The organism is Wolbachia endosymbiont of Frankliniella intonsa, from assembly GCF_029856955.1.
Lineage (GTDB): Bacteria > Pseudomonadota > Alphaproteobacteria > Rickettsiales > Anaplasmataceae > Wolbachia.
In genome coordinates, this window is record NZ_CP097148.1 from 57,672 (window position 1) to 115,342 (window position 57,671).

The 57,671-nt window shown below is 34.3% G+C and carries 55 protein-coding genes and 2 pseudogenes (2 of these 57 cut by a window edge); 15 read left to right on the forward strand and 42 right to left on the reverse strand.

Features of this window, described 5'->3' with window-relative positions; all coding sequences use genetic code 11:
- Positions 1–912, forward strand: partial view of an aspartate-semialdehyde dehydrogenase gene (locus tag M3L71_RS00390; protein WP_280143675.1) — the 3' portion only. 111 nt of this gene lie to the left of the window's left edge; the window shows 912 of its 1,023 coding nt (coding positions 112–1,023); its start codon lies off the left edge, out of view; the stop codon is at positions 910–912.
- A 1-nt stretch (position 913) separates the two neighbouring features.
- Here M3L71_RS00390 and M3L71_RS00395 read toward each other — a convergent pair whose 3' ends face one another.
- Positions 914–1,990, reverse strand: coding sequence for a 5-(carboxyamino)imidazole ribonucleotide synthase (locus tag M3L71_RS00395; protein WP_280144067.1), 1,077 nt, complete (start codon positions 1,988–1,990; stop codon positions 914–916).
- Positions 1,991–2,096: 106 nt separating this feature from the next.
- Here M3L71_RS00395 and apaG point away from each other — a divergent pair, with 106 nt between their 5' ends.
- Entirely contained in the window at positions 2,097–2,501 is a 405-nt protein-coding gene (gene apaG, locus M3L71_RS00400; RefSeq protein ID WP_010402892.1) for a Co2+/Mg2+ efflux protein ApaG, read from the forward strand.
- 202 nt (positions 2,502–2,703) lie between these two features.
- Here the strand turns inward: apaG and M3L71_RS00405 are convergent, their stop codons facing one another.
- Positions 2,704–4,302, reverse strand: coding sequence for an ABC transporter permease (locus M3L71_RS00405; protein WP_280143676.1), 1,599 nt, complete (start codon positions 4,300–4,302; stop codon positions 2,704–2,706).
- A gap of 130 nt (positions 4,303–4,432) precedes the next feature.
- Here M3L71_RS00405 and trhO point away from each other — a divergent pair, with 130 nt between their 5' ends.
- The gene (gene trhO / locus M3L71_RS00410) at positions 4,433–5,278 is read left to right on the forward strand and encodes an oxygen-dependent tRNA uridine(34) hydroxylase TrhO (protein WP_280143677.1); all 846 of its coding nucleotides are present in this window, start codon (positions 4,433–4,435) and stop codon (positions 5,276–5,278) included.
- Here trhO and M3L71_RS00415 read toward each other — a convergent pair.
- From M3L71_RS00415 to M3L71_RS00465, 11 genes are all read right to left on the reverse strand, one after another.
- A complete protein-coding gene (locus tag M3L71_RS00415) occupies positions 5,275–5,676 on the reverse strand; it encodes a hypothetical protein (RefSeq protein WP_280143678.1) in 402 nt (133 codons plus the stop codon). The genes trhO and M3L71_RS00415 overlap by 4 nt on opposite strands.
- Positions 5,677–6,331: 655 nt before the next feature.
- The gene (locus M3L71_RS00420) at positions 6,332–6,559 is read right to left on the reverse strand and encodes a hypothetical protein (RefSeq protein ID WP_280143679.1); all 228 of its coding nucleotides are present in this window, start codon (positions 6,557–6,559) and stop codon (positions 6,332–6,334) included.
- Between the two features lie 295 nt (positions 6,560–6,854).
- The gene (locus tag M3L71_RS00425; protein WP_264377482.1) at positions 6,855–7,130 is read right to left on the reverse strand and encodes a type II toxin-antitoxin system RelE family toxin; all 276 of its coding nucleotides are present in this window, start codon (positions 7,128–7,130) and stop codon (positions 6,855–6,857) included.
- The gene (locus M3L71_RS00430) at positions 7,121–7,336 is read right to left on the reverse strand and encodes a hypothetical protein (protein ID WP_108784357.1); all 216 of its coding nucleotides are present in this window, start codon (positions 7,334–7,336) and stop codon (positions 7,121–7,123) included. Before M3L71_RS00430 ends, M3L71_RS00425 begins: the two co-directional genes overlap by 10 nt.
- A gap of 286 nt (positions 7,337–7,622) precedes the next feature.
- Positions 7,623–8,198: an IS630 family transposase gene (locus M3L71_RS00435; RefSeq protein WP_349292714.1), complete on the reverse strand. Its 576-nt coding sequence runs from the start codon at positions 8,196–8,198 to the stop codon at positions 7,623–7,625.
- Positions 8,177–8,554, reverse strand: coding sequence for an IS630 transposase-related protein (locus M3L71_RS00440; protein WP_280143348.1), 378 nt, complete (start codon positions 8,552–8,554; stop codon positions 8,177–8,179). The genes M3L71_RS00435 and M3L71_RS00440 overlap by 22 nt, the downstream gene beginning before the upstream one ends.
- A 48-nt stretch (positions 8,555–8,602) precedes the next feature.
- Positions 8,603–9,262: an N-acetylmuramoyl-L-alanine amidase gene (locus M3L71_RS00445; RefSeq protein WP_280143680.1), complete on the reverse strand. Its 660-nt coding sequence runs from the start codon at positions 9,260–9,262 to the stop codon at positions 8,603–8,605.
- Between the two features lie 74 nt (positions 9,263–9,336).
- Positions 9,337–10,164 carry an EndoU domain-containing protein gene (locus M3L71_RS00450; RefSeq protein WP_458695215.1) on the reverse strand — a complete coding sequence of 276 codons (828 nt, stop codon included), beginning with the start codon at positions 10,162–10,164 and terminating at the stop codon, positions 9,337–9,339.
- Positions 10,165–10,213: 49 nt separating this feature from the next.
- On the reverse strand, positions 10,214–11,401 hold the full coding sequence (locus M3L71_RS00455; protein ID WP_280144069.1) for a phosphoglycerate kinase: 1,188 nt from the start codon (positions 11,399–11,401) through the stop codon (positions 10,214–10,216).
- Between the two features lie 88 nt (positions 11,402–11,489).
- Positions 11,490–12,767: a serine hydroxymethyltransferase gene (glyA, locus tag M3L71_RS00460; RefSeq protein ID WP_280143682.1), complete on the reverse strand. Its 1,278-nt coding sequence runs from the start codon at positions 12,765–12,767 to the stop codon at positions 11,490–11,492.
- The gene (locus M3L71_RS00465; protein ID WP_280143683.1) at positions 12,739–13,974 is read right to left on the reverse strand and encodes an MFS transporter; all 1,236 of its coding nucleotides are present in this window, start codon (positions 13,972–13,974) and stop codon (positions 12,739–12,741) included. Before M3L71_RS00465 ends, glyA begins: the two co-directional genes overlap by 29 nt.
- Positions 13,975–14,393: 419 nt before the next feature.
- Here M3L71_RS00465 and M3L71_RS00470 point away from each other — a divergent pair, with 419 nt between their 5' ends.
- Positions 14,394–14,906 carry a hypothetical protein gene (locus M3L71_RS00470; RefSeq protein ID WP_280143684.1) on the forward strand — a complete coding sequence of 171 codons (513 nt, stop codon included), beginning with the start codon at positions 14,394–14,396 and terminating at the stop codon, positions 14,904–14,906.
- 16 nt (positions 14,907–14,922) lie between these two features.
- Here M3L71_RS00470 and M3L71_RS00475 read toward each other — a convergent pair whose 3' ends face one another.
- The 3 genes from M3L71_RS00475 to hemE form a co-directional block, all read right to left on the reverse strand.
- On the reverse strand, positions 14,923–15,240 hold the full coding sequence (locus M3L71_RS00475) for a DMT family transporter (protein ID WP_280143685.1): 318 nt from the start codon (positions 15,238–15,240) through the stop codon (positions 14,923–14,925).
- Between the two features lie 48 nt (positions 15,241–15,288).
- Entirely contained in the window at positions 15,289–16,482 is a 1,194-nt protein-coding gene (locus M3L71_RS00480) for a pyridoxal phosphate-dependent aminotransferase (protein ID WP_280143686.1), read from the reverse strand.
- Between the two features lie 254 nt (positions 16,483–16,736).
- Entirely contained in the window at positions 16,737–17,678 is a 942-nt protein-coding gene (hemE, locus tag M3L71_RS00485; protein WP_280144070.1) for a uroporphyrinogen decarboxylase, read from the reverse strand.
- A gap of 479 nt (positions 17,679–18,157) precedes the next feature.
- On the opposite strand from hemE, the gene M3L71_RS00490 reads away from it, so the two are divergent.
- Together M3L71_RS00490 and M3L71_RS00495 are read left to right on the forward strand one after the other, a co-directional pair.
- Positions 18,158–18,976, forward strand: a complete 819-nt coding sequence (locus tag M3L71_RS00490) for a transporter associated domain-containing protein (RefSeq protein WP_280143687.1) — start codon at positions 18,158–18,160, stop codon at positions 18,974–18,976.
- A 328-nt stretch (positions 18,977–19,304) separates the two neighbouring features.
- Positions 19,305–19,610: pseudogene (locus M3L71_RS00495) on the forward strand (IS4 family transposase); the annotation flags it as partial.
- 12 nt (positions 19,611–19,622) lie between these two features.
- On the opposite strand, the pseudogene M3L71_RS00500 reads toward M3L71_RS00495, so the two are convergent.
- Positions 19,623–20,624: pseudogene (locus M3L71_RS00500) on the reverse strand (IS630 family transposase).
- A 142-nt stretch (positions 20,625–20,766) separates the two neighbouring features.
- Between M3L71_RS00500 and M3L71_RS00505 the strand changes: the two are divergent.
- On the forward strand, positions 20,767–20,994 hold the full coding sequence (locus M3L71_RS00505; protein WP_280143688.1) for a hypothetical protein: 228 nt from the start codon (positions 20,767–20,769) through the stop codon (positions 20,992–20,994).
- 115 nt (positions 20,995–21,109) lie between these two features.
- Here M3L71_RS00505 and M3L71_RS00510 read toward each other — a convergent pair whose 3' ends face one another.
- From M3L71_RS00510 to M3L71_RS00520, 3 genes are all read right to left on the reverse strand, one after another.
- The gene (locus M3L71_RS00510) at positions 21,110–21,646 is read right to left on the reverse strand and encodes a cytochrome c oxidase assembly protein (RefSeq protein WP_280143689.1); all 537 of its coding nucleotides are present in this window, start codon (positions 21,644–21,646) and stop codon (positions 21,110–21,112) included.
- Positions 21,647–22,369, reverse strand: coding sequence for a Bax inhibitor-1/YccA family protein (locus M3L71_RS00515; protein ID WP_280144071.1), 723 nt, complete (start codon positions 22,367–22,369; stop codon positions 21,647–21,649). It abuts the gene before it with no gap.
- Positions 22,370–22,570: 201 nt separating this feature from the next.
- Positions 22,571–23,758 carry a cysteine desulfurase family protein gene (locus M3L71_RS00520; RefSeq protein ID WP_280143690.1) on the reverse strand — a complete coding sequence of 396 codons (1,188 nt, stop codon included), beginning with the start codon at positions 23,756–23,758 and terminating at the stop codon, positions 22,571–22,573.
- A 134-nt stretch (positions 23,759–23,892) separates the two neighbouring features.
- On the opposite strand from M3L71_RS00520, the gene M3L71_RS00525 reads away from it, so the two are divergent.
- On the forward strand, positions 23,893–24,591 hold the full coding sequence (locus tag M3L71_RS00525; RefSeq protein WP_280143691.1) for an alpha/beta hydrolase: 699 nt from the start codon (positions 23,893–23,895) through the stop codon (positions 24,589–24,591).
- Positions 24,592–24,837: 246 nt separating this feature from the next.
- On the opposite strand, the gene M3L71_RS00530 is transcribed toward M3L71_RS00525, so the two are convergent.
- Both M3L71_RS00530 and M3L71_RS00535 read right to left on the reverse strand, forming a co-directional pair.
- Positions 24,838–25,512: an ABC transporter ATP-binding protein gene (locus M3L71_RS00530; protein WP_280143692.1), complete on the reverse strand. Its 675-nt coding sequence runs from the start codon at positions 25,510–25,512 to the stop codon at positions 24,838–24,840.
- A 26-nt stretch (positions 25,513–25,538) separates the two neighbouring features.
- Complete coding sequence (locus tag M3L71_RS00535; protein ID WP_280144072.1) at positions 25,539–25,985, reverse strand: HesB/IscA family protein; 447 nt, start codon at positions 25,983–25,985, stop codon at positions 25,539–25,541.
- A gap of 47 nt (positions 25,986–26,032) precedes the next feature.
- Between M3L71_RS00535 and M3L71_RS00540 the strand changes: the two genes are divergently transcribed.
- The gene (locus tag M3L71_RS00540) at positions 26,033–27,214 is read left to right on the forward strand and encodes a deoxyguanosinetriphosphate triphosphohydrolase (RefSeq protein WP_010407034.1); all 1,182 of its coding nucleotides are present in this window, start codon (positions 26,033–26,035) and stop codon (positions 27,212–27,214) included.
- On the forward strand, positions 27,214–28,467 hold the full coding sequence (gene ribD / locus M3L71_RS00545; protein WP_280143693.1) for a bifunctional diaminohydroxyphosphoribosylaminopyrimidine deaminase/5-amino-6-(5-phosphoribosylamino)uracil reductase RibD: 1,254 nt from the start codon (positions 27,214–27,216) through the stop codon (positions 28,465–28,467). Before M3L71_RS00540 ends, ribD begins: the two co-directional genes overlap by 1 nt.
- A gap of 195 nt (positions 28,468–28,662) precedes the next feature.
- Here the strand turns inward: ribD and M3L71_RS00550 are convergent, their stop codons facing one another.
- The 11 genes from M3L71_RS00550 to secB form a co-directional block, all read right to left on the reverse strand.
- Complete coding sequence (locus M3L71_RS00550) at positions 28,663–29,190, reverse strand: IS630 family transposase (RefSeq protein ID WP_349292715.1); 528 nt, start codon at positions 29,188–29,190, stop codon at positions 28,663–28,665.
- Between the two features lie 10 nt (positions 29,191–29,200).
- The gene (locus M3L71_RS00555) at positions 29,201–29,548 is read right to left on the reverse strand and encodes a transposase (RefSeq protein WP_264336399.1); all 348 of its coding nucleotides are present in this window, start codon (positions 29,546–29,548) and stop codon (positions 29,201–29,203) included.
- A gap of 273 nt (positions 29,549–29,821) precedes the next feature.
- Complete coding sequence (gene hemB / locus M3L71_RS00560; RefSeq protein ID WP_280143694.1) at positions 29,822–30,820, reverse strand: porphobilinogen synthase; 999 nt, start codon at positions 30,818–30,820, stop codon at positions 29,822–29,824.
- Positions 30,813–31,838 (reverse strand): NADH-quinone oxidoreductase subunit NuoH, encoded by a 1,026-nt coding sequence (gene nuoH / locus M3L71_RS00565; protein WP_280143695.1) that lies wholly within the window; start codon positions 31,836–31,838, stop codon positions 30,813–30,815. The genes hemB and nuoH overlap by 8 nt, the downstream gene beginning before the upstream one ends.
- 417 nt (positions 31,839–32,255) lie before the next feature.
- Entirely contained in the window at positions 32,256–34,304 is a 2,049-nt protein-coding gene (gene nuoG / locus M3L71_RS00570) for an NADH-quinone oxidoreductase subunit NuoG (protein ID WP_458695216.1), read from the reverse strand.
- Between the two features lie 5 nt (positions 34,305–34,309).
- Positions 34,310–34,522: a hypothetical protein gene (locus tag M3L71_RS00575; protein ID WP_264374574.1), complete on the reverse strand. Its 213-nt coding sequence runs from the start codon at positions 34,520–34,522 to the stop codon at positions 34,310–34,312.
- A 256-nt stretch (positions 34,523–34,778) separates the two neighbouring features.
- Complete coding sequence (locus tag M3L71_RS00580) at positions 34,779–36,236, reverse strand: leucyl aminopeptidase (protein WP_280144074.1); 1,458 nt, start codon at positions 36,234–36,236, stop codon at positions 34,779–34,781.
- A gap of 135 nt (positions 36,237–36,371) precedes the next feature.
- Complete coding sequence (locus M3L71_RS00585; RefSeq protein ID WP_064085711.1) at positions 36,372–37,013, reverse strand: protocatechuate 3,4-dioxygenase; 642 nt, start codon at positions 37,011–37,013, stop codon at positions 36,372–36,374.
- A gap of 166 nt (positions 37,014–37,179) precedes the next feature.
- Positions 37,180–40,320 (reverse strand): bifunctional proline dehydrogenase/L-glutamate gamma-semialdehyde dehydrogenase PutA, encoded by a 3,141-nt coding sequence (putA, locus tag M3L71_RS00590; protein WP_280143698.1) that lies wholly within the window; start codon positions 40,318–40,320, stop codon positions 37,180–37,182.
- Positions 40,321–40,447: 127 nt separating this feature from the next.
- Positions 40,448–43,072: an aconitate hydratase AcnA gene (acnA, locus tag M3L71_RS00595; RefSeq protein WP_280143699.1), complete on the reverse strand. Its 2,625-nt coding sequence runs from the start codon at positions 43,070–43,072 to the stop codon at positions 40,448–40,450.
- Between the two features lie 14 nt (positions 43,073–43,086).
- On the reverse strand, positions 43,087–43,590 hold the full coding sequence (gene secB / locus M3L71_RS00600; RefSeq protein ID WP_264374570.1) for a protein-export chaperone SecB: 504 nt from the start codon (positions 43,588–43,590) through the stop codon (positions 43,087–43,089).
- A 164-nt stretch (positions 43,591–43,754) separates the two neighbouring features.
- Here secB and M3L71_RS00605 point away from each other — a divergent pair, with 164 nt between their 5' ends.
- The 3 genes from M3L71_RS00605 to M3L71_RS00615 are packed head-to-tail and all read left to right on the forward strand — an operon-like array spanning position 43,755 to position 45,753.
- Positions 43,755–44,414: a Tim44/TimA family putative adaptor protein gene (locus tag M3L71_RS00605; protein ID WP_280143700.1), complete on the forward strand. Its 660-nt coding sequence runs from the start codon at positions 43,755–43,757 to the stop codon at positions 44,412–44,414.
- The gene (dnaQ, locus tag M3L71_RS00610; RefSeq protein WP_264374568.1) at positions 44,414–45,118 is read left to right on the forward strand and encodes a DNA polymerase III subunit epsilon; all 705 of its coding nucleotides are present in this window, start codon (positions 44,414–44,416) and stop codon (positions 45,116–45,118) included. Before M3L71_RS00605 ends, dnaQ begins: the two co-directional genes overlap by 1 nt.
- A 35-nt stretch (positions 45,119–45,153) precedes the next feature.
- Positions 45,154–45,753 (forward strand): SCO family protein, encoded by a 600-nt coding sequence (locus M3L71_RS00615; protein WP_280143701.1) that lies wholly within the window; start codon positions 45,154–45,156, stop codon positions 45,751–45,753.
- Positions 45,754–45,808: 55 nt separating this feature from the next.
- Here the strand turns inward: M3L71_RS00615 and rnc are convergent, their stop codons facing one another.
- Together rnc and M3L71_RS00625 are read right to left on the reverse strand one after the other, a co-directional pair.
- The gene (gene rnc / locus M3L71_RS00620; RefSeq protein WP_280144075.1) at positions 45,809–46,507 is read right to left on the reverse strand and encodes a ribonuclease III; all 699 of its coding nucleotides are present in this window, start codon (positions 46,505–46,507) and stop codon (positions 45,809–45,811) included.
- 89 nt (positions 46,508–46,596) lie between these two features.
- The gene (locus tag M3L71_RS00625; protein WP_280143702.1) at positions 46,597–47,664 is read right to left on the reverse strand and encodes a quinone-dependent dihydroorotate dehydrogenase; all 1,068 of its coding nucleotides are present in this window, start codon (positions 47,662–47,664) and stop codon (positions 46,597–46,599) included.
- Positions 47,665–47,767: 103 nt separating this feature from the next.
- Between M3L71_RS00625 and M3L71_RS00630 the strand changes: the two genes are divergently transcribed.
- Both M3L71_RS00630 and M3L71_RS00635 read left to right on the forward strand, forming a co-directional pair.
- Positions 47,768–48,115 (forward strand): transposase, encoded by a 348-nt coding sequence (locus M3L71_RS00630; protein WP_264336399.1) that lies wholly within the window; start codon positions 47,768–47,770, stop codon positions 48,113–48,115.
- A gap of 28 nt (positions 48,116–48,143) precedes the next feature.
- The gene (locus M3L71_RS00635) at positions 48,144–48,755 is read left to right on the forward strand and encodes an IS630 family transposase (RefSeq protein WP_280144076.1); all 612 of its coding nucleotides are present in this window, start codon (positions 48,144–48,146) and stop codon (positions 48,753–48,755) included.
- A gap of 367 nt (positions 48,756–49,122) precedes the next feature.
- Here M3L71_RS00635 and M3L71_RS00640 read toward each other — a convergent pair whose 3' ends face one another.
- The 7 genes from M3L71_RS00640 to M3L71_RS00670 all read right to left on the reverse strand — a co-directional run.
- Positions 49,123–51,402: an AAA family ATPase gene (locus M3L71_RS00640; RefSeq protein WP_280143703.1), complete on the reverse strand. Its 2,280-nt coding sequence runs from the start codon at positions 51,400–51,402 to the stop codon at positions 49,123–49,125.
- 297 nt (positions 51,403–51,699) lie between these two features.
- Positions 51,700–52,926 (reverse strand): DEAD/DEAH box helicase, encoded by a 1,227-nt coding sequence (locus tag M3L71_RS00645; RefSeq protein ID WP_280143704.1) that lies wholly within the window; start codon positions 52,924–52,926, stop codon positions 51,700–51,702.
- 34 nt (positions 52,927–52,960) lie between these two features.
- A complete protein-coding gene (locus M3L71_RS00650; protein ID WP_264336822.1) occupies positions 52,961–53,212 on the reverse strand; it encodes a cold-shock protein in 252 nt (83 codons plus the stop codon).
- Between the two features lie 174 nt (positions 53,213–53,386).
- A complete protein-coding gene (locus tag M3L71_RS00655; RefSeq protein ID WP_280143705.1) occupies positions 53,387–54,721 on the reverse strand; it encodes a TldD/PmbA family protein in 1,335 nt (444 codons plus the stop codon).
- 18 nt (positions 54,722–54,739) lie between these two features.
- Entirely contained in the window at positions 54,740–55,612 is an 873-nt protein-coding gene (gene atpG / locus M3L71_RS00660; protein WP_280143706.1) for an ATP synthase F1 subunit gamma, read from the reverse strand.
- A gap of 166 nt (positions 55,613–55,778) precedes the next feature.
- Positions 55,779–56,999 (reverse strand): tetratricopeptide repeat protein, encoded by a 1,221-nt coding sequence (locus M3L71_RS00665; protein WP_280143707.1) that lies wholly within the window; start codon positions 56,997–56,999, stop codon positions 55,779–55,781.
- On the reverse strand, positions 56,996–57,671 hold the 3' portion of the coding sequence (locus M3L71_RS00670; protein WP_280143708.1) for a hypothetical protein. 56 nt of this gene lie beyond the right edge of the window; 676 of the gene's 732 nt are visible here — the last part of the coding sequence; its start codon lies beyond the right edge, outside the window; its stop codon occupies positions 56,996–56,998. Before M3L71_RS00670 ends, M3L71_RS00665 begins: the two co-directional genes overlap by 4 nt.

Below are 57,671 nucleotides of genomic sequence, written 5' to 3' on the forward strand. Positions count from 1 at the left end.
GCTTTTGCATCGAAAAAATCAAAGGGGAAAAAGGTGAGTTTTGGTGACAAAGAGTTAACAGTTTTATGCCTTGAGGATTATGACTTCGTTGGAACTAATATAGCCATTTTCTCTGCAGAATCTCATGTTTCTGAGAGATACGTACCAATTGCAACTGAGGCTGGGTGCGTTGTGATAGATAACACTTCCTATTTTAGGATGAAAGAAGGCGTGCCACTAGTTATTCCAGAGATCAACAAAGATAAAATTACGGAATATAAAAACCATAACATAATATCTAATCCAAACTGTACTACAATACAAATGTTGCTGGCATTACATTTATTACACAAAAAAGCAAAAATAAAGAGAATCGTTGCTTCAACTTATCAATCAACTTCTGGTGTAGGTAAAGCAGCAATGGATGAGCTTTACAATCAGACAAAAAAAATCTTTATGAATGAAGCTAAAAAACCTGAAATATTTCCTAAGCAAATAGCATTTAATTGCATTCCTCATATAGGAGAGTTCATGGAAGATGGTTCTACAAAAGAGGAGTGGAAAATGCAAGAGGAGACAAAAAAAATTTTAGAAGAGGATATAAAAGTAACTGCAACTTGTGTCCGAGTGCCTGTTCTTGTTGGTCATGCTATAGCAGTAAATGTAGAATTTGATCAGCATATAACTGAAGAAGAAGCTCGTGAAATGCTCAGTGAAGACGATGGAGTTTTAGTGAAAGATAAGCGCGAAGATGGTGGATATATGACTCAGATTGATGTTGTGCAAGAGGATGCCGTATACATATCGCGTATTAGACAAGACGATACCGTTAAACACGGATTAAATATGTGGATAGTAGCTGATAATCTACGCAAAGGTGCAGCACTAAATATAGTGCAGATCTTGGAGATCTTGATCAAAGAGCATTTATAGCTCAATAACTTAAATCTATATTGACATGTCCCATTTTACGCTTGTCCCTAACCTCTTTTTTCCCATATATGGTTAAACTAGCTCTTTCGTTGCTCAAATATTTGTGAGAATTATATATATCATTACCTATTATATTTTTTGTCATGCAAGGAAAGCGTAATACTACTTCCTGCATAGGTAATCCGCATATTACCCTCACCAGCTGCTCGAATTGACTAACGTTGCATGCATCCAAGCTCCAGTGGCAAGAATTGTGGGGTCTTGGGGCCAGTTCATTAACTAGTAATTCATGATTTTGAGTGATGAAAAATTCAATAGCTAGAATTCCTATTACATCAAGCGCAGTTGCTATTTTCTTTGCAGTTTTTTGTACCTCTTGGGCTAATTTATTATCTATTTTAGCTGGTGCTATTGAAGTATTAAGTATTCCGTCAACGTGGTGATTCTCTGCTATAGGAAAAAAAGCTACTTTACCGTTTTTATTTCTTGCAACGACTATTGAAACCTCTTTCAGTAAATCAACACTTGCTTCAAGAATGTACTCTTTATTCCAATCGAAGGAAGCAAATTGCTTCAGTTCAGAATCATTTTCAATCACATATTGTCCTTTTCCATCATAACCCATTTCTGTTGTTTTTAGCCTCACTGGATAGATAAAAGTTTCACTACTTTCTAGTAGCTGATTATAATTTTGTATACTTTTGTAATCAGCAGTTTTTATGCTTAAATCTCTAATAAAATCTTTCTCTCTCAGCCTATTTTGCGAAATGTGTAACGCCTTTTTGCCTGGATAAAAATCTGCTTGCAGCGACACAATATCAATTGCACTACATGGAATATTTTCAGACTCAATAGTGACTAAATCCACACTCTGTGCAAAAGATTCAAGTGCCCTCTTATCACAGAAGTCTGCTATTGTTAAATCATCAGCAACAGAACAAGATGGATCGTTTTTAGCACTGGCAAAAATATGCGTTTTGTGCCCAAGTTTTATTGCAGCGATAGCAGTCATTTTACCTAATTGCCCACTTCCTATTATTCCTATCACTTTTTTATCCAGTGGATCTGTTTTGTTCATCATGTAGATTAATATTTCCTAGTTAGAGTACGATAATATGCTTGGAAAATCTATGAAAAAAGTGTATAATTGAAGTGTGTTAAATTTTTATCATGAACACTTTACGATGACCATGAAATACACACTTATTACTAATTCTGTTGAAGTTACAGTTTTGCCAATTTACATTGAAGAGCAATCCATTCCTTATGAAAATTGTTACGTATGGATGTATAATGTTAAGATAAAAAATAAAAGCTCATCAACCATTCAATTATTAAGTCGCTATTGGCGAATAATAGATCATAAGGGCAAAATAAATGAAATTGCTGGAGTTGGTGTTATTGGAGAACAACCTGTAATAAAATCTGGAGAGGTATTCAAATATACAAGTGGAACATACTTAAACACACCATCAGGAATAATGCAGGGTAAATATGAATTTCTGAACGAAGAGAGCATAAAAACCTTTGATGTTATGGTACCACCCTTTTCCTTAGATAGTCCATACGTTAACACTAGACCTCATTGATCATCAAGATAGTGTATTTGTTTAAGTGCATCTGAAACCAGCGCTTCTTGTTTTGTCATTTGAGCTTCCATAATGTCATCCGAGTAGCTGATACTGAGATCCAACTAAGTTGATAAACACGAAAGCACTGACCATTTGCTTCTATAGTTGTCTTTTTTCGTCTATCTTATTTTGTTACTCTGCTGAACAGATGCAAAATAGTTTATTTTTGATTCTTATCATCAAGTGTGAATAAGATTATTGTAGAGGTTAAACCTATAATAACTATCATTAACGAAAATGGGGCAGCTTCTCTGTAACGCTCATCGCTGACAAGTTCATATACTCTAGTTGATATAGTTTCAAAATTAAATGGTCTGATAATTAGTGTTGCCGTGAGTTCTTTTACCGTATCCATAAACACGAGCAGAAATCCCGATAGTATGCTTTTCTTGATAAGGGGAATATGAATATTCAGGCACGTGGAAATAGGCCCATGACCCATAGTATATGCAGTCCATTCAATTTCATTTGGTGTTTTTTTGAGTCCCGACTCTATCGCCTTGAAAGATATAGCAAAAAAACGAAATAAATATGAGTAAACTAATGCGCCAATAGTTCCTACCAAGCTAATTTCTACAATATATTGAGTAATGAAAGAAGATATTCTGCTTAAAAACATTATTATGCTAATTGCAATAATTGCATTTGGAATTGCATATCCAAGAGAAATTAGACGTGCTACGTTGCTTATTACCTTGTTTCTACGCGCTGTATATCCAATAATTATCGCAATGCTAATTGAGATTAATGCGGTAATAAATGATAAACCAACACTATTTGATATTATATTGTAAAATCTTGCTTCGTATATGAAAAAGCCTTTCTCTATGCTCCAATATATAAGTGGAATCATTGGTAAAATAAAGCCTATTAATATCGGCAATAAACACATAAGATAAGAAAAGATCAACGATATAGAACCGTTTATACTACGTTTATTGTGATAATCTGCATTAGTATTGATTGAAGAGTAAGATATTTCTCTTTTTTGTAGTTTTTTCTCGATAACTATTAGTGTTGCAACGAAAATCAGTTCTGCAACTGCCAAAACAGTAGTTGAATATTTGTCATGCAATAAAAACCAAGTACGGTATATTCCTGTCGTGAAAGTATCGATAGCAAGAAACTGTGGTGTGCCGAAATCTGTAATTACTTCCATTAGTACCAAGGATAACCCAGCTATAATTGATGGACGTATGGAGGGTATGATGACAGAAAACAGACTATGTAATGAGGAGAACCCAAGTGTTGATGCAATAGTGACTGAGTTACTAACGCTCTTTAGACTTGAGCGGACCAACATATAAACGTATGGATATAGACTAAATCCCATTACTAATATTCCACCACCTAGGGATTTGATCTCGGGAAACCAATAGTCACCTTTGCCCAATTGAAAAGTATCTCTTAACAAGCTCTGAATCGGACCTGAAAACTCTAGCGTATTTACATAAACAAACGATACTATATATCCAGGAATTGATATCGGAAAGAATAAGGCAATCTCAAAAATTCTACTTCCGGGAAACGAAAAAAATGTAGTAAGCCAAGCTGGAATTACTCCAAATATAAAGGATATTAACCCTACTCCTACCATCAAAATTAACGTATTGAGTATATATTCAGGAAAAAGTCTACTAATTACCCATCCAGAGTTTGCTGATTCTGTAAATAGAATCGATATTAACGATAGTATAGGGCAGACAAATAATACACTTACTAAAAACAAGAATATATTTTTAAATACTCTCAGAAACATTAACTTGAATCTATATTTGATATTAAAATGTTATATGCAAAAACTAAAGATATCCAGTAATTAACAGCCGTCCTATTGAATATCTTCATAATTTTATATATTATGTTTTAAATCGATAAACTAATTAATTATGAGTTTTGTCATTGCAACTTTCTATCATTTTGTAAAACTCTCTAATTATTATGACATGAAAGATGAAATAAAAGTTGCATGCGACAACGTTGAATTAAAAGGCACTATACTCCTTGCAGAAGAGGGTATTAATGCAACTGTATCTGGAGAAAGAAACGCAATTGATAAAATACTTGATTTTCTACGTTCTGATGACAGGTTAAAAGGTCTTGCGTGGAAAGAGAGTGTGGCAGGATACCAACCGTTTAGTAAGATGAAAGTGAGATTAAAAAGAGAAATTGTGAATCTTGGTGTAAGTAATCTCGATACTTCCGTTAGAGGCCAGTACGTTGATCCAGAGCATTGGGATGATTTTGTCTCTCAATCTGATGTTTTAGTGATAGACACACGAAATGAATACGAAGTAAAACTAGGCAAGTTTAAAAATGCAATCAATCCACACACTCAGCGTTTTCGCGATTTTCCTCAGTGGGCAGAGTCATTTTCTGAGAGTAAAGACCTGAAAGTAGCTATGTACTGTACTGGTGGAATCAGATGTGAGAAATCTACAGCATATATGAAAAGCCTTGGATTTAAAGATGTTTACCATCTTAAAGGCGGTATTCTTTCCTACCTTGAAAAAACTCACAACAAAAGTGGTAATTGGGAAGGCGAGTGTTTTGTTTTTGATGATAGAATTGCTGTTGATCATTCACTCGCCCCAAGTGATAAAATAAAATGCATATTCTGCTCAAGTAAAGTTTCAACTGATGAGCTGAAATCAGTTCCACGTGGCCAGGTAGTTTGCTCTGATTGTAAATCTTTAAGTATTGAAAGAAATTCAGAATACAACACGAACCTTTAACAATGTATTTCTCTTTGCATATTTGTAACCTTAATTTTATCAAGGCATTTACCTACAACATAGCCCGCTCCAGCTCCAAGTAAAGCACCAACTATAGCAAATGCAATCAACACTACACCAGAACCGCCAATAAGAGCTAAAGTTTCTTGCCATAAACAACATGCTGCAACTAGACCAGCAACTAAACCAATTCCTGCACCTCTGCACCTAAGTTTCATATTATTACTAATATTTCTACCTTTTCTATATTGTATACTATGATCAGTATCATCATCTTCAAAAGCAAATTCTTTGATATCGTTTCTTGTTTTTAAACAATTGATAAGCTCATCTATTGTGTTGTTACGAAAATTATGTAAATATATAACGCCATTTTTTATAGATTTTTCAGGTATCATTTTATTTTTCCATACTATTAGAATATGTTTTTATTACACTGAGCATCTTAACAATTGGTAAATTCCCATATAAGAATAAGTAGATAATCTTACCACTATAGGTGGTACTAAAGCGCTATAAGATTAAATTCCTGAAAAATGTTGGTAAGAAGAGCTTTTCCAAAAACAATAAAGTTAAGAGTTGAAGAGATAGTAAAAGAGCGACTTACAGTTAATCGAATTGATTTTGGTGAATCGTTTTGTTACAAACTCAAAGGATACAGAAGACTGAGAACTGGCGATTATCGTATCATGTAAATGCTGAAAAGTATGAAGTGTTTCAATAAAACACAGAAAAGACATTTACGAGTCTGAGGCTCCATACTAATATCCTTCCAGTATTAACTTACTGTAACCTTTCCGGTTGAGCCACTGCGATTCTTTGCAACGTTTATCTCTAATTCGTTATTAGCGTCGATTTTATAGTCTGTAGAGTAGTAAAATTATAGGGTTATAGCAAAAAATGAGTTATTTTTTGAGCTGAGCAAGCCACCTAAGGTGAAGAGGAAGAAGGGCTGTATAATGAAATATACTATGCTTATAGGAAGGTTCTAACTTTTATAGATGTATTCTCTATGCTCTATTGCAGTAATTATTACTGTACGTTCTAATTTACTTATTCTATAAACCATACGACAATCACCAGATCGTATTCTACGATCTCACCAAGTAAAGGATCTCCTGCCTTTTTAGGAGAAAGTGTAAGACGCTCTTTTACAATTTCTTTTATCCTTGACCATATTGTCTTTGGAAGGTTTGTAATGTCTTTGTGAACTACATTTTCCTCATAGCAGATTAAATACTTATCACTAGTTGATGTCTTCATGCCTGATGAATTTTGCATTTCGAGTGTCACGTTGAATAGCGAGTTTGGCTATTGCCATATCTTCTTCATTTTCAATTGCTTCTTGTATAAACTGCTCTGCTAGCTCTTGAGCTGATTGATTCTTTACTTTAGCGAGACGAGCAAGGTTTTTTTAAACTTTTTCACTAATATTAATGCTTGAATCAGCCATAAGTGTTACCAAGGTATACTACTGCATAATTATACAACATTTTCCTGAAATTTTCAATAAAGAATTATATCGGAAGAATGGATCAGGAAGAAGGGCTGTATAATGTATATTTAATGTTTATATTTATTTTTTATAAATATCACATCTATGTCCTATCTCTGTGATAGTTACTATTTGTTCTAATTGATTTACTCTATAAATTATACGATATTCAACAACTCTTAACCTTCTACGTCCTTTTAAGCTGTGGTGTAATGGTTCACCGAGGTTTATTGGATCAACTGTAAGACGTTCTTTTATAGCCTTTTGGATTCTTAGCCTTATTGTTTTTTGAAGATTTGGTAAATCTCTCTCAACAACACTTTTGAGAGACTTAACTTTATAATGCTCTAATCCCACTTAATATCTTCAAAATCGACTGTTTCTGCACCTTCAACATCACGCTCATCAGAAATTTTAGACACTAAAAAATCTTCAATTTCAAGCTCGATTGCTTCTTTAAGTAGTTTTTCTGCTAATGCTTGAGCAGGTTGCTTAGTAAGTTCAGATAATTCAGCAAGATGCTGTAAAGTTTCTTTACTGAAAGCTAAATTAGCGTTTGCCATAAGTTTTACCGAAATCTACTAATAATTATACAACATTTTTCTGAATTTTTCAATAAAGAATTGTTAAGGTGAAGAGGAAGGAGGGCTGTATAATTTGTTTTAACTTTCGTGAAAACTGTATTGGAAAGCATTAATATGCTATTAATAGCATATTAATGCTTATATGTTATAATTATGTTAATTTTTTAATTAAGGAGAATATTATGTTAGGAAATTTACAAAGAGGTATTGTTGCTACAAATTCAGGAAGGTGGGGAGATAATATATTCAAAGCTCCAGAGAAATCTCAGAGTTCTGAATATTCTTCACAAGCTAGTGACATAAAGAGTACATTAGAAAATATTGGAGTTATAGTATTTTCTAAAATGAATGGATAAATTTCCATTATGGTATTACCAACCAAAAGTTGTAAGTCTGTACATTTATACATTAGAGGTCTGAGGCGGCTTTTGATGGTATGCCAACAGTGTTCTATGGGATTCAAATCTGGTGAATATGTTGGAAGATACAGCACATGAAAGCCAAAAGACTCTATTAATGATTTTGTTTTAGTGGTCTTATGAAATGTAGCATTATCCATAACTATGGTTGTGCCAAGTGGCAATTTAGGTAATAACATCTTCTCCAACAATATATTGAATACCTCTTTTTCACACCCACCTTTGAAAGTCATTGGTGCAATAAATCTCATTCCAATCCACCCGGCTACTATACTGATTCTCTCTCGAGTTCTCCCTGGAATATCTGCATAAATTTTCTTTCCTCTTGGAGCACGTCCATATTCTCGGTATAACTTATTATCAACTCCTGCTTCATCTATATATAAGATGCTGGAATGTTCTATTTTTGAGATTTTATCAATAAATTGCTGCCTATCTTCTTGATTGCGCTCTTGATATAGTGTGACTTTTTTAAAGTAATTTTTAGCTGTTTTAGTCTATACCAAATTGAATTTATTCCAAATCCAAGATTTTGTTTCATCTCTGCCAGAGTATGATCTGGATTCTTTGTAACATATTCTTCGAGTATTTTTGGGTCTATTTTTCGAATAAAGCTACCGTTTTTAGATGGCTTTAAGCTTTCACCAGCAGCTTTCTTTTTTAACCAGCGGTACAGAGTTGCTATTCCTATCTCCATGAGCTCTGCTATCTCAACCTTTGTCTTCCCTTTTTCTATCATCAATACTGCCTTTTCCCTTAAATCCACACTATATGCCATTATAACTCAAATACTTTGTTATACCTTTATCATTTGCTTTGGGAAATACTATATATGCAGTCCAATGCCATTTCTCTCCAATAACTCCCAATCAAACAACTTATGTGGGTCAGGTTTACGCATTGCGTAGCCTTCAATTGCTGAGTTATATACTATATTACCTATTTCAGCGTGACTAAATATCATATCTTTTCTAATCTTAAAGCGCTTCATGAGGTACAAAATCAGATCTTTGACAGATTTCATTTGCTCTTCTGGAAAAGGCTCAAGCCCTGTGTTTACAATCTCTATACCTATAGAATAATCATTCAGTTTTCGTAGCTCTTCAATCACATTATCTAATTGAACTTTCGCATAACTTATACCAGCATGCCACGCTCGTTTTTCGAGTGGAACCATCATAGTAATGCTACCATCCCTATCAACAATAAGCTGTACTGATATACCTGAAGAATTTAATGCGCATTTTGTGCTTTTTAATGTTGGTGATTCGGTATGATGCACCACCATCAACACTTTTTTGCCTTCCCTATCATCATAATTTGAATTTGACGCAGGATCTAAAAATATTGGATTTTTTAATGATGTTTTCAAATCTTGAAAATCGTTCTCGATATCAATTAAGCAAGATTGCTGTCCATATACAAGAGGCGCTACAAGCAGCAACAGAAATAAAACAGACAAACATTTTCTTACTATAAGTCTCATGGAGCTTTACAAATTGCCCACAATATAACTAAATTAACATAATACGCATAAAATGTTTACTTTTTTTCAGCTAATCAAGGCTTGCTACAGCTACAATTAGTACTTTTATCATTACATTTTGGTGTTAAGTCAGGATAGAACGTAAGTATAGCGTCATTCTTTCTCACAAACACTGATTGATAATTGGCATCTTCCATTTTATACAGACACATTCCATCTTCTCCCAATTCCTTAAACGCCTTAGTTGCAGAAACTAAAATATCATCAGCATGAAGGTTATGTGCATACCCATTTGGGCACTTAACTTTTACTTCTCCACGCTTACCTAAGTATTTCATTCCAAACGTGTAAACAGGTGGCTTAATATCTAATTTATTGCACAGAGATTTATTACCCCAAATTGCACCCGCCCACTTATTTTCTTGAGCTTCAACATATCTACCTACAAAATGCATACCACCAAGTCCCAATCTATCTGGTTCACCACAAAAAATATGTCCAAATCCTATAGTTTCTTTCTCAACTCCGCTATTTGTAAACCAAATCTTAGTCAATTCATCTTTAAATAACCCCAAGCCTGCATTTGGTGTAGCCACTTGATGATCAAGCTTATCGTATATCCTTTTCACCACTTCTTGATGCTGCGGACAATCGAGCAAAATTCTAAAATCTTCTTCATCAGGGTATGTTCCCCAATCTCCACAAACCCTTAATACTCCTCTATCAAAATCAGTCAGCTCTGGAAGTGGTGGAATATAGTCTGGATCTGAAGAATCTGTTTTGAAAAACGGCTCAAAGCCAATGTGTGAATTTGCATCATTGAGATAATGCTCCTTAATGTAAAAAACAAATCCTATTACTGGTATTATTAAGCACAAGATTAACTTAGCTATTTTCGACATAATAATATTCATAAAGAAGCTAGGGTATAAGCAACAACTTAAAAAAGTTTTAATCTAATGTTGATCGCAGTCCTGGCATCTCATCACCACTTAGCCAACTTAAAAACGCTCCCCCACCAGTTGAAATATATGTAAAATCTTTATCGGCAAGACCTGCAGTATTTATTGCAGATAGACTATCTCCTCCTCCTATTACACTGGTTAATTTTCCTTCGTGTGTCAAATCACTTACTACTCTCATCACCTCTACTGTACCATTTGCAAAAGATGAATGTTCAAAAACACCAATAGGTCCGTTCCACAGCAGAGTTTTACTGCTTGCTATTATACAGCTTATTGTGCTTAAAGTTTGAGGTCCGATATCTAAAATTATATCATCATCCAAAACGGATTCGGTTTTTCTTAAAATACTAGTGCTATAATCAGAATTTACTGCAACCAAAACGTCTTCTGGCACAACTATTTTGCAGTTGTTTTTATTTGCTGTCTCAACAATATCGTGCAGAAGATCATCAACAGCATTTTGAAAAAAAGACTTACCTATATTAACTTTATTAAATAACAAAAAATTATTAGCAATTGCGCCACCCAGAATAAGGTAATCAACCTTTTCTGCTAGTTTTATAAGCATTTTTATTTTAGTGGATATTTTAGCTCCACCAACTATCGCAGTAATAGGTTTAGCGTTAAACGATATGGCTTGCTCAAGATACTTTAGCTCATCTTGCAAGCAGAATCCCGCGTAGGAAGGTAAAAATTCTGTGATGCGTGAAATAGAAGCATGAGCTCTGTGAGAGCAAGAAAACGCATCATTGACATATATATCTGCTAGAGATGCTAATTGTTTAGCAAAACTTGAGTCATTCTGTTCTTCTTCTTTATAGAATCTAAGATTCTCTAGTAATATTATATCTCCTCTATCTATCGCATTTATTGCTCTTTGTACTCTCTCACCAATACAATCATCAATAAATTTCACTTCTTTACTCATCAGCTGCGATAAAGTTTCGACTACGTTTTTTAGCGATAGGTTACTGTCTTTTGCTTTTGGACGCCCAAAATGTGAGATAATAATAACTTTTGCACCTGCATTTACTAAATATTGAATGGTAGGTAGAGCTCTCAAAATACGAGTGGTATCACAAATTCTTTCATTTTTTATAGGAACATTGAAGTCGACCCTGAGTAGAACATTTTTATTGTGAAAATCACAACTCTCTATGCTAGGTACATTTATCATAAAATTAAAGAGCTATAAAGTTACTATATAATAGTTTAACCCAAAGCAAAGTATACAAATGAAGGGATCTTAAATGCCAAATAAATTAATAAATAGGAAAATTACTACAAATACTTTCAACTTTATTTTTTACTGCTCTTTCAATATCAGGGCTATTTCCATCAATTAACCCCTGAATTACTTCATTTATTAGATTAGCTACTTCTCTAAAATCTTCTTTCTCAAGTCCTCGAGTTGTCTCAGCAGCAGTACCAAAACGGAGCCCTGAGGTAATGGTCGGTTTTTCTGTGTCAAATGGCACAGAATTTTTATTACAGGTAATGCCAGCTCTTTCAAGGCTATTCACAACGTCTTTTCCAGTCAATTTCCGTGATCTTAAATCAACTAGCACTATATGAGAGTCAGTGCCGCCACTTATAATGTCAAGTCCATGTTCTTGCAGCGCTTGAGCTAACACTTTTGCATTTTCTACAACTTTTTTACTATAAGTTTTAAACTCTGGCGTTAATGCTTCCTTAAATGCAACAGCTTTTGCAGCTATCACATGCATAAGTGGCCCACCTTGCAATCCTGGAAAAACTGCAGACTGAATTTTTTTATGTAATGCTTCATCATTTGTCATTACCACTCCACCACGAGGACCACGTAGAGTCTTGTGAGTTGTAGAAGTTATAATATGCGCATATTTGGCAGGTGATGGGTAACAACCTGCAGCAATAAGCCCTGAATAGTGAGCAATATCTGCAAGCAGATATGCACCAACTTTATTCGCAATTTCACGAAAGCGCTCGAAATCTATTTTTCTTGGATAAGCAGAAGCACCAGCAATAATTAATTTTGGTTTATGCTCCAGAGCTAGCCTTTCCACCTCATCCATATCAAGCAGGTAAGTGTCTCTATTAACTGTATACTGAATCGACTTAAACCACTTACCAGAAAGGTTTGGTGCTGCACCATGAGTTAAATGTCCACCGCAGTTCAGTGACAATCCAAGTATTGTATCACCCGGAGCAAGCAGTGAAGCAAACACTGCTTGATTTGCCTGAGAACCAGAATGAGGTTGAACATTTGCAAATTTAACACCAAATAGCTTACAAAGCCTTTCTATAGCCAGATTTTCAACTTCATCTACATACTCACAGCCACAGTAATATCTTTTACCAGGATAACCTTCTGCATATTTATTAGTCAGAAAAGAACCCTGTACTTCCATCACTGCTTTACTTGCAAAATTCTCCGATGCAATCAATTGCAACTGCGATCTTTGACGCTGCAGTTCCTTCTCTATAGAGAGATAAACTTCATTATCAAAAGACTTTAAATTATTTTCAGAGTTACAAATCCTTTCTGAAGCAATTGTCATAAGACCTTTTCCTTAACCACATAAATCCAAAAACAGCCAAAAGCAAACATACAGGAATAATTGATATTGCTTTTACTAGTAACTGAGTACCATACACAGGATTTCCTTGTATTACCGTTCCATTCCAACATAAGTCTATTATTTTTGCAATTCCAGTATGAAAAAAATAGCCAAAAACCATAACTATCATGTTTGATATGGCTGTGGCTAAGCCTACCAAGTTATTGTTTACATAACTTATTGCCTTGTAAATAGTAATTACCTGATACCCAGATGCAAAGCCGATAACAAGAAGTGTAGGTAATGCAATATATAAACCGCCAATTTGTGTAAAAAGCAAAAGAAAGCTAGCGATCATTGCAAAAGAACACGCAATAATCACCTCGTAATGTTTGTCTGGATACTTCTCCAGTAAATAAGCGAGAAAGAATGATCCAGCCCCCATGCCTATGAACATGAGAGAGGAAAGTGAAGACGCCAAATCTCCCGTCATTTGATATGCTTCACATAAGAACGCTTTCGCCCAACCATCAGCAAAACCTTCTAGTGGTCCAACCATTAAGCCACCAAAAAAGCTGATGAGAATGATATGTTTATTGAAAAGTACAGTCTTTAAATCTTGAAGTATGTTATCATTTCTACTCTCCTCTATGTTACTGTTTGGCGTTATTAAAAGCAATAGCAGAGCAAGTAAACAACCAAATGCTGAGAAAGTGTATATAACATAATTCCAACCAAATTTATTGAGCAAAAAGTCTAGAGGTAATCCACCATAAATAGCTCCCAGTAACCCTATTATTATAGATAAACTAGCCATCCTTGCTGATTTTTCTTGTGAGAAATACATACTTGCAACTTTAAAGAGCCCAATTGCCGAAGCAGATGACCCAACTCCAACAATCATTCTACCAAGTATTGAGTAATACCACTCATCAAAGCATATTAGTGGTAATGTTCCAGCAAATGTTAAGACAATACACGCAGGTAAAACAAACTTTGGCCCAAATCTATCAAGGGCAAGACCAACAGGTATATGAGCAAGCGTATAGCCTATATAATATAGCCCACCAAATTGACCAACATCTGTAATACTTATGTTAAATTTTGTTATTAATTCAGGCGCAATTATATTTGGAATTACACGCAATATATACTGGTATGCATAAAATAGTGATGCTAGCAACCATATGAAAAAATTTCTCTGCAATTCTAATATTACCTAAAAAAGGGAATTATAGGTATTTTATCAGCAAGGAGCAACACTTTTGTAAATATCTACTCCAACTCTGAGGATATTTTTTAAAAGAGACCCTTTATTTTATTCATAATACCTTTCAGCATATCTATAACTGGCTCATGAATAAGATATATGAAAAAAATTACACCACAGATGATAAGAACGTTTATGATTTTACTATTTTTGATCCTTGCTATATAAACAATTGTCTTTCTTAGTAGAGAATCTATTTTTTTTATAAAGCTCATTTTACTTACGATTTTATTTCATGACAGTAACTATATCTTAAATAATATAATTTTCAATGAAATTCAGTATCAGAAACGCTGCATTTAACTAAATATTAACCTTTTCGTGTGTAAAATATAATATAAAAGCAAGGTGAGTGAATGAACATAAACACAGCAGACAACACACTACAAAACTACACAACAAAATACATTGAACAAACATTTGCCGCACACACAGGCAATAGATACGACAAGTTGTACAGGGAACTTTTAAACAGCATAGAAGAAATAATAAAACTTACTGTAAACGAAGCAAAACAATATGATAAAAGCCTAGAAGAACTACATAACAATTCAATATTTCACGATAAGAAATTTATTCAAGCTGTTGTTAAAAATCAGATATTAGAATTTCTGAATACTCATCCAAAAAAGAAAGAAATCGTTGCAAAATTTAAAAATGAACATCATATCAACGAAAGCGATTTAAAAATTTTAAAGGAAGGAAAAGATTTAGTGAATAAAATAAACGACATTAACTTAACTCAACAAAATGAGAAAAATGAAATATTGAACATTAGAAAGGTACTTGCCAAATCAATAGGAATGCCCTCTTCAAGAACCGAAAAATCCAAGGAAACTTTAGTAGAAAGTCCTGAGATGGTAAAATAGACATACTTAACTTTTCCTAATTGGAAAATACTTTTAATCCTATAATACCCAGCACTACCAAAGCAAGGGAAAATAAACGCCCAAAATTTACTGGTTCATTAAAAAACATTATTCCTATTATCGATGCACCTATAGAACCTATACCAGTCCAAACTGCATAAGATGTTCCAAGAGGAATAGACTTCATTGATAACGATAGCCAGTAAAGACTCACAGAACCGCTAACTAAAATAATTACTACAGGTATAACACGAGTAAAGCCATTGCTATATTTCAGTGCTGTGGTCCATATTATTTCAACCAAACCAGCTAATAGCAAATACACCCAAGCCATAAATCAACTCTATCTTACTGAAATATTATATATAGGAATATTAAAAAGTTAACTTAGCATTTCGCATGCTTTAGTAATACTATCACATCCAATTTCTAATTGTTCCTGAGAGGTTGCATAAGAAATTCTGATAAAATTTTTCAGACCAAATGCAATTCCTGGAACAACAGCAACTAAATGATCTTCTAATAAATATTCGGCAAAATCAAGATCACTATTTATTACTTTACCACTTTTCGTACTCTTACCCAATAAACCTTCACATGAGACAAACAAATAGAATGCACCCTGCGGAATAGATACTGACAATCCTGAAGCAGAATTTAGCTTTTTTACTACAAAATCTCTACGATCCTTAAAGATTTTTGTTCTTTCTTTCAAAAAACTATGATCACCGTTTAACGCTTCAACTGCTGCTGCTTGTGCTATTGAATTTGGGTTAGAAGTACTTTGAGACTGCAGTGTAGAAATAGCTTTTACTATATCACTCCTACCTGCAATATAACCTATTCTCCAGCCAGTCATTGCATAGGCTTTTGATACTCCATTGACCACAAAAACCCTATCGTAAAGCTTTGGCTCAACCTGAGCAATGGTAAAAAACTTTTCATCGTATACTATGTGCTCATAAATATCATCTGTAACAATATTTACATGTTGATATTCAAGCAATACTTGCGCTATGCTTTTCAATTCATCATATGTATAGACAATTCCTGCTGGATTGTTCGGTGAATTAAGAATTAACCATTTAGTTTTCTTAGTTATCTTGCTCTTCAGTAATTCTGGTGTCAGCTTAAAGTTTTGCTTGCACTCTACAACAACTGGCAGTCCGCCAAAAAGATTTACCATATCAACATACGAAACCCAATAAGGAGCTGGTATTATAGCCTCATCTCCAGGGTCAATTGTTGCCATAAATAAGTTGAATAACACCTGCTTAGCGCCTGCGCCGACACAAATTTGGTTCAGTGTATATTCTAGATTGTTATCCCTTTTTAACTTATTGATTATCGCCTCTTTAAGCTCATGCGTTCCATCAACAGCAGTATATTTAGTTTTGCCTTCATTTATCGATTGAATAGCTGCCTTTTTTATATGATCTGGAGTGTCAAAATCCTGCTCTCCCGCAGCTAAAACGCAAATTTTCTTTCCTTCGCTTTTTAATCTGTTTGCCTTATCGGTCACAGCAATTGTAGGGGACGGTTTTATCAGAGACATCCTCTTTGCAAGGTCTGACATAATCTCACTAAAGTTAAATAAAAATGATAAACTCTACACAACAAAAAAGCTAGAAATTTTATTATTTTACATAAAGGTTGGTATTTTTGTATTCTTAAATATAGATATTAAAAAGCTTAATAAATTGAAAAAGGCAAATAAATCCCTGTATAGCGAGTTTTAATAATGTAAATTGGCACTGTAATAATGTGCTAACGCTTAAAGTAAGAGCGATTTGGCTGACCACCCTCATAAAGGCTTTTCATACAAGAGTTTTAGTAGTTTCTTACTAGGTCCACTAATGCAGCAATATTTTCAACCGGAGTATCAGGAAGCACTCCATGTCCAAGATTAAATATAAAAGGTAACCCTCTAAAACAATCTATTATACGCTTTGCTTCTTCAATTGCTTCTGACTTATTGTAGGCCAAAAGACTAGGATTAAGGTTCCCTTGCAGAGGAATTTTTAGATTTTCTTTCGCCCATTCTATTGGAACATTATAATCTATACTTACTGCAGATACGCCTGTTTGTTCGCAGTAATCTGTATAAAGATTTTCAGCAGAGCGGGGGAAACCTATTATTGGAAAATTGGGAAATCTACTCTTTATTGCCGAAACAATTTCCTTTGTTGGCTTGATGATGTATCTTTCAAAAAGTTTTTCCTTCAATACACCAGCATTGCTGTCAAATAACTGAATAACATCTGCTCCAAACTCTATCTGTTTGATCAGATAAATAATTGTCGCTTTCGTTATTTTGTTTATTATTTCCTCTAGTGCCAATGGACAGAAATTTAGCACCTTGGAAAAAGTTTTACTACCACCGCCCTCTATGATGTATGAACCTACCGTCCACGGCCCTCCAGCAAAGCCTATAAGCGATTTTTCTTCTGGCAACTGGCTTCTTACTTCTTTTATAGCATTTAGGATTGGTAATGTGTTAGATTCAATTCCTTCTAGACTCTTCAAGTCTTTAGCACTTTCTATAGGTCTTATTATTGGACCCACACCTCGAATAAAATTTACATTACAGCCTAAAATGTCAGCTATTATCAAAATATCAGAAAAAATTATCGCTGCATCCATATTGAACCTTCTTATTGGTTGTAACGTTAACTCTGTTACCAAATCTGTTCTATAACATATCTCCATGAAATTATTCATGTTTTCCACTGCCTTCCGATACTCAGGAAGAGACCTACCAGCCTGACGCATTAACCAAATAGGAACTTTTTCATCTGACTCGTTCTGGCTGATGATTCTTGCTATTTTTGCTTTACTTCTTTTCAATCTACTTTATCTACTTTTTATTTAAACTAAAGTATAACAGTAGTAGTAGTTCTATCAATAAATTGTTATTAACTTAAAATTCAGTAAAAATTAGTATTACTTAGCTTGTGGATAAATATGTTAATAACTTCTCTATACTATTGATTTTCCTTTATGATTTATGTGTATAAGTAAGATGTCTAGAATGTTAGTAATTTTCTTTTATGGAAAAAAGCTTTACTATCATGGATTGTTATATAATTATGTATATGTCATTGAAAAAATTGTTGATCAATTGTTAGTATTTTATGTCAAAAAATAATTCACAAATTAATTTGACATTATTCACATGCTTATTAAACATTTAATAACAGTTTTCTTGATAGACCTTATCTAAAGATATTTTCACCATTAAAGGGAATAAATTGAATAAGAAAAGAACTTTAGTAGAAAAAATAGCATACAGAATTTTTCTCTTTCTCTTCAACAAAACTTCTGTGTTAAAAAAATGTGCTACTGAGTCATTAATGGGTGATCTGTCAGGTCTTGACATACTTAATAGTCTATTAAAATTCCGTGATTGTAGTATCATGGATATAATGACTCCACGTAAGGAGATATGTGCAGTAGACATTGAATCGAGCAAGGATGAGGTAATAAAGAAGGTGAAAAACACTTACCATGCTAAGATACCAACTTATATGAATAACTTTGACAACATAATAGGCTTTTTTTACGTAAAAGATATCATTTTCAATAAGAATAAAGATTTTAATCTGAGTAATATTATAAAAAATGTAATATTTGTCCCAGCCTCAATGAAAGCAACAAATCTTTTTGTTAAAATGAAATCTTCCAAGTCATATTTAGCTATTGTACTGGATGAATATGGCGGAACTGATGGTTTAATTTCGATAAATGATCTTATAGAAGAATTGATACCAAATATTGATAACGAGAATGAGGTAAATTCAGAACACACCATTACTGAATTATCTCAAAATAAGTTTGAAATATCGGCAAGGGCCCTTATAAAGGATATAGAGGAAAATCTAAAAATAGAGTTGTGTGAATCTGAAGAGCATTATGCCACACTTAGTGGTTTGGTTCTTTCAATTGCTGGTAAGGTACCTTCTGTAGATGAAGTTATAAGATATAAAAATGGTATAAAATTTATCATCAAGGATGCAAATGAACGATACATTAACAAAATAATACTAGACTTAAGTGATTACAAAAATTAAATTCAATATTTTTTAGTGAAAGGTACTTTATCTTGGAAGTAGGGGACATAGTAGCCAGGTATAAAATTTAAACAATTTCTTAATATACAAAAGTTTGTAGTTCTATACGTTACTGTTTGATAATTAAGGTGGGAATAGTTTTATTGGTACAAAGTTATAAAAATTAGTTGTTTAAATATTTTTAGCGATCTGTAACTTTCAAAAAGGGAGTGTTAAATAAACCATACGCGTCAAGTTAAGGAACTGTGGTAATAAACTTAGTGTAAGGAAGAGAAAAAAAAGATATAAGTTCTCTTAAATCTAACAAAGAAAACGGAGAACTTATACAATGAAAAGAATAGTTTGCATCTCAAAAAAGCTCAAAGAATTTTTTAATGAAAAGGCAGATAAAATCTCAGCTACAACAGGGTTCATAAAAAGAAAGAGGAAGCTAAAAGGCTCGTAGTTCATAAAAGCCATCGTTTTGGGTAATATAGGGGTTGATAATTGTAGTATAGAGACAGTGTGTCAATTATTGAATGAAGACTCGATAAATATAACAAAACAAGGTCTGGACTTTAGATTTACCAAGGAAGCAGTGGAATTTATGAAAAGAATGTATAATGAATCTTTAACGTTACTTAAAAATACCTTATACCAAAATCCATTACTGACGGAACAAATAAGAAACATTACAAACTCGTTTAATAGTAGTACTGGAAATATTGACAATAAAATTACACAAAACATCTTCAAGTAAACCTATGGTATCGTAGATACTATTGCGTAAAGTATTGTATTTGATATATTGCCACAACCTTTCAACAGGATTCAGTTCCGGTGAATAAGGAGGCAAGTATATGATGGTAATGTTTTCCTGAATTTTCAAACTTTTTGATCTATGCCAACTTGCACAATCCATTACAAGAAAGGCTTCTTTCGTGCCTAAATCTTTCGACATCTGCTCCAGAAATATATTCATACAATCAGTGTTTACATATGGAGCAAGTAGGCTAATTTTCTTACCACTTCTTGGATTTACCGCACTTTAGATATAGAAATTTTGTCTACCAATTTTCATTTTAACCTGCGTTCTGACCCCTTTTAAACCATCCGTGTCCGATTTTTGAATGAGTCCCAAATCGTGATTCATCAAAAACACCTCCCTTTTAGGGTGGAAATTGACTATTTTATTGAAGTATCTTTTAAACTCTTCTTGCTTGTTTTTATCTTGTTTATGGTCCATTGGCCTCGGTGTTATGTAAGAAAATTTCATCCTTTGTATCTCACGGTGCACTGTTGATTTGCTGATGTTTAGGGCAAATTCCTCTGAGATTTTTATTTGTACTTCCTTAATAGTAATATTTGGATTTCTTTCTACCCATATTTCAATTTGCTCACGTTGATTTTTGTTTAATTTGCTTTTTCTTCTCCGCTGAAACGGGGCAAATAATTTTTCTACTCTACCAAATTTTAGATGCTTTATCCATTCAGTCAAAGCAGTCCTTGAAATTTTACATATTCTTGCCACAGCGCTTATACTACTTTCTTTTCCTGCTATCACCGCTTGTAACTTTTTTGAAACATATGCGTTATTTCTTACCTTTTTTAACATTTCTTTCGCTAAATTTACAACTCTTTCGTCTAATAGTTTTGACCTTAATGCCATTTATACCTCGCTATTTCACTTACTCTAGTATGACTTTTTCCCCATTATTCTCTATCTGTTCTTTCTATAGCGGGAATTGGTATTACATACCTGTGTTTTGACCCATTCTCCGGACATATTAAAGGCTCTCATAAAAGCGGGAGTGAATGATAGCCCAGATGAAAACTACAATGGAAACACTGCTTTAGAGTGTGTTGCTGAATTATATTGTAAGGATAAGTCAATTGAACGCAAAAATTGCTGTGAGATTCTAATTAAGCATACATTAGAAAAAAATCCCAACATAGAAATACCATATTCTGTAAAAAATAAAAGGAGTTGGCTCAATGTTGGAATGCTTGTGAAGCAAATAATGAAGGATGGGAATTAGCAACAACGAACACTGAAACACAAGTAGTCAGTGTGCAAAAAGCAAATAAGAGCTCCTGCTCAATTCAATAGATGTATCGTACAACCTTGTTCGGATTACAATAGGAAAAGGTTTGTTATTTAAGCTTAAAAAACGTATATGATAGTGTTATTTCACTTAAATCTTTTGTACTATTGTCACGCATTATTTCAGGGTCTACGTAAAAGGATACGGGCATAGCCGCTTTTTGTTTTGGTAGCAGAATTTGCTCTTCAAAACAAAAGCATGCAACTTTATTGAAATATTTACCTGCTTTAAAAGGTGTGACATTATACACTGCCATTCCAAAAGAAGGCTGATCAGATAAATTTTTTGCATAATAAAATACTAAACTTTGTTGCCCTATATTTGTATCTATGTAGTTAGTTTCTGATTTAAATTCCCAAGGCAGACCGGACATTACATCAGCATTTAAGTAAATCCTGATTTTTTGGTCAGTTGCATTTATTGTTGCATTAGTTACTTTTCTCGTTGTACCACCATATCCAGTAGCTTTACAAAAGATGCTATACAACGGTACTGAAGCATATGCAAGACACAGCATCAATACCACTAAAGATATTAGGAGGAAAACTATAGAACTTTTATTGTTTCCCCTTAAAAAGGAAAACATCTAATCCTTATTGTTGAACAAGTTAAGTAACCTGAGTAAATTGAGGAATATATTGATGAAGTCAAAGTAAAGATTAGTTGCAGCAAGTATTGCCAGCTTAGTAGTTGCAACTTCTGAGCCATCATTATATCTATAATAAACATCTTTGATTCTCTGAGCATCGTATGCGGTCATTAAAGTAAACACTATCACTGATACAAACGATATTGCAAAATAGAGAGGACTGCTTCCAAGAAACAGATTAACTATAGATGCAATGATTAACCCCCAGATTCCCATAATCAAAAAAGAACCCATGCTGGTAAGATCTTTTTTTGTAGTATTACCATATAAAGCCATAGAACCAAACATGATCGATGTAATGAAAAATGCTCTCGCTATATTTTCTGCAGTATAAATTATAAAAATATGAGATAAAGAAATTCCCATTAAAACTGAGAATAGAAAAAATACAGTAAGTGTTGACTGAGCACTTAGGTGTTGAAGCCTAAAAGACATATAAAACACCAATGCAACTGGAGATAGCATTACCACAAGCGATAGAACAGGATTGGAATAAATCACCTGGAAAAGACCAGAAAACACTGTTAAAAACGCAACAAGCCCTGTAACACCTAAAGCTAAAGCCATATAATTGTATACTTTAGTTAGGTAACTCCTGAGTCCAGCACTATAATAAACGCCCTGAGAGCGAATATCCTGTTCGTTTTTCATATAAGACATATGTAACTCCTTATTATCTCTTGATGATATATTATAATACAATACAGCGTTTTTATCAAGTATAAAATGACATACTACAATTGAATGGTGTGGTATGCAATTAGAGAATTTCTTCCATAATTATAAGCAAATCGGTTTTCAGCAGCATTTAACTATTATAACAACCTCTGGCAATAGAAATTACTTTCACCATTCCCTCTATCATGATTTAAGGGGAATGGTGAAAGTAGTTTTTGCATTTACTAAAGCATTCTTCTTATAGATACTATACCAACAATCCACTATTTTTTCTATGTCTCGCGGTTTAACCTCCGGACCTATACTGATTCTAATTGAACATTCTGCTTGCTCTTTTGTTGCTCCCATTGCAAGCAAAACATGAGAAGGCCCAACTTTTCCAGAAGAACATGCAGAACCATTGCTGACTGCAATATTATTTAAGTCAAAGCACATGAGCTGCAGATCATTCTTCACTCTCGGCATATAAATGAAACTTGTATTTGGCAATCTTTTAGAATTTCTGCCAAAGATCTTGATATCACTGACAAGACTTAATAACCCATACTCCAATTGATCACGTAGCTTCTCTACTTCATCCATCTTTGATAGAAGATCTGGAATGTTTTGCAATGCAGCAGAAAGACCTACTATTGCAATAATGTTTTCTGTACCACCACGCAATCCTTTTTCTTGCCCACCACCTATTATAGTAGGTTCTATTACAAGCTTTTTGTCAAATATTAAAACTCCACTACCTGCTATACCACCAAATTTGTGAGCAGATAAAGTAAGTAAATCCACTCCTAAATCTTCCATATTTACTTTGATTTTCCCAACACTTTGAGCAGCGTCAGTGTGACAGATTGCCCCGAATTTATGTGCCATTTTAGCTATTTCCTTAACAGGCTGGATAACTCCAGTTTCGTTATTAGCCATCATCACTGAAATTATTACTTTATTCCCTTCAAGTTCGCTTAGAATTTTCTCTAGCTCTAAAAAGTCAACAATACCCTCTTGATTAACGGGTATTATATGTGGATTACATGCAGAATTAAGAATTGAAGGATGCTCTGTAGCTGAAATTACATGCAGATAGCCTTTCATTCCTCTCATGACGAGGTTGTTTGCTTCAGTTGCACCAGACGTAAAAACTATTTCTTTATCATCTGGAATGCTAAGAGCATCACGTACGTTATCTCTTACCTCTTTAAGAATCTTCCTCGCTTCTTGTCCTCTTTTATGCAGAGATGATGGATTTAGTGTTTGTTTTGACAAAATCTCAAGTATACTTTTTTTTACATTTTTACTCACTGGAGCAGTTGCATTATAATCGGCATACACACAACTACTATCTTCCAGAGAGAATAAACTCACAGGCTTATTTTTCACTTACCATCAACCGATTATGTATGTTAACTTTAACACGATAAAAATTTATTGCAAAAACAGCGAAATTAATACATAATTAATAAACAATTTACATTATCAATCCCTGTTAAAACAGGTTTTTATTAGGATTCATCATGGTAGAAGTCTTTTTAAATAATTCAACAAAAAAGATAGAAGGTAGATACCATCAAAGCAAAGATGCCAATGCACCGGTTGTGCTAATTTTACATCACCATCCCCAATATGGTGGTAGTATGGATAGTAAGATTATACATAGTATATATGAATCTTTTATCGATAATAACTTTTCTGCATTGACAATTAATTTTCGTGGCGTCGGAAAATCTACCGGAACTTTTGATAAGGGTATAGGAGAATTAACTGATGCTGCAGTAGCTATTGATTGGCTTCAGGAGCATAACTCTAACAACGTTCCAATTTGGATAGTCGGTTTTTCTTTTGGAGCATGGGTAGCTATGCAGTTGACAATGCGCCGTCCAGAGATAGTAAGTTTTGTTGCCCTTTCTCTTCCAGCAACTAAGTACGATTTCTCTTTTCTCTCTCCTTGCCCAGTTCCTGGACTTATAATACAAAGTAATAATGATACAATTTCAGAAGAAAGCGATGTAACAGAATTAGCACAAAGGTTAATAAATTCGGTAAAAAATAACCATATGGAATACCATATAGTAGACGATACTAACCACTTTTTAAGGGATAAAGAAGAGGAAGTAGCTCAAATTATAGATAATTATATAAAACTACGCTTAAACAGTGCAGTCACTTCCTCCAAAAAAGTTAAAAAAGAGATAAGGGTAAAAGAATATGCCTAACTTTACAAATGAGAGAAATGAACGTATTAATATAAATAAAAAAAGTCTTGTTATGTTTAGGCAATTATTATTTCTCGTTTTGGCAATGTTTATGCTGTCAGGATGCTTTCTAAGTAAACAGCGTAAGTTAAAGAGTCCGTGTATAAAAAATAATGAAAGCATTTCATGCGAATTACACTCTGTTAATGACCATTGGTTAAATAAGTACAAGTTATAGGTAGCTTTGTATTGTACTGTTTCTTCCATTTACAGCTTTACTAATGATCGGTTTTTTAACTGAAAAATGTGATCTGCTTTTTCTGCAAGGATATAGTTGTGTGTTACTATAAGCATAGAGCTGTTATTTTCCTTTACATATGAATGTAACAGCAAAAATACATTCAAAGAATTTGTTGGGTCTAAATTTCCCGTTGGCTCATCTGCAAGTAAAAGCTTTGGAGAGTTTACAATGCTTCTTGCAATTGCAACCCTCTGCCTTTCTCCACCAGAAATTTCAGATACCATACTACTTGCTTTATTTTCCAGACCAAATTTTTCTAATATTGCTTGCGATTTTTTTTTTGCTTCAGCTTTGCTTCTTCTTGCAATAAGCTGAGGAAGCATAACGTTTTCCAACACTGATAACTCTTGTAATAAATAGTGAAATTGATAAACAAAGCTAAGAAAATTTCTTCTTACATGAGTTTTATATTTATTGCTGGCTTGCGTACAATTTACTCCATCTATTGTCACTACACCTAAAGTTGGCTTATCCAATAGGCCTGCAATTTGCAATATAGTTGTTTTTCCTGATCCTGAACTGCCGATCAATGCAACTACTTGCCCTCTTGTAAGACTCAGATTGATATCTTCTACAATAGCAGGACTTTTTTTGAAGCTCTTACTTACAGAAGCTAGCTCTAGTGTTAGACCACCACCCATATTATAAAAAGATCCAGGAGGGAGAATTAGACCGAGAAACTGTTACCACAACCACATCGAGACTTAGCGAGAGCATTCTTGATTTGAAAACCAGAACCACTTAGATCTTCAGTATAATCTATAGTTGAGTTATTTAAAAATTTCGCTGAACAATTATCAACCATTAATACAGGGTTTCCATTCTCATCATTAATTACTATATCTTTACCTTTTTCACTAAAACTGGAGTGGCTTCTATAATCCTCGCTATCTTCGTCATCGTCAAAATCGTCGTCTTCATCATCGTCAAAATCGTCATCCAAAGACATCTTCTTATTTATTTGATCGATAAGAAAATTATACTTGAAGCCAGAGCATCCACCACCTGAAACTGCAACCCGCAAAATAGAACTCTCATCTCCTTCCTGTTCTACAAGGGAGTGGATTTTCCTTAATGCATTGTCAGTTAAGCTAATATTGTAATCTGTTGACATAACAACCACCGTTCATTATTGATAACCTATTATAGTAGAAATTTTACATGTCAAACAATAATTTTCTATTAAGTTACGCGTGCTTTCCAAATAAAACAAAAGGAAGAAATTTTAAAGAGCCAGAAGATGAAAATCGCAGCTGCTTTCAGCGTGATAGGGACCGCATTATTCACTCTAATGCGTTTAGGAAATTGGGGTACAAAACACAAGTTTTTATCAATTATGAGCATGATTACTATCGTACTCGGCTAACTCATAGCCTTGAAGTTGCACAAATTGCAAGATCCATCGCACGCAGGCTCAGATTAGATGAGGACATCACTGAATGCATAGCGCTTGCACATGACCTTGGTCATCCTCCATTTGGTCACACAGGTGAGAATGCTCTAGTTCAAATTGATAACGAGAAGTATAAGTTTGATCATAACGTTCAAGCTATAAGGATTTTAACTTATCTTGAACAAAAACATGCTGACTTTAATGGTATGAATCTAAGTTGGGAGGTGATTGAAGGCGTTGCAAAGCATAACGGTCCTTTACTCGGTCAAAATACGGTATCCCACACAAATAATCAGCTACTATTAGAATACAATGAAAAATATGATCTAAAGCTTGAAGAATTTTCAAGTCTTGAAGCACAAGTTGCTTCGATTGCTGATGACATTGCTTATAGTGTTCATGATCTTGATGATGCACTCAGGGCAAATTTAGTAATAACCGAAGATTTGCTCGATGTTCCTTTAATTGGCAAAATGTTCAAAGAAGTAAAAAGCGAATATTCAGAATTGGCTCAAAGCAAACTCATACATGAATCACTGAGTAGAACTATAGGAATTATGATAAATGATGTCGTTTTTCAGACTGAAAGAAATATTAAAGACTACAAAATAAAAAGCGTAGAAGATGTAAGAGGTCTAAATACAATGCTAGTCACATTTTCACCAGAAATTGCAAATGCCACAAAAGAGATGAAAAAATTTAACATGGAAAAAATATACAGAAGTTATAAACTGACCAGAACAATGAACAAAGCAAAACGTATAGTACAGGAGCTTTTTCAATGTTTTTATGAAAACCCAAGGTTATTACCCACAGAGTGGAACAAGCTTGCTTGTGAATCTCAGCGTTCAGTAATAATATGTGATTATATCTCAGGTATGACAGATAGATTTGCCATACACGAGCACAGAAGAATTTTTGATACCTCATACGAAATGACTTCTTTCTAATGACCGATGATTATTTCATGTCGATCGCATTAAAACTTGCAGAAAAAAGTCTTGGAAGTGTTGCACCAAATCCCTCTGTTGGATGTATCATTGTAAAAGATGGTATGATAATTGGTGAAGGCTACACAGGAATCGGTGGACGTCCACATGCAGAAGTAATTGCTCTACAAAATGCTAAAGATTTAACTCATGGTGCAACTATGTACGTCACTCTTGAACCATGCTGCCACTTTGGAGTTACAGAACCTTGCACTGCAGAAATCATAAGATCTGGAATAAAAATGGTGGTGATTGCAACAATTGATCCAGATAGTAGGGTTTCAGGTAGAGGGATAAAAGCTTTAGCAGATGCAGGAATTGAAGTAAAACAAGGGATTATGCAGAAAGAAGCAGAGAAACTAAATGTTGGCTTTTTTACCACTAAGAAACTCCATAGACCATTTATAGCTTGCAAAATCGCAACAACTCTCGATGGAAAAATCGCAACGTTTACAGGTGATAGCAAATGGATAACAAGCGAAGATACGAGAAATTGGGTACATGAGCTCAGAGCAAAATATGATGCAATTATGATTGGCAGTAGTACCCTTATCAATGACGATCCACTCTTAACTTGCAGATTACCAGGACTCGAAGAAAGGTCGCCAATAAGGCTAATTATCGATAGCCAAGCAAAATTGCAGGAAGAGCATAATATTGCAAAGACTGCAGACAAAATAACAACTTGGGTGATTACAAACAGAGAAATAGAGAAAAAAATAAAAAACATTAATTATTTGATAGTCAATTCAAATCACAAACCTCCTGTTATTCCAGATGTTATCCCAACACACTCTCCTGTCATTCCAATTCCTTCTCCTTTCATCCCAGTGCCCAGACACTGGGATCCAGAAAACTTCAAGCAATTGCGTAGTGAAAACTGGATTCCAGTGTCAAGCACTGGAATGACATCAGATCGAAAAGTCTGCCTAAAAGACATGGCATCAAAACTTGTTTCAGAAATTGGTATAACAAGGTTATTAGTTGAAGGTGGAGGAGTGTTAATTACAGAGTTATTGAAGCACGATTTAATCGATAGGCTGATAATCTGCCGCAGTGGTAAAATTTTAGGTAATGATGCCACTCCTTTTGTAGGGAATTTAGAGATTGAATCCATCAATAACTGCCATAAATTCAAAAAAGTAGAGATAATAGAGTTCAGTGAGGATGTGGTTGAGGTGTGGGATAGATTACCGTCACTGCCATTAAGTTAAGGGAAAGAGAAGTTAAGATTGGACAAAAAATTTGAAGTGATTGATAATTATGGTAAATACTAGGGTGAATTTTTAAGAAAAGGGAGTCTGAAAAGTGCAAGTTATTTAAAAAAGTAATAATTGCAGGTTATTTTGCAAAGAATGTACTAATACAATGATACTGAAAAGATATCTTGAATTTAAAACACATGTTTTCTAGCTCTTTTCTGGTATAGTATTTTCTAAAATGAATGGATAAATTTCCATTATGGTATTACCAACCAAAAGTTGTAAGTCTGTACATTTATACATTAGAGGTCTGAGGCGGCTTTTGATGGTATGCCAACAGTGTTCTATGGGATTCAAATCTGGTGAATATGTTGGAAGATACAGCACATGAAAGCCAAAAGACTCTATTAATGATTTTGTTTTAGTGGTCTTATGAAATGTAGCATTATCCATAACTATGGTTGTGCCAAGTGGCAATTTAGGTAATAACATCTTCTCCAACAATATATTGAATACCTCTTTTTCACACCCACCTTTGAAAGTCATTGGTGCAATAAATCTCATTCCAATCCACCCGGCTACTATACTGATTCTCTCTCGAGTTCTCCCTGGAATATCTGCATAAATTTTCTTTCCTCTTGGAGCACGTCCATATTCTCGGTATAACTTATTATCAACTCCTGCTTCATCTATATATAAGATGCTGGAATGTTCTATTTTTGAGATTTTATCAATAAATTGCTGCCTATCTTCTTGATTGCGCTCTTGATATAGTGTGACTTTTTTTTAAAGTAATTTTTAGCTGTTTTAGTCTATACCAAATTGAATTTATTCCAAATCCAAGATTTTGTTTCATCTCTGCCAGAGTATGATCTGGATTCTTTGTAACATATTCTTCGAGTATTTTTGGGTCTATTTTTCGAATAAAGCTACCGTTTTTAGATGGCTTTAAGCTTTCACCAGCAGCTTTCTTTTTTAACCAGCGGTACAGAGTTGCTATTCCTATCTCCATGAGCTCTGCTATCTCAACCTTTGTCTTCCCTTTTTCTATCATCAATACTGCCTTTTCCCTTAAATCCACACTATATGCCATTATAACTCAAATACTTTGTTATACCTTTATCATTTGCTTTGGGAAATACTATAACAAGCGCAATTTGGCTGAACGTAGAAAAAATAAAAAAGACATGCAGCCGCTATAATTTTATGTAATCTGCCAATATATACCTGAGTTTTTTACTGAATTTTTGTTGTTAAATCTGCAGAGATTAAAAACAAGGATAAATACTCTTATTGATATGATAAGGAAAGTGGGAAGGTTTGTCAAGTCACTTCGGCCAGCTACCTACTTAGATGTTCCACACCGCTAAGTAGATACCAAATTTTTTGCAACATCAAGTGCAGCATAGGTAAATATTGCACTTGCACCTGCACGTTTAAAACCAATTAAGGACTCATAAATCACTCTGTTATAATCCAGCCAGCCATTATTTGCTGCAGCTTTTATCATTGCGTATTCACCGCTTACTTGGTAAGCAAAAATCGGAAAATTAAACTTTTCACTTGCTGTTTTTATTACATCTAAGTATGGCATACCCGGCTTTATCATAATAAAATCTGCACCTTCATCTATATCCATTTCGATTTCGCAGATTGCTTCACGTGCATTTCTATAATCCATTTGATAACCACTTTTGTCGATGAAATTTGATGATGCGCACGAAGCGACAACTTGCCTGAACGGCGCATAGAAGCTAGAACAGTACTTTACTGCATAGGACAATATCGACACATTCTGAAAGTTATTATCATCCAATGTTTTTCTTATTTTTCCTATCCTGCCATCCATCATATCAGAAGGAGCAACTATATCGCATCCTGCTTTTGCTAAAACAAGTGCTTGCTTACATAATGCTGACACAGTCTCGTCATTTTCTACATCTATCCTACTGCTTTTTAAAATGCCATCATGACCGTGAGTAGTGTATGGGTCTAGTGCAATGTCTGCAATAATGCCAATATCCGGTACATTTGATTTTACAGCACAAATTGCTTTACAGATTAAATTGTCAGGATTGTAAGCTTCCTCGGCGTTTTCAGATTTTAGTTTACTATCAACTACAGGAAAAATTGCAACAGCATTAATCCCCGAGTCCTTAGCTTTCTGAATTATAGAAATTAATCCATCTATTGAATAACATTTGATATCAGGTAAGCCAGAAATTGGCTCAATTGTTTCTTCTCCGTCATGAACAAATAAGGGAAAAATCAAATCATTTACTGATAAAGTGCTTTCACTTGTTAAACTGCGAATCCACTTGCCTGAGCGCCTACGCCTTAACCTTGTATTTGGGAAATTAAACATTGGATCCAGGCAAATTCCCAGTAAAAAGCAACACTCCTGAAATGAGTATTACCCAAAGTACCGATATTGGCAAAAATACTTTCCAACCAAGACGCATTAATTGATCATAACGATAACGAGGTATTGTAGCTCTAATCCAAACAAATATAAACAAAAGTACAACTATCTTCAAAACAAACCAGATTAAACTAGGAATTTTATACAGCAAACTAAGCTCTAATGGAGGATACCAACCTCCTAGAAAGAATATTGTCATCATAGCGCTTGCTAAAATCATATTTGCATATTCTCCCAAGAAAAAGAGAGCAAAAGGCATTGATGAATACTCGACGTTATACCCAGAGACGAGCTCTGCTTCAGCTTCTGGTAAGTCAAATGGGTGACGATTAGTTTCGGCAAGCAAAGAAATAAAAAATATTATTCCTATAGGCATTAGTAATAAATCAATCCAAAATGGCATATTATGTTTCGCTACCACAATCTCTCCAAGATTTAATGTGCCAGTTGTAATAACAACTGTAGCAACTATTAGACCTATTGAAACTTCATATGAAATCATTTGAGCAGCTGACCTTATAGCGCCAAGAAATGCATAATTAGAATTACTAGACCAGCCTGCAATAATAATGCCATATATTCCCAAAGAGGATATAGCTAGCACATAAAGCACTCCAACATTAATATTTGCTATTACCTTAGGGATTATTACCTGCTGTCCATTTTCTGTAATTATTTCAGCTCCAAATGGTATAACTGCCCAGGAAATTAATGCTAAAATAAAGGTGAGCATTGGAGCCATAATAAACATTATGGTGTTTGCTCTAAATGGTATTATCGGCTCTTTAATTATCAATTTTATAGCATCTGCAAATGGCTGTAGTAGCCCAAATGGCCCTACTACACTTGGACCATGCCTTAGTTGAATTGCACCAATAACTTTACGCTCAAAGTACACTAAATATGCTACTGAAAGCAAAAGTGGAATAAGAAGAAAAAGAATATCAAATATCAAGTACATGCAACCCTAAATCAAAAAAATAGTTCATAATTGTGGCAATAAAAAATACAGCAAATGCTCTAGACACACAAGACAATGTCCCTATTGAAATCAACAGGACAACACTTTTCTGTACAGCATTTAGCTTGATAGAATAGTAAAATGATATGCATATGAATGACAGTAGTGACATCATAATTAAGATCATTGTGAGAGGCAAATAATTCCCTCTTCCCTCGGTAACTATAATAAATGTTATTGCCATCCATACATATCCTTCCGTAAATAGTGCAATAATATCATTGATAAAATCAACTAGCTTATAAACGAACTTTTTTTTCTAATGTATTTTGTTCTTTACACAAAAATATAGAGTTTAATTTTCGTTGAAAATATACCAGAGTTATTAGTAATAATGGTGTTAGAATAAATAAAATATTAAGTAGAGTGTTCATAAAAATCCTTAGTACAATCTGCCATTATTTTTGAAGCGCGACTTATTGAGTCTGTCATATAAAAATTACACTTTTTTAGAGTGAAAGAGATATTACTTAATTTTATTTCATCACAGGTAATTGGTACCCATTTGTTTTTCACCACTTGGTCAGCATCTCTAAACTGTGGACCAATAGTGTATAATTTCTTCCTCACATCAAATAAATTATCGTATAGTAAGGAAAGGCCCAAATATTGGGATAAATTTTTTATAATCAACCAATCTTCCTTTGCTTCACCAGGAGGAAAAACAGCTAAATTTGTTCTCTGTACTCGCCCTTCAGTATTTACATAAGTTGCATATTTTTCTGTGTATGCAGATCCAGGTAGAATGACATCTGCTATATGCGCTCCCCTATCACCATGGTGGCCTTGATAAATTACAAATGTACTTTCTAACTTTGATATATCAATTTCATCTGCGCCAAGAAGATAAACTACTTCTATCTCACCACTTTCTGCCTGTTTTAGCATCTGATTAATGTCTTTTCCACCTTTGCTAGGAACGAATCCAATATCGAGTCCACCAACCCTTGCTGCAGCCTTATGCAGTACGTTAAAGCCATTCCAGTCATCTCTGATCATGTTAAATTTTTCTGCAATTTTGCCAGCTAGAGCTAAAACTGATTCAGAATCATCTCTTATTAATGCATCTTGACCGATAATTAGCATAGGGTTCTGAGCCGCACTCAGTAACTCGCAGAATTTGTGATTTCCCTCTTCTATTTCTTTTAGAACGTTTGGACCATCACCTAATCTTTCAACATTATATAGATATTCAAGATTAGGACCAATATTTGCAATAGTGAAATTACCTTGTAAATATCTCTTTCTCAATCTTGCGTTAATTATTGGTGCTTCTATTCTTGGATTTGTATTTATAAGCAGACATAAATCTGCATTTTCTATACCCTCAATAGTGGTGTTGAATACATATGACCCACGATTATTTGGTATAAGCTTTGCTCCATCTTGCCTACAGTCTATATTCCCCGAGCCGAGCTTCTGCATCACTTCTTTGAGTAGAAGCATAGACTCACAATCTGCTAAATCACCTGCAATTGCAGCTATTTTATTTGATTTTGTATTCTTTAATTTCTTTGCAGCAACAGTTAGTGCTTCATTCCAATCAACTGGGGCTAATTTACCATCTTTTTTTACATAAGGTTGATCAAGACGCTGAACTTTTAGTCCATCATAGGCAAAACGGGTTTTATCTGATATCCATTCTTCATTTACCTCTTCGCTCAGCCTTGGTAATATTCGCATAACTTCCAGGCCACGATAATCAACTCTAATGCTACTTCCCACAGCATCTAGCACATCTATAGTCTCACAATGTGATAGCTCCCATGGACGCGCTGTAAAGGAGTAAGGCTTTGAAGTTAAAGCCCCTACCGGGCAGAGATCTATAATATTCCCAGATAATTCAGAGCTAATATGCCTTTTTATGTAAGTACTAATCTCTATATTTTCTCCCCTGCCAATTCCTCCAAGTTCATTTGTACCTGCAACATCGGACAAAAATCTAACACATCGAGTACAATGAATGCATCTATTCATTGCAGTTCCAATCAGTGGACCAAAATGTTTTTTTGGCACAGCTCTTTTATGCTCATCAAGTCTGCTTATTCCTTTCCCATAAGCCATTGTTATATCTTGCAAATCGCACTCACCACCTTGATCACAAATTGGACAATCAAGTGGATGATTAATTAGTAAAAATTCGAGCACTCCTTCACGCGCCTTTTTTACCTTGGGAGTATCCGTGTGAATAACCATACCCTCTGCAACTGGCATTGCACAAGAAGCTACTGGTTTTGGAGGGCCACCCTCAACTTCAACCAAACACATTCTGCAGTTACCAGCAATTGCTAAACGCTCATGATAACAAAACCGCGGAACTTCAACGCCCACAACTTCACAAGCTTGAATTATAGTGAGCCCATGCTCTACTTCACATTCCTTAGAATTAATAGTAACTTTAACCACAACTACTATACAGCTTCCCACTTTATAGGATTGCCGCTTACCTCATCTTCAACTAGATTGCCATTTTCATATTGAGCAGACATATAATTCATGCGCGAGTCACGATCTATATATCTAACAGGTTTTACCGGTTTATCTTTATACATTTTTTGCTCGGCTTTCTTACGCTGAGTAGGGTTATTTTTACTAGCTGTCTTTGCTTTTCCACCTACTGCCATATAAACTCCTAAAAACTTCTCATTTTATTTTAACACTTAAGTATATAGCGTCAATACTAAATGGCTTTAAAGTTTTAATAGATCATCATTACAATCATCATTTGAACAAAAATACTTTCTTAATGCTGCTCAAGTTCGTAACTTTAGAATCCTCCAAAAAGAAAGTGCGAGTTACTTTTATGATATCATTTTCTACGCCTTGTAAAGAGACAATCATGTAGCCATGAATTAAGCCATAAACCCAATACAAATATCCCTAATCATTAACCTCATAGTATTTTTCAAGTAATTTATTGAGCAACCTTACACCGAAACCTACTGCCCCTCTTGGAGAAATATCAGTGCCTTTTTCATGCCAAGCAGCGCCCGCAATGTCTAAATGTGCCCAACAAGTGTCGTTTACAAAACGCTGTAGAAACTGTGCAGCCATTATACTATCTCCACCAGAACCTGCAGGAGCTATATTTTGCACATCAGCAATCGGCGAATCAATAATTTTGTTATAAGTTTCATTCATAGGAAAGCGCCATAATTTCTCATTTACTTCATTTCCTGCATCAATCAGATGATTCGCTAATTCATCGTTATTTGAAAAAAGACCAGCATATTCATTATTTCCCAGTGCAACCACTATAGCACCAGTTAAAGTTGCAAGGTCGATCATAAACTTCGGTGCAAATCTATCTTGTGTATACCATAAAGCATCCGCAAGTATTAGTCTTCCCTCTGCATCGGTATTTAATATTTCTATTGTTTGTCCAGACATTGAAGTGACTACATCGCTCGGTCTTTGAGCATTACCATCCACTGCATTTTCTGCAAGTGCAACAATACCAATTGCATTTACTTTTGCTTTTCGCCCAGCTAGAGTACGCATCACTCCAACTACAGTAGCAGAACCTGCCATGTCATATTTCATTGACTCCATACCGCGTGAGGGTTTAAGTGACACTCCACCAGTGTCAAACGTTATACCCTTGCCTATAAAAGCTATTGGTTTTTGTTCTTGAGAAGCCCCATTCCATTTTATCACCACTAACTTTGGCTCTTTACTACTTCCTTGTGCTACTCCAAGCAGGGCTCCCATTTTTTTCTCTTCCATTTGCTTTTTATCAAGCACTTCAACCTCAAGACCAAGTTTAGTAAGTTCAGCTTTTATACGATTAGCGTAAGACTCTGGATATAAAATATTAGGTGGCTCAGTAGTAAAAGCACGTGCAAGAAAGATACCTTCACCTTCGTGTTTTAAACGCTCAAATGATTTTTCAATGCTACTTAACTGTTCATCTTTTACTAATAATGTAATTTCCTCTACTTCTGTAATTTTTTCATCCTTTTTAGTTTTATACTTATTAAACTTGAAACTGCGCAGAAATGCTCCATATGCAACATTTGCTGTACTGCGCTCGATTGAAATAGCTGCTCGCTTGATTCTTAATCTGCTTAGCTCACAATATATTTTACCACCAATATTTAATCCTTTGCTTTCATCCCATTCATCTCTCATTCCAAGACCAGCAACTATAATATTTTTTCCCTCTGATGAAGTAACGGAGAAAAATTCACCAAAACCTCCATTAAAACCACTAAATTTCTTGATGTTATCTATAGCTTGCTTATCTTGTAGAACATTAGTTATGAGCTTATCACCCTCAAACAAACCTACCACTAGCGTCTCAAAATCGGGTAAAGCTTTAGAAATCGTTATCTTCATCGTTGACATCTCCGTTGCAAATAATTGTAAGCTGCACATAAAACATAGTAAAAACATTAGTAAGATATTTTTCATATACATTTTAAGTGCAATAGCGCTTAAGACTACTATGAACTCCCCTGATATGCAAGGGCTTTATCTTTTATCAGAAAATTTGTTATGCCCACCTAGGGTTATATTAAATGTGTAGGTCTTCATGGCCTGATTGTTATAAGTAAATGGTGCTATCAGAAGGCTTGCAAGTCCACTCTCAATAAGATTACCAAGAAGAAGATCATCACAGTTATCGCAATTATGATCAGCAAAAAACATTTGTGTTGTGAATTCTGGAAAATCTGGATGTTGGACCAAAAAGTTTATGTGTGGAGCCCTATCACCAATTTTACCTGGTACTATTGTAATAAAATTATAATAGCCAAGGTTATTTACTACAAATCTTCCCGATCCAGCAAAATTTGGATCAAGCTCCACATTTTCATCATAATAGCTCATGCCAAGTGAGTCTGCGTGCCATATAGAAACCACAGCATTTTGTATCGGTAAGCAATTTACATCAGTAACTCTACCCACTACATTTATTAATTCTCCTGCTGCATTATTTGGAGAGCCAGGTTTTCTTCTTAAATTATTTGAAGAGTTAAAGCTTTTTGGCCTTGTTTCAAGATCATAAATCCCTGGAGTTTCAATACAATTAAGCAAAATAGGATCAGCCGCAAATAATGACAAATCGAATATAAATTGTACTAAAAACGCTAATAAGATATTTTTTACATTCATTTTGTTTATAGTGCTTTTATCAGAATTATAGCAACCTTTTTCTTTTATTAAAGACAAGACTTTCTTTGAAGCCTCCTTAGAATCACAACTATCCTTTCAGTGTATGAGTTTTAGGTTTTAGTACTGCATACACAACTGCACGGACTTCCAATTTAGAAATTGCAAATCAATCCAAACACGCAAGTGTAATGTTACCTCCACATGCTGTAGTGTTGACACTTACAACCTTTTCTATAGAAAAACGTTGCAGATAATTAGGACCACCAGCTTTTGGTCCGGTACCTGACAGTCCTCTACCGCCAAATGGTTGCACTCCAACTGCTGCACCTATTTGATTGCGATTGATGTATACATTTCCAACTGATATTTTCTTGCTTATTAAATCGATCTGACTTTGTACACGGCTTTGCAAAGAAAACGTAAGTCCATATCTTGTATTGTTTATATCACTTATAACTTCATTTAACTGCGACTTATTAAAACGCATGATATGTAAAATAGGCCCAAACACTTCTTGCTTTAATTGCGAAATTTTTTGTATCTCATAAATGTACGGAGGAAAGAAATAACCATTATAAGAATTTGTATCCATGGGTACTTTGGACAAAAGGTTTGAATCTTCATCCCTTGATATTTTTTCCGTATGTTTAGTGAGCATATCAATAGATGCTTTGTCAATTATTGGACCAATATCTGTGCTCAGTTGTATTGGGTCACCTATCTTTAGTTCTTGAGCTGCATTGCATATCATTTTTATCTGTTTTTCTGCTATATCTTCTTGAATAAATAGCACTCTGAGAGCAGAACAACGTTGACCGCCACTGCGAAATGCAGAAATTAAAACATCCTTAGTTACCTGCTCTAAAAGAGCAGAACTATCAACAATCATAGCATTTAATCCACCAGTCTCAGCGATAAGTGGCACAATAGGACCATCTCTACTAGCAAGCATTCGATTAATTATTTGAGCAGTTTGTGTTGAACCAGTAAAAGCTACACCGGAAATTCTATTATCTGGTACTAATGTTTTACCTAAATACCAACCATCCCCTGGAATAAGGTGTAGCACATTTTTTGGTATTCCAGCTTCATGTAGTATCTTAACGGCTTCATGGGCAATAATCGGCGTTTGCTCTGCCGGTTTTGCCAGCACTGCATTACCTGCTACAAGTGCAGCTGAAACCTGTCCAATGAAGATAGCGAGTGGAAAATTCCACGGTGATATGCATAAGAACACTCCTCTGCCTTCAAAAAAGATGAAGTTATCTTCACCTGTTGGACCTGGCAATTTTTTCCAGTCATTCAGTTCATTTTTTGCTATCATTGCATAATAGCGCAAAAAGTCGATTGCCTCTCTTACTTCTGCTATTGCATCGGATAAAATTTTTCCTGCTTCTACAATCAGAATACAAATTAACTCTTTCATCCTTTCCTCAAGCAAATCTGCAGCTTTTTCAAGGCATTTAGCGCGCTCTTCTGCTGAAACATTCTGCCACTTAGTAAAAGCACTATGTGCTATTTCAAGAGCATTTAAAGCCTGAGCACTTGTTGCACTTGACACTTCTCCAATTACATTTTCCAAATGTGCAGGATTCACTACTTCGGTAAATTCCGCACTTTCAAGAAACGACTCTCCATCAATTATTGGGCCAACTTGCCATTTCTTTTCACTAAATTCCCTTATATCATTTGCAAATTGTGAAACTGCAATTGAATCGCTAATATCCATCCCCAAGGAGTTTTTTCTTTCCTCTCCAAAAATATCTCGTGGCAACGGGATGCTTGGATGAGGCTCATATTCTAAGCTTTTAGCTTTTTCTAATGGATCCGAGACTAATTCTTCAATTTTAACGTTAGGATCATTTATTTGATTGACGAACGAACTATTAGCTCCATTTTCAAGAAGACGCTTAACAAGATATGGTAATAAATCACTACGTTTACCAACTGGTGCATATATACGACAGCTGATGCTTGTTGCAAGTTCTGACATTGCATAATCATATAAATCCTCACCCATTCCGTGTAAACGCTGAAACTCAAATCCAGGATGATCTTTGTCAGCAAGCTCTATTATAGTAGCAAAAGTATAGGCATTATGAGTTCCAAAGCATGGGTAAAAGTGATTTACTTTGCTTAAAAGCTTCTGTGCACACGCAAGGTAGCATACATCAGTATAGCTTTTTCTTGTAAATATTGAATAACCACTTAACCCTAGCTCTTGTGCACACTTGATTTCTGAGTCCCAATATGCACCTTTCACAAGCCTCACCATAATTTTATGCTTTGATCGGATAGCAACATCCTCAACAAAATCAATCACAGATAAAGCACGTTTTTGATATGCTTGTACAGCCAAGCCAAGCCCTCCCCACTGAGAAAGTGACTCATCAAGACGCAGTTGCTCGAATAAAACTAATGACATCTCAAGTCTTTCTGATTCTTCTGCATCTATGCATAGTGAAATGTTGTATTTTTTTGCTTCACGACAGAGCTCTAAAACCCTAGTAAATATCTCACCAGCAATTCGGTCAAATTGACCAAATTCATAACGTGGGTGCAAAGCAGAAAGTTTTATTGAAATTCCATGGGATTTAAAACAATCATTCACTTCAGTAGTTGCACCTATAGCTTTTATTGAGTGCATGTATGAATCAAAACACTCTTCTGCATCTTCAGCTGTGTGAGCAGCTTCGCCAAGCATATCAAAAGAGTATAAAAACTTACTATTGTCATCTAGTTTTGCATATCTTAAAGCTTCTTCTATGGTTTCTCCAACAACAAAATGATTACCAAGCATAGACATTGCTTGTTTTACTGCTTTGCGAATGATCGGTTCTCCTAAATTCTTAAGTAACTTAGAAATTGCGTAATAGAACTTCGAATCGCCTTCATTATCTCTCAATATACTGCTACCTATCATCAAGCTCCATGTGGAAGCATTAACAAACAATGAAGAGGAACGCCCCAAGTGTTTATTCCATTCTTGGTTGGTAATTTTATCTTTGATCAATTCGTCTATTGTGTAATCATCTGGTATTCTAAGTAGCGATTCAGCAAGGCACATCAACGCTATTCCTTCATCATTGGAAAGCGAATATTGCTGCATAAAGGAATCTACAATACTTAATTTATTGTGTTTGATTTTTTCAATAACTTGTTTTGCAATATTGTAAATTCTGTTTTTCGAATCAACCGAAAGTTCTACTTTTTCTACAAGATAACGTACACAGATTTTTTCATCAGTACGATAAAATCCTTGTAAACGTTTTCTGAGTTCATTAGGTTCTTGTATAGAGCTAATCATAATTATCTATAAAACACCCTTTACCATATGTAAGGTAAGATTATATCATAACTTTGCATCGAATAAATTATTATTTAAATAAAGAGCCAGAATCGATTCAAAAAACCTAGTTAATCACTGTGATAGCTCAAAAGTACTGCGCAAGTATATAGCTCAACACTCCACCACTCATCAAGTACTTAACCTCAGTTGCAGTTTGTACACAGCACTTGAGTTGAATGGATTGCTCTGAATCATCCTTTCTTTTAATGATACATTCTAGATTTCCATTTGGTACTACTTCACCTTTTATGCTCACTATCTCACTACCATCAAATACCTTTCTCGTTACTCCATCCTGAAATGCAAGTGGAAGAACACCCATACCGACCAAATTGGACCTATGTATGCGTTCAAAACTTTCTGCAATCACAGCTTTAATTCCCAGTAATGCAGTACCCTTTGCTGCCCAATCCCTACTTGAACCTGTACCATATTCTTGTCCTGCAATAACAACTAATGGAACAGCTTCTCTTTTATATTGCATTGCTGAATCAAAAATTGACATAGTTTCTTGAGAAGGAATATGTTTTGTATAGCCACCCTCAGCGCTCACCATTTTATTTCTTATTCTGATATTAGCAAAGGTTCCACGCATCATTACGTTGTGGTTACCGCGGCGAGATCCATATGAATTGAAATCTTGCGGTTCAACTCCAAGACCTTTTAAATATATGCCTGCAGTACTATTTGAGGCAATATTTCCAGCAGGGGAAATGTGGTCGGTAGTGACGCTATCGCCAAACATCGCTAGTATTTGCGCATTCTTTATATCAACTATGTTGCTTCCATTGTTCTTAGTAGATAAATTATCAAAATAGGGAGGGTTTTGTATATAAGTACTTTTCGCGTCCCAATCATAGATTTCACCTTTCTCACACTTTATCTTTTGCCAATGCTCATCACCAGAAAAAACATCCTTATACTTTTGTATGAACATTTCACGCGTCACAACACTTTTAACACAGCTCTCAACTTCATTATTTGTTGGCCATATATCTTTGAGATAGACATCATTTCCATTCTTATCTTTGCATATTGAATCTTTTGTCAAATCAATTTGCACAGTGCCTGCAAGTGCATATGCAACAATAAGTGGCGGAGATGCCAAGTAATTAGCTTTGACTAACGGATGAATTCTTCCTTCAAAGTTACGATTGCCAGACAAAACTGCAGCAACAGTTAAGTTTTTGTTTTTTATATCATCCTCTATATCCTTATTAAGTGGACCAGAATTTCCAATGCAAGTTGTGCAGCCATATCCAACTAGATTAAAACCCAAAGCATTTAGATCTACCTGCAATCCAGACTTTTCTAAATATTCTGTCACAACTTGTGACCCTGGAGCAAGAGAAGTTTTAACCCAAGGCTTTGATTTTAATCCAAGTTTAATTGCATTACGAGCTACAAGACCTGCAGCAATCATCACACTTGGATTTGAGGTGTTAGTGCAGCTTGTTATTGCTGCAATCACTACGCTGCCACTGTGGAGCTGATCGCCATAGATAGGTTCCAACGGAGGTCTGTTTGTCTCATTAATAGGAAAAGATGTAGAAAAAGATTCCGCTACTTCTGAAAGGAAAATCTTATCCTGTGGTCTTTTAGGACCAGCCATCACTGGCTTTACGCTTGATAAATCAAGCTCTAGTGTGTCAAAAAATGCTAACTCATTACTGCTACGCCACAATCCCTGCTCTTTTGAATAGACTTCAACTAATTTGATCAGCTCTTCTGGTCGCCCTGTTAAATGTAAATAATCGAGTGTTTTCTGATCAATTGGAAAAAACCCAGAAGTTGCACCATACTCTGGGGCCATGTTAGCTATAGTGGCCCTGTCTGCTAGAGATAAATAATCTAAACCATCACCATAAAATTCTACAAATTTACCAACAACACCTTTTGTTCTTAGGATACTGGTAACCGTCAGCACTAAATCAGTGGCAGTTACTCCTTCCGGTAGTCTGCCAATTAATTTAAATCCAACTACTTCTGGAATCACCATACTAATTGGTTGACCAAGCATCACAGACTCAGCTTCTATGCCTCCAACACCCCAACCAAGGACTGATAACCCGTTAATCATTGTAGTGTGACTGTCAGTACCAACTAAAGTGTCAGGATATATGACCCCATCATTATTACACACAACTTGCGCTAAATACTCAAGGTTTACTTGATGGCAAATTCCAGTACCTGGTGGTACTACTCTAAAATTTGTGAAGGACGACTCTCCCCACTTTAAAAATTGATATCTCTCCAAATTTCTTTTTACTTCTAGCTCAACATTTTTACTGAATGCGGAAGTGCTTCCATAACTATCTACTTGAACAGAATGGTCAATCACAAGATCAACCGGTACAGATGGGTTTATGTTACTCGGGCTTCCTCCATTTTGCTTTACATAGCTCCGCATCGAAGCTAGATCAACAACAGCAGGAACCCCTGTAAAATCTTGCATCAACACCCTTGCTGGTTTATAGCTAATTTCGTGATTAGTGTGTTTATTGACGCAGTCTGCTAGCACTCTTATGTCATCCAGCTTTACGTTTACTCCATCTTCATTGCGCAATAAATTTTCAAGCAGAACCTTAAGCGAGCAGGGCAACTTAGTCACATCTATTTCTAAAAATTCACTAGCACTACTTAGGCTGAAATAGTTGTATGACTTCCCGTCAATGTTTAAAGTAGTTTTTGCGTTTAAAGAATTATTCATCAGGTTACATCATATTAGTTAAAATTGGAATTACTACCGTTACTTTTTTGTTGTTGACCTTGCTGCTCATATATAGTTTCAAAATCTATAGGATCTAGCATCAGTGGGGGAAATCCACCACCACTTGTAACTCTTGCAATTATTTCTCTTGCAAAAGGGAAAAGAAAAGTAGGTCCACCAATAAATAAAGCTTGTCTCACCTCTTCTTCACTTAGCTCTGTAAAGTTTTCTATTGAAAAAATACCGCAATACTTTACCTCGCAAATGAAAGCTATATCATCTTTTACATCTTCATCTTTTACCGTTGCTTTGGCTTCTATATGCAAAGTAATTTCATGAAAAGGCTTTTCTTCACTTATTCCTTTTTTATTTTCTGTTCCTTCTAATTTTGCTGAATTAATATTAACCATTACATTAATATCAGGAGCTTTACTAGAAGGAAGGAATGGCGAATTTGGATTCTCAAACGAAAAATCTTTGACATACTGACCATGAATTTTCATTTTGTGTTGTAACATTTCTTACTTCTCCTTTAATTAAGTTGAAATATTTAATACTTTCTTATATAATATATTCATTTATAAACGAATAGCAAACCTAACTATAGGCTAATATGCAAAACATATTTTTATCAAAAATTAATAATATTTAGATACTTTATATACCAAGGGGTTAAGTTACCATGATAGAGCTTGTAATATATACTTTACTAGCGGCGTTTATTTTTTCACGCTTATATAATTCTTTAGGAAAATCAGCCAGTCTCAACCTAAAAAAGCTAACAGGTGTATTGGATGTAAGTCAAAGTAAAGAGGATGTAGTAGAAAATATGGAAGATTATATTTATAGCAATGACAAAAGTTCAATAGAAGCTACTTATGAACAAATATTACAAAAAAACAGAGATTTCTCTATTTCCAATTTTATCGAAGGTTCAAGCATAGCTTTTGAATTAATAATTAAATATTTTAACCAAGGAAATTTACCTCAATTAAAATCCCTTCTGGACAAAGATTTGTATAACAGCTTTGTGGACAAAATTAAACATCGTAAAGAGGTACACGAGTCTATAATTGTTTCTATCGTTTCACAAAAGATCTTAGAAATAAAACTAGTAAAAAACGTAATATTTGTCGCAGTATATTTCCTTTCAGAGCAAATTAACTTTGTTAAGAATAATCAAGGAGACATCATATCAGGTAGTATGTCTACCATTAACAAAGTTGAGGATGTATGGCAATTCAAAAAAAATATTAATTCATCAGACCCAACTTGGTTACTTGTTTCTATTAACTATAAGAAGGCAAGTAATGATAAAAATTTAACAACAAATGACAACTGATGGAAAGTAGGCTACGAGAAATAGTACTTGATACTGAAACTACAGGTCTTGACACTGAGTCTGGTCATCGAATTATTGAGATAGGATGTGTGGAATTAATTAATCGTATTCCAACAGGCAAAACATTTCATCGATATCTTAATCCAGAAAGAGATATACCTTACCACTCATTTAAGATTCATGGTATTAGTGAGGAGTTTTTGGAAGATAAACCACTATTTTCAGATGTTACACTTGAATTTCTTGACTTCATATCTAATGACATTTTGGTAATTCATAATGCTGAGTTCGATGTTAAGTTCCTTAATATGGAATTAGGCAAGTTAAATGCTAGGTTAATTTCCTCAGATAGAGTGCTAGATACATTGCCACTTGCAAGAAAAAAATTCATAGGGTCACCTGCTTCTTTAAATGCATTATGTAAACGTTTTGATATATCTCTGGAAGGTAGAGAGTTACACGGAGCATTAGTTGATGCTCAATTGCTTGCAAAGGTCTATGTTGAGCTTACAGGAGGATTGCAAACCTTTCTGTTTAATAATGAATGTGATCAGGACAATAACTCCACGTTTATCCAGCACAAAGTGCGAAATTTAGCTCGCAGAGAACACTCACCAAGTAGTGAAGAATTTGATGAGCATAAGAAACTGTTAGACAAAATTAACAATCCACTTTGGAAGGAATATGTTGAATCAGTCAACTAGTTAATATATGATTTAATTTTATTAGGAACGCTTTAATGGCAAAGTCTATAAGGTTATTGTCTAGTCTACTAATAGCATTAGCAGCTGTCTTCTTAGGTTATTGTTATTTTACTAAGAAAGGCATCTTTGTCCCATACAATACAGAAATTAAAATAGGTGGGGATTTTTCTTTGATTAACCAAAACGGGCAAATAGTACGCAGTAGTGATTTCAAAGATAAGTATATGATGATTTTTTTTGGATTTTCCTCATGTAAAAGAATTTGCCCTATGAATCTCGGCATAATTTCAGAAACACTTGCAAAGTTAGACGAGAAAACTGACAACAAGCTACAAACATTTTTTATCACAGTTGATCCTGAGCGCGATAATACAGAAAGGCTTAAAGAATTTCAGCAGCAATTTGACCATAGAATACAAATGCTAACTGGTGAAAGACAAAAAATAGACGAAGTAGTTGCAAAGTATAAAGTATATGCAAGTAAAACAGATGGGGAAGAGGAAATTAACCATTCTTCAATAATATACCTTATTGGCCCTGAAGGAAAATATGTCACACACTTTGTCGCTGATTTAAATTCAGATGAAAGTCAATCTGATAAGATTTTGGCTGAGATAAAAAAATATGTAAACTGAACTAAAGAGTATTCGCTATTCACTTACTTAAAATTTATGTTAGTCTCTATTTTGCTTAAAATGAGTCGTTTCTTCTAATTTTTTCTAGCATCAACTCAGCAGCTTTTTGTTCAGCAATTTTTTTACTAGAAGCGCATGCAGAAACTTTGCCATAGTTCTCTATGAAAATTGATATAGTAAACTCAGGATTGTGTGCTGGTCCAGTTTGTTTTACAAGTTCATACTCTGGTAAAGGTAATTTGTTTTTCTGAGTCCACTCTTGCAGTGAAGTTTTAGGATCTTGAGGAGGATCGAGGATGTCTTTAGCTAGCTTTTCCCAATGTCGGATAATAAATTTTTCAACACTCTCAAGTCCACCGTCAATATAAATTGCACCCATTAGTGCCTCAAGCGAATTTTCTAAATTTTTTAAGTTACATTTCCCTCCGTTGCAACGTTCACTATTATTCATGATGATAAAGTTACCTAACTCTATTTCTTTAGCAACATTAGCAATGGTACTACCACAAACTAAATCCGTTTTTCTTTTTGCCAATGCTCCTTCTTTTTCTTCAGGAAACATTTTAAACAGCATAGCAGATACAACCATGTTCAAAATACTATCGCCCAAAAACTCTAGCCTTTCGTAGCTTACGATCTGGTCTTCGCTATTCCTTTTATTTACGCTTGGATGGGTTAATGCCTCTTCTAATATTGCATGATCTGTAAATTTATAATTAATAACTTTAGATATTATATCGTTCAAAACTTTCATGTTCATCATTCAAAAGAAAAACGCTTTCTACCACCTTTATACCAGAGAATTAGTTTTATTTTATTAAAATAATACCACCACTTCCAAAATTAATGTATACAACCCACCGCTTCAGTAACGTTACTAAATCCATCCCTTCTTACTAGTTCCGCAAGCTCCAGGTTAATTTTGTTCACAACTTGATGCCCCTGGTATACAAGAGCAGTGTATAGCTCGACTAAAGAAGCTCCTGCCTTTATTTTTTCATATGCATCAACACCACTTGAAACTCCCCCACATCCTATCAATAAAATTCTGCTCTTAGTAAGCTTGTACATATCACTCAACAACTCAGTTGAAAGTTGAAACAATGGTCTGCCACTCAACCCACCGCTCTCATTATAGTAAGAATCTCGACTTATCGTAGTGTTGCTTACTATTAAGCCGTCAATTTTATATTCTAGTGTAAGCTCAGCGATATTTTCTTTTGTTTGCTGATCTATATCTGGAGAAATTTTTAATATTATCGGTATGGATTCAGAGCTATCGATTGATTTTCGGGTTAGAGTGATGGATTTCAACAATTTGGATAATTCTTGTTTATTGTGCAAATTGCGCAAGTTAGGTGTGTTTGGAGATGAGATGTTCAGTACTATATAATTGCTCTTTCCATATACTATCTTTAGCAACTCAACATAATCGCTTATTTGATCCTTTGATGTACTGTTTTTTCCTATATTGATGCCAAAAATGCAATCATCAAGCTTAGCTTCGCTGATCTGTTTAAGAAGATAATCTATTCCTTTATTATTAAATCCCAATCTATTAATTATTCCTTCATCTTTAATTAATCGAAAAATTCTCGGTTTTTTGTTTCCATATTGGGGATGTCTAGTTACAGTACCAGCCTCAATAAATCCAAAACCAAATGAGAGCATCGGCTTTACAACTTCCGCATTTTTATCAAAACCTGCAGCAAGACCTACAGGACTCCTAATTTTATTACCAAAAAAGTTTACATTTAAAGACTTAGGTAGTTCTATAGGTTTCCTACAGGGCATCTTTTTTAACGCCGTTATTACCAAGGAGTGAGCAATTTCAGGCGGCAGTAAAAACAATAAATTACGTAATATCATTTTGTAAAACACTTTGCTTATTTTTAGTTTATTTTTTACCATGCAACAAGAATAACTTGGAAAGCTTGAGGTTTATCAAGATAGTAAGTATATATAGTATTTCCCAAAGCAAATGATAAAGGTATAATAAAGTATTTGAGTTATAATGGCATATAGTGTGGATTTAAGGGAAAAGGCAGTATTGATGATAGAAAAAGGGAAGACAAAGGTTGAGATAGCAGAGCTCATGGAGATAGGAATAGCAACTCTGTACCGCTGGTTAAAAAAGAAAGCTGCTGGTGAAAGCTTAAAGCCATCTAAAAACGGTAGCTTTATTCGAAAAATAGACCCAAAAATACTCGAAGAATATGTTACAAAGAATCCAGATCATACTCTGGCAGAGATGAAACAAAATCTTGGATTTGGAATAAATTCAATTTGGTATAGACTAAAACAGCTAAAAATTACTTTAAAAAAAAGTCACACTATATCAAGAGCGCAATCAAGAAGATAGGCAGCAATTTATTGATAAAATCTCAAAAATAGAACATTCCAGCATCTTATATATAGATGAAGCAGGAGTTGATAATAAGTTATACCGAGAATATGGACGTGCTCCAAGAGGAAAGAAAATTTATGCAGATATTCCAGGGAGAACTCGAGAGAGAATCAGTATAGTAGCCGGGTGGATTGGAATGAGATTTATTGCACCAATGACTTTCAAAGGTGGGTGTGAAAAAGAGGTATTCAATATATTGTTGGAGAAGATGTTATTACCTAAATTGCCACTTGGCACAACCATAGTTATGGATAATGCTACATTTCATAAGACCACTAAAACAAAATCATTAATAGAGTCTTTTGGCTTTCATGTGCTGTATCTTCCAACATATTCACCAGATTTGAATCCCATAGAACACTGTTGGCATACCATCAAAAGCCGCCTCAGACCTCTAATGTATAAATGTACAGACTTACAACTTTTGGTTGGTAATACCATAATGGAAATTTATCCATTCATTTTAGAAAATACTATAGCAAGTTGCGATAAGCAATATTTGACTTTAGGCGACGGACCAAGTATCACATTTGCTAATATAAAAAATAAAAATGCTCTATTTATAGCTTTACTTCTACGTGATAAAATCTCATAGGTTTTTCTTTGCTCTTCTTGCTGTAATGGTATAGATATGCCAGCTGCTTTTAAAGCATTAAGATATTGCTCTAGCTTATCTTTATCTGCACTAAGTTTTTTAAACTTTTCTTCAGCTACTTTTTTTTCTTTCTCTCCTATTACTTTATCAGGGTGACATTTTAATGAAGCTTTTCTAAAGCGCCGCTCAACTAACTTAATTACATCATCAAACTCCTGTCTTATTACTTCTTCCGCTTTTATTCCCAGTCTTGAAAATAAATTCCGTAAATCTTGATTACTGTAATATTGATTTCTAGTTAAACTTGCCACTTTAGCCTCATTAAAAAATGAGGCTTATACTACAAATTTAATACTCAAGCAAGAATTTAAACTATATTAAAAGCAATTTCTTGTTTATCCATATAAATCCTTAATTTCTTTCCTTTGATTAATTGACGATTCAGCATTTCTTCAGCCAAATGACTTTTTATCTCTTTTTCAATCAACCTCTCTATCGTACGTGCTCCCATTTCTTTGCTGTAGCCAGTTTGTGCAAGATAAAACTTTACTTCCTCTTCGACTGAGCAACTTATGCCCTTTTGCATAAGTTGCTTTTTCAATTCTTGAACAAATTTATCCACAATATACAAAATGACATCTAAATTGAGGTCAGAAAAAGAAATGACTGCATCCAAGCGATTACGAAATTCAGGGCTAAAAATCCGTTCTACTGCTTTTTCGCTATCACCAATATTAAAGTCCTTATACCCAAAGCCAATAGAACTTTTGCTACGCTCAAATGCACCTGCATTGGTTGTCATAATTAAAATTGTATTGGAAAAATTAACTTTACGCCCGTAAGTATCTGTAACATAACCATAATCCATGACTTGTAGTAATATATTGTAAATATCACTATGAGCTTTCTCAATTTCATCAAGAAGTACCACACTATATTGATTGTTAGATACAGATTCTGTAAGCAATCCACCTTGGTCGTAACCCACATATCCAGGAGGGGAACCAATCATTCTAGATATTGTGTGAGGTTCCATATACTCGGACATATCAAATCGTATAAGGTTCATACCCATATTCTGTGCTAATTTCTTTGCAAGCTCAGTCTTACCTACGCCAGTTGGTCCTGCAAAAAGATAATTTGCCAAGGGTTTACTGTAACTTCTCAGACCAGATTTAGCAATTTTAATAGAATTAACAAGAGACTCTATCGCTTGCTCTTGACCAAAAATGGCTTTCTTGAGATTTTCTTTCAAAGATTTTACTCTTTGAACATCATCAAGCTCGCAAGGTACGTTTGTAATCCTAGTGATAGTATTCTTAATATCTCTACTGTTTATAATTTTTCGCCTGTTTTTTTGTAACTTACAATATGCCCCTGCTTCATCTATAACATCAACTGCTTTATCAGGTAATATTCGCCCAGTAATATACTTGTGTGAAAGTTCAGCTGCAGATTTAATGGAATGTTTCGTGTAATATACTCCATGATACCTTTCATAGTAATGCTTTATACCATCTAGTATCTTTACTGTATCATTAATAGAAGACTCTTTTACATTAATTTTTTGAAACCTCCTTGCTAATGCTTTATCCTTTTCAAAGCTATTGCTATATTCTATATATGTAGTTGCACCTATACAACGCAACGCACCTCTTGCAAGTGCAGGTTTGAGCAGATTGCCAGCATCAAGAAAGCTGCCACTTGTTGAACCCGCTCCAATAATAGTGTGTATTTCATCAATGAAAAGAATAGCGCCAGGTTTTGCCTCAATTACTTTTATTATAGATTTTATTCTCTCTTCGAAGTCACCTCTATAGCGTGTTCCTGCAAGAAGTGATCCTAAATCCAAAGCATAAATTATGCTGGATCTCAGTGCACTCGGAACACTACCTTCAATAATTTTCAATACCAAGCCTTCAACTATTGTTGTTTTACCAACACCTGGTTCTCCGACATATAAAGGGTTATTTTTTCTCCGTCTTAGCAAGATTTCTATAGTGCGATTTAATTCATAATCACGACCAATGACATAATCTATTTTTTTGCTTCTTGCATAATCATTTAAATTTCTACAATAATTTTGTAGAACTTCTTCATCTTTTAATAATTCACCTTTATTTGCTACAGTAGAGATATCGTTATTCTTATCAAGTTTTATCTTGCGATTAGTTACATATTCTTCTATATCACCTGAATATTTTATATTGGATATGTTATAAATCAAATTAGAATCCTTTGCATTCTGTTTGCGTAATAGCTCTTCAATGTATAAATCTTGCTCAGACAGAATCTCTAATAGAATACTTGCTCCATTTATTTCTTTTCTTCCCAGACGATGAGCTTGTATCATGGCTTTATGTATTATGCGTTGAAATAGCACATCAGGCTCAACTTTATTGACAGTTAATTCGGAGTTGTCTTGTAAAAAACCTTTTGTATTATTACCACGATCATTCCTTAATATAATATTATCTATATTTATGATTTCACCAGCTCTGATGTTACATCTTGATAAAACATAATTTACATCCACATCTTTGGTTAATGCTAGCAACAAATGTTCCACTTTTGCATATTTAAGCTTACAATCAGAAGCAATCTGTAACGCTCTATTTAAACTTGCCTCTAAATTTTTAGAAATCATCTATTCTCTTTAAAAGTGTAAATTTATATATAATTAGTAGCACACAATTATTAAAAAAACTGAAATCTAGCAGCTCGTTGTAGCCAAATTGAATTAATCTACAGATTATAGTCCACACAGCCTAACATTATACCGTTGTGATAATCTCAAAACGTTATAAGCAGCAGAATTAAGATTATCAAATTGTAGGTAAATCTAATTTGGGCTAGCTATATATTCTTTCTACCATCCTCCAATCACTTCACTTTGCAGCAAGTTTACTGGAGCTTTTAAAGAATAGAAGAATAGTTAAGTACATTAATACGCTTTTTCTAGTACTCTGCTTTTCTTCTTAAATACATTGATCTTTTTTCTACCGTATTTAGCCTTTAACGTACTTGGCCTTTTAAAGATCTTTTTTCTGTTACGTTTTTGAGATTGCATACTACAATCAAAATTTGGCTCTCCTTCTTTATCTGCTAGTGCAGGAAGTCTTCTCTTATCTTCAGGTGTAACAAAAGATAATGCAGATCCTTCAGCTCCCGCACGTGCAGTTCTGCCTATACGATGAACATAATCAGCTTGCGATTGTGGTACATCATAATTGATAACATGTTGAATGTGCGGAATATCAAGGCCGCGAGAAGCAACATCTGTTGCAACCATGATTTGATTGCGGCCACGACGAAAAGAATCAATGACTCTTTCACGCTTGTGCTGCCTTAAATCACCATGAATTGCCAAAGCGCTATAGTCATCTTTGTGCAATTTGTCAGCTAGCTGATCCGCTCCTCGCTTTGTTTTGACAAAAATAATGATCGATCCTTTGCGCTGACATAATTGTGTAACAAGCTTGCCATATTTTTCTGATTCTGATGCATAAACAACTTCTTGTTTAATTTTTACAGAAGTTGTAGCCTGGCAATCAACAGAAACACGCTCTGGTTGATTAAGATATTTTTCAGTAAGTTTTACTATTTCTCCAGGAAGAGTTGCAGAAAACATAAGAGTTTGCCTTATTTTAGGCAAACTCTTCATAATTTCTTCAATCTGAATTCCAAAGCCCATATCAAACATACGATCCGTCTCATCAAGCACAAGAATACCAACATTCCGAGTAACTAAAGTTTTACGCTCAATATGGTCTATAATACGACCAGGAGTGCCTATTATAATTTGTGGTTTTTTCTGAAGCTGATTTAGCTGCCTAAAAATAGGCTCGCCTCCGATCAACAAAGCAACTCTTAGTAAAGAACTTTGAGATAAGAGTTTTCTTATCTCACTTGTTACCTGATGAGCAAGCTCTCTGGTTGGCACGATGACTAAAGCTGAACCAATGCTTGGCTCATTCATCAATTTAGCAACCAGTGGAATAGCAAACGCTAAGGTTTTTCCAGTTCCCGTTTGAGCAGACCCAAGAATATCTTTGCCTTGAAGAGCTAGAGGAATCGCTTGCACCTGAATCGGGGTTGGAACACAAAGATTATTTTTACTTAGAGCTTGCCTAAGCAAAGTTGGAAGACCCATTTCATGAAAATTACTCACAATACATTACCCTATTAAAAAGCTTCACGATAGACTAATCTTCCAATCTTAAATTTATTGCAGACTTTTTATCTTCTCCGTTCCTACCACGCTCTTCTTTAAGCTCATAACTTACTCTTTCCCCTTTCATTCCTCTCTTTTTATCCTCTCCTCGAAGTGCATCAGGTCTTATTCCTGAACGTTCTAATGTACTAACATGTAAAAAAACGTCCTCACCTTTACCTTCTGGCTTGATGAAACCATAGCCTTTTTCAACATTAAACCATTTTATATTACCAAATTCCATATGGATAACTCCTAAACTACTAACTAATATTATTAATGTGATGAAAAACTTTGAAATTACGATTTAGAATGCTTTAAGCTTAGTTACTGCAACTAAACTTCTATACTCCATAGTCTATTCTTAACATTACATAGTAATAGTACACAATTATTGTACTTAATGCAACTAAAATTTTTAATCACTAAGTGAACCTGCTACTGTCATTTCGCTAACTTTAATCGTTGGTGAATTAAACTGCCCACAGAAAGTTAGGTCATTTGCAACAACTAAATTGCTAAACATATTTTTCAAATTGTCGGCAACAGTAATCTCGTGTATTGGATACGTTATTTTACCATTTTCTATAAAAAATCCGCATGCACCTTGACTATAATCGCCATTGATTAAATTAACACCAAAACCAAATAAATCAGTTACATATATTCCTTCTTTTACTTCCTCAATTAATTCCTCAAATGATCTATTACCATTTTTGAAATAGAAATTACTAGCTGAAGGAATAATTGCAGCATTACTTGCACGAGTTGCATTTGCGGTCGTTTCCAAGTTTAATTTCCTAGCCGAATATAGATCTAAAATCCAGTTTTGCAGCACTCCACTTTTTACAAATTCATTTCTTCTGCTCATTATTCCTTCCCCGTCAAACGGTCTTGATGTTATACCCCTTGGTAACAATGGGTCATCAATAATGCTAATCTCAGTATTAAAAATTTGATTATTTAAACTATTTCTCAAAAAAGAGCTATTATTTACAATATTGCTACCATTTATGGCAGAAGCAAAGCTCTTTACTAGCTCTTTAGCTGCTCTTTTTTCAAAAACAACCGGAAATTTGCCTGTCCTGATTGTAAATGAACCCAATTGATCTATTGCTCTTTTTGCTGCTTCTTTCCCTATTGACTCCGGTGTTTTTAAATCACTGAAGTTGCATGCTACATCGTAATCGTAGCCTATTTTCATTTCACTCTTTTCTCCAGCAACAACAGAAACCTGATTAACAAAAGTTGACTTACTAAATGAACCAACAAAACCAGAAACGGTTGATAATACTGTATTTACTGAAGTATGTGAAGATGAAGCTCCTTCGGAATTAATAATATTTTTATGTGCAAGAGCTGAATTTTCTGTAGCTTCAGTAATTTCTTTTAATTTATCAATTGTTACAACATTATTATCTGAGATATTTAAATCTGCAGAAGAGATATAATTACTGCCATCTACAGCAAAACTAATATAAGGATCTTCCTGGGCATTCTTTGCCATTTCCACCACTTGGCTCACTGCACTACTAAGATTATTCAAATCGTTTGTGGAAATATACGCAGCTTTGTTATTACCTGCTATAGCTCTAATTCCGACAGTACAGTTTCTAGATTGTGATATTTGTTCAATTTTTGATAGACGCTGAGAAACCGAGGTCTTATTAGTTTCATATATTGTAACTTCTGCGTCTTGATTCTGCTTTTTTATTAGTTTAGTGATATCTGCTGCAATATTTAATATATTCATTTTTCATTCCTTGAGTTTCTATAAAGATTCTGCACCACCTATAACTTCAATCAAATCAGTTGTAATTGCTGCTTGACGAGAACGATTATAAAGTAATGCTAGTTTATTTAGCATTTCTTTTGTATTTCTGTTTGCTGATTCCATAGCAACCATCCTAGCACTATTTTCACTTGCTGCACTTTCAAGTAAAGCAGAATAAAGAGCAGCTGTAACATAATCTTGAGTCAAAGATTTTAAAATAAACTCAATATTTCGTGGTTCATACTCATAGCTGTAATCTGTTAGAGGACTAACTACAGAATTATCAATTACTAATGAGTCTTTACTCCATGGTTTTATTGTTTCTAATATTGGCTTTTGCATGAAGGTATTATAGAATTTACTGTAAAAAACCTTAACTTTATTGTATTTACTTAGATCTATATCACTAACCAAGGCTTCCACACGCTTTAGTGTGATTCCCTTACTATTTTCAACCTTCAAGATATTTTTAGAATTAAATCTATTTTTGCCTGTCTCAAAAGCTTTCTTACCAAAAAAAACAATGTCTACTTTCTTATCATTTGCAATTAATTTGTTTATATGCTCCTGACTGAATTTAACAACAGAGGAGTTAAAGCTGCCACATAAACCACGATCAGATACAATAATAAATACTAGGAAAGAATCTTCATTATTGATATTTAGAATTCTTGCTAGTAACTCTTGATCCGCTGATAGCGCTAGTGAAGAAATAATGCTATGCAGCTTAGATATATGCAATTTTGAATTTGATAATTTCTTTTGGCTTTGTAATAATTTTGCTGCAGAAACCATTTGCATTATTTTCGTGGTTTTCTGCACAGACTTAATATTTTTAATTCTTAAGGATAATTCCTTTAAGCTCTTCATTTTGTATATAATTCTAATTTATTAAAATATATAACTGGTAATGTCTAAAAACAAGTTTTTTTGACATTGGAGTCAAACCTAACTAAGAAACTCACAGATTTACTGTTTTGAGATAAAGATTATATTAAAGCAATCTCGATGTAAAAGTATCACACCTTATGGAGTCTTATAATATAAGGTAAATACAATTAAGACTATTGCAACTTGAGCACTTATAATCCCATTGCTTTAGCTCTTTATTACAATGAGCACATTTCCAACCTGGATCAGGCACAGCTTCTGAGTCCATCCTGTTTAACCAATAAATTGCTTGATCATACTCTTGCAACATAATCTTGAGCTGTACCATAACAAGGTAGATTGATATGTAATTAGCTTTTTTCATAGCAATATCTAAATGCTGACTTGCAAGATCATATTTCCCTAAGCTAATTGAAGACAAAGCAAGCAAGCAATAACTAAAATAATAATCAGGGCGTAAGTTATATATTCTTTCAGCGCCTTTATTATTTAACTTGATATACATTCTAGCTGATTGAGGAGTAGGATTTACTCTATACTCTTCCTCTAATACTGTGGAAGCTTTTCTGATTTTTTCAAGCTTGATATATAATTCTGCCTTTAAATAATTTATGGGCTGAAAAGTTGCATAATAACTTTGTGCTTTAGCTAAATAATCTATAGCTTTGTAAAAACTTCCTTTACTTTCGTATTGCTTTGCTAAAGCGCAATAAAAAACCGCTAACATCTTTTTACGATCAAAGGGAAGAAAAATATTGAATTTGATAGCTTCCTTTAACTTTGAAATTGCATTTATCCAATCTTCTTGCAATATACAATGCTCTATTTGAAAGGGAATAGACAAAATTTTATCATTAATTGAACTAGAGCAATATTCTATAAATTTTTGAAAGACTAACCTTTCTTGCTTTAGGTGAATAATCAGTTTATTGATCAGAAGTAGAGCTAAGTTGCGATTTTTACTTGCAATACTCGTTAAATTATGGCTGAAAAAGCTGTAATTTCCCGTTTTACCTGAATTAAAGAGCTTTACTAAAGATAATTTATCACTTTCTTCATTTAGATTTTTAATTAGCTTATTGGTGTTCTCTATATTACCTAAGTCTAAGCTAAAGAAAGCTTCAAAGAGAAGCAATTCTTCCCTACTTCTCCTTCTATTTTTTATGTTAGCAAATGTTGATGAAATAGAAGAACAAAAACGTGCAACTGCAATCAATAAAAATAATAAGACTACGCAAGCAAGAATAACGAAATATAGATCAATACTTATAGTGTAATTGCCTAATTCCAATTTTATTACTTCACCACTTACCTTGATCCATATGCCAAATAAAAACGAAAAAGCAAAAATTATAAAATAAATCATGAGATGTATTGTAATAAGTGACGATATATTATTGAAGTATTCTTGAAAGCTACAATAAAATCATTCAATTTATTAAGCCATGATTTGAATTCTGGGTATGTTAAGTCACTTATTGCGGTGGCTATGCTCTGCCAATCATTATCGCTTATTAATTCTTCAATTTCCGCAATCTTTAACCTGAGTGGATCACTACGATCATCTATCTTTATCCAATTTGAAATGATTTTTTTAAACAAGTTACTTTTATTGTAGTTAATAACAGTCATGTTCTTCTCAAAAGACAATTTCAACCCGCGTAAAGTATCTACCTCTTTCAAATTTTCCAATTCATTTACTGCATTTTCTATCTCTGGATCGTCAAGCTCTGATATCAAAGGCTTTATTGAATTTATATGATTATCAAACTTGGCTTCTCGCAATAACGAATTCTTCATCTTAATCACAAGTAGCAGCAACTTTGCGAGGTTCTTATGCCTTAAACTACCATCACCTTGCTCACATTGAGTGTGCAGATTTCTCTTTAAGTCAAATATCCTTTTCTCCACCCTAGATTGATTCACTTCAAGCAATACTCTAAGTTCATCCATCTTCTCCGTTAAACCATTTATACTATTTTCACTTTCTTGCTGATTTATTTTGAAAAATATTATGTTATTTATTGCAATATGGCTA

Excerpts from the sequence above, each read along its gene's own strand:
- M3L71_RS00395 (WP_280144067.1), bottom strand. The coding sequence starts at position 1,990 with ATGAACAAAACAGATCCACTGGATAAAAAAGTGATAGGAATAATAGGA.
- apaG (WP_010402892.1), top strand. The coding sequence starts at position 2,097 with ATGACCATGAAATACACACTTATTACTAATTCTGTTGAAGTTACAGTT.
- M3L71_RS00405 (WP_280143676.1), bottom strand. The coding sequence starts at position 4,302 with ATGTTTCTGAGAGTATTTAAAAATATATTCTTGTTTTTAGTAAGTGTA.
- trhO (WP_280143677.1), top strand. The coding sequence starts at position 4,433 with ATGAGTTTTGTCATTGCAACTTTCTATCATTTTGTAAAACTCTCTAAT.
- M3L71_RS00415 (WP_280143678.1), bottom strand. The coding sequence starts at position 5,676 with ATGATACCTGAAAAATCTATAAAAAATGGCGTTATATATTTACATAAT.
- M3L71_RS00420 (WP_280143679.1), bottom strand. The coding sequence starts at position 6,559 with ATGCAAAATTCATCAGGCATGAAGACATCAACTAGTGATAAGTATTTA.
- M3L71_RS00430 (WP_108784357.1), bottom strand. The coding sequence starts at position 7,336 with ATGGCAAACGCTAATTTAGCTTTCAGTAAAGAAACTTTACAGCATCTT.
- M3L71_RS00440 (WP_280143348.1), bottom strand. The coding sequence starts at position 8,554 with ATGGCATATAGTGTGGATTTAAGGGAAAAGGCAGTATTGATGATAGAA.
- M3L71_RS00445 (WP_280143680.1), bottom strand. The coding sequence starts at position 9,262 with ATGAGACTTATAGTAAGAAAATGTTTGTCTGTTTTATTTCTGTTGCTG.
- M3L71_RS00450 (WP_458695215.1), bottom strand. The coding sequence starts at position 10,164 with ATGTCGAAAATAGCTAAGTTAATCTTGTGCTTAATAATACCAGTAATA.
- glyA (WP_280143682.1), bottom strand. The coding sequence starts at position 12,767 with ATGACAATTGCTTCAGAAAGGATTTGTAACTCTGAAAATAATTTAAAG.
- M3L71_RS00470 (WP_280143684.1), top strand. The coding sequence starts at position 14,394 with ATGAACATAAACACAGCAGACAACACACTACAAAACTACACAACAAAA.
- M3L71_RS00475 (WP_280143685.1), bottom strand. The coding sequence starts at position 15,240 with ATGGCTTGGGTGTATTTGCTATTAGCTGGTTTGGTTGAAATAATATGG.
- M3L71_RS00480 (WP_280143686.1), bottom strand. The coding sequence starts at position 16,482 with ATGTCAGACCTTGCAAAGAGGATGTCTCTGATAAAACCGTCCCCTACA.
- hemE (WP_280144070.1), bottom strand. The coding sequence starts at position 17,678 with ATGCGTCAGGCTGGTAGGTCTCTTCCTGAGTATCGGAAGGCAGTGGAA.
- M3L71_RS00510 (WP_280143689.1), bottom strand. The coding sequence starts at position 21,646 with ATGTTTTCCTTTTTAAGGGGAAACAATAAAAGTTCTATAGTTTTCCTC.
- M3L71_RS00515 (WP_280144071.1), bottom strand. The coding sequence starts at position 22,369 with ATGTCTTATATGAAAAACGAACAGGATATTCGCTCTCAGGGCGTTTAT.
- M3L71_RS00525 (WP_280143691.1), top strand. The coding sequence starts at position 23,893 with ATGGTAGAAGTCTTTTTAAATAATTCAACAAAAAAGATAGAAGGTAGA.
- M3L71_RS00530 (WP_280143692.1), bottom strand. The coding sequence starts at position 25,512 with ATGGGTGGTGGTCTAACACTAGAGCTAGCTTCTGTAAGTAAGAGCTTC.
- M3L71_RS00535 (WP_280144072.1), bottom strand. The coding sequence starts at position 25,985 with ATGTCAACAGATTACAATATTAGCTTAACTGACAATGCATTAAGGAAA.
- M3L71_RS00540 (WP_010407034.1), top strand. The coding sequence starts at position 26,033 with ATGTCAAACAATAATTTTCTATTAAGTTACGCGTGCTTTCCAAATAAA.
- ribD (WP_280143693.1), top strand. The coding sequence starts at position 27,214 with ATGACCGATGATTATTTCATGTCGATCGCATTAAAACTTGCAGAAAAA.
- M3L71_RS00555 (WP_264336399.1), bottom strand. The coding sequence starts at position 29,548 with ATGGCATATAGTGTGGATTTAAGGGAAAAGGCAGTATTGATGATAGAA.
- hemB (WP_280143694.1), bottom strand. The coding sequence starts at position 30,820 with ATGTTTAATTTCCCAAATACAAGGTTAAGGCGTAGGCGCTCAGGCAAG.
- nuoH (WP_280143695.1), bottom strand. The coding sequence starts at position 31,838 with ATGTACTTGATATTTGATATTCTTTTTCTTCTTATTCCACTTTTGCTT.
- M3L71_RS00575 (WP_264374574.1), bottom strand. The coding sequence starts at position 34,522 with ATGGCAGTAGGTGGAAAAGCAAAGACAGCTAGTAAAAATAACCCTACT.
- M3L71_RS00580 (WP_280144074.1), bottom strand. The coding sequence starts at position 36,236 with ATGAAGATAACGATTTCTAAAGCTTTACCCGATTTTGAGACGCTAGTG.
- M3L71_RS00585 (WP_064085711.1), bottom strand. The coding sequence starts at position 37,013 with ATGAATGTAAAAAATATCTTATTAGCGTTTTTAGTACAATTTATATTC.
- putA (WP_280143698.1), bottom strand. The coding sequence starts at position 40,320 with ATGATTAGCTCTATACAAGAACCTAATGAACTCAGAAAACGTTTACAA.
- acnA (WP_280143699.1), bottom strand. The coding sequence starts at position 43,072 with ATGAATAATTCTTTAAACGCAAAAACTACTTTAAACATTGACGGGAAG.
- secB (WP_264374570.1), bottom strand. The coding sequence starts at position 43,590 with ATGTTACAACACAAAATGAAAATTCATGGTCAGTATGTCAAAGATTTT.
- M3L71_RS00605 (WP_280143700.1), top strand. The coding sequence starts at position 43,755 with ATGATAGAGCTTGTAATATATACTTTACTAGCGGCGTTTATTTTTTCA.
- dnaQ (WP_264374568.1), top strand. The coding sequence starts at position 44,414 with ATGGAAAGTAGGCTACGAGAAATAGTACTTGATACTGAAACTACAGGT.
- M3L71_RS00615 (WP_280143701.1), top strand. The coding sequence starts at position 45,154 with ATGGCAAAGTCTATAAGGTTATTGTCTAGTCTACTAATAGCATTAGCA.
- rnc (WP_280144075.1), bottom strand. The coding sequence starts at position 46,507 with ATGAAAGTTTTGAACGATATAATATCTAAAGTTATTAATTATAAATTT.
- M3L71_RS00625 (WP_280143702.1), bottom strand. The coding sequence starts at position 47,664 with ATGGTAAAAAATAAACTAAAAATAAGCAAAGTGTTTTACAAAATGATA.
- M3L71_RS00630 (WP_264336399.1), top strand. The coding sequence starts at position 47,768 with ATGGCATATAGTGTGGATTTAAGGGAAAAGGCAGTATTGATGATAGAA.
- M3L71_RS00640 (WP_280143703.1), bottom strand. The coding sequence starts at position 51,402 with ATGATTTCTAAAAATTTAGAGGCAAGTTTAAATAGAGCGTTACAGATT.
- M3L71_RS00650 (WP_264336822.1), bottom strand. The coding sequence starts at position 53,212 with ATGGAATTTGGTAATATAAAATGGTTTAATGTTGAAAAAGGCTATGGT.
- M3L71_RS00655 (WP_280143705.1), bottom strand. The coding sequence starts at position 54,721 with ATGAATATATTAAATATTGCAGCAGATATCACTAAACTAATAAAAAAG.
- atpG (WP_280143706.1), bottom strand. The coding sequence starts at position 55,612 with ATGAAGAGCTTAAAGGAATTATCCTTAAGAATTAAAAATATTAAGTCT.
- M3L71_RS00665 (WP_280143707.1), bottom strand. The coding sequence starts at position 56,999 with ATGATTTATTTTATAATTTTTGCTTTTTCGTTTTTATTTGGCATATGG.